Annotated in this window: 53 protein-coding genes, 1 tRNA gene and 1 pseudogene (1 of these 55 running past the window's edge); 36 read left to right on the forward strand and 19 right to left on the reverse strand. The window is 63.4% G+C overall.

Annotation, left to right across the window (positions count from 1 at the left end):
• Positions 1-89 precede the first annotated feature (89 nt).
• The 4 genes and pseudogenes from XI05_RS21875 (at position 90) to XI05_RS21890 (ending at position 2,683) form a co-directional block, all read left to right on the forward strand.
• Complete coding sequence (locus XI05_RS21875) at positions 90-722, forward strand: ABC transporter substrate binding protein (RefSeq protein WP_271505466.1); 633 nt, start codon at positions 90-92, stop codon at positions 720-722.
• Complete coding sequence (locus XI05_RS21880; RefSeq protein ID WP_271505468.1) at positions 691-1,194, forward strand: ABC transporter substrate binding protein; 504 nt, start codon at positions 691-693, stop codon at positions 1,192-1,194. Before XI05_RS21875 ends, XI05_RS21880 begins: the two co-directional genes overlap by 32 nt.
• Before the next feature lie 109 nt (positions 1,195-1,303).
• Positions 1,304-1,462 (forward strand): annotated as a pseudogene (locus XI05_RS21885) (ABC transporter substrate binding protein); the annotation flags it as partial.
• Positions 1,463-1,687: 225 nt separating this feature from the next.
• Complete coding sequence (locus XI05_RS21890) at positions 1,688-2,683, forward strand: ABC transporter substrate-binding protein (RefSeq protein WP_271505470.1); 996 nt, start codon at positions 1,688-1,690, stop codon at positions 2,681-2,683.
• 153 nt (positions 2,684-2,836) lie between these two features.
• On the opposite strand, the gene XI05_RS21895 is transcribed toward XI05_RS21890, so the two are convergent.
• Complete coding sequence (locus XI05_RS21895) at positions 2,837-3,358, reverse strand: DUF4188 domain-containing protein (protein WP_271505472.1); 522 nt, start codon at positions 3,356-3,358, stop codon at positions 2,837-2,839.
• Between the two features lie 434 nt (positions 3,359-3,792).
• Here XI05_RS21895 and XI05_RS39830 point away from each other — a divergent pair, with 434 nt between their 5' ends.
• Together XI05_RS39830 and XI05_RS21900 are read left to right on the forward strand one after the other, a co-directional pair.
• Positions 3,793-4,725, forward strand: coding sequence for an alpha/beta fold hydrolase (locus XI05_RS39830; RefSeq protein ID WP_442869305.1), 933 nt, complete (start codon positions 3,793-3,795; stop codon positions 4,723-4,725).
• Positions 4,726-5,190: 465 nt separating this feature from the next.
• A complete protein-coding gene (locus tag XI05_RS21900) occupies positions 5,191-5,577 on the forward strand; it encodes a nuclear transport factor 2 family protein (RefSeq protein WP_271505474.1) in 387 nt (128 codons plus the stop codon).
• A gap of 660 nt (positions 5,578-6,237) precedes the next feature.
• On the opposite strand, the gene XI05_RS21905 is transcribed toward XI05_RS21900, so the two are convergent.
• Positions 6,238-6,591, reverse strand: a complete 354-nt coding sequence (locus tag XI05_RS21905; protein ID WP_271505476.1) for a hypothetical protein — start codon at positions 6,589-6,591, stop codon at positions 6,238-6,240.
• A gap of 945 nt (positions 6,592-7,536) precedes the next feature.
• On the opposite strand from XI05_RS21905, the gene XI05_RS21910 reads away from it, so the two are divergent.
• The 3 genes from XI05_RS21910 (at position 7,537) to XI05_RS21925 (ending at position 11,551) form a co-directional block, all read left to right on the forward strand.
• The gene (locus XI05_RS21910) at positions 7,537-8,598 is read left to right on the forward strand and encodes an alpha/beta fold hydrolase (protein ID WP_271505478.1); all 1,062 of its coding nucleotides are present in this window, start codon (positions 7,537-7,539) and stop codon (positions 8,596-8,598) included.
• A gap of 1,144 nt (positions 8,599-9,742) precedes the next feature.
• Complete coding sequence (locus tag XI05_RS21915; protein ID WP_271505480.1) at positions 9,743-10,789, forward strand: transglycosylase; 1,047 nt, start codon at positions 9,743-9,745, stop codon at positions 10,787-10,789.
• 561 nt (positions 10,790-11,350) lie between these two features.
• Entirely contained in the window at positions 11,351-11,551 is a 201-nt protein-coding gene (locus tag XI05_RS21925; RefSeq protein ID WP_271505484.1) for a hypothetical protein, read from the forward strand.
• Positions 11,552-11,597: 46 nt separating this feature from the next.
• Here XI05_RS21925 and XI05_RS21930 read toward each other — a convergent pair whose 3' ends face one another.
• Positions 11,598-11,837, reverse strand: a complete 240-nt coding sequence (locus tag XI05_RS21930; protein ID WP_172786744.1) for a hypothetical protein — start codon at positions 11,835-11,837, stop codon at positions 11,598-11,600.
• Positions 11,838-12,030: 193 nt separating this feature from the next.
• On the opposite strand from XI05_RS21930, the gene XI05_RS21935 reads away from it, so the two are divergent.
• Complete coding sequence (locus XI05_RS21935; RefSeq protein WP_271505486.1) at positions 12,031-12,633, forward strand: PAS domain-containing protein; 603 nt, start codon at positions 12,031-12,033, stop codon at positions 12,631-12,633.
• 153 nt (positions 12,634-12,786) lie between these two features.
• Here the strand turns inward: XI05_RS21935 and XI05_RS21940 are convergent, their stop codons facing one another.
• On the reverse strand, positions 12,787-13,080 hold the full coding sequence (locus tag XI05_RS21940) for a DUF718 domain-containing protein (RefSeq protein WP_271505488.1): 294 nt from the start codon (positions 13,078-13,080) through the stop codon (positions 12,787-12,789).
• A gap of 208 nt (positions 13,081-13,288) precedes the next feature.
• Here XI05_RS21940 and XI05_RS21945 point away from each other — a divergent pair, with 208 nt between their 5' ends.
• The 7 genes from XI05_RS21945 (at position 13,289) to XI05_RS21975 (ending at position 20,089) form a co-directional block, all read left to right on the forward strand.
• Positions 13,289-15,238 (forward strand): response regulator transcription factor, encoded by a 1,950-nt coding sequence (locus XI05_RS21945; RefSeq protein ID WP_271505490.1) that lies wholly within the window; start codon positions 13,289-13,291, stop codon positions 15,236-15,238.
• A gap of 263 nt (positions 15,239-15,501) precedes the next feature.
• Positions 15,502-15,891: a nuclear transport factor 2 family protein gene (locus XI05_RS21950; protein WP_271505492.1), complete on the forward strand. Its 390-nt coding sequence runs from the start codon at positions 15,502-15,504 to the stop codon at positions 15,889-15,891.
• Positions 15,892-16,704: 813 nt separating this feature from the next.
• Positions 16,705-17,568, forward strand: coding sequence for a L,D-transpeptidase (locus XI05_RS21955; RefSeq protein ID WP_172786740.1), 864 nt, complete (start codon positions 16,705-16,707; stop codon positions 17,566-17,568).
• A gap of 110 nt (positions 17,569-17,678) precedes the next feature.
• Positions 17,679-18,701, forward strand: coding sequence for an LLM class flavin-dependent oxidoreductase (locus tag XI05_RS21960; RefSeq protein WP_271505494.1), 1,023 nt, complete (start codon positions 17,679-17,681; stop codon positions 18,699-18,701).
• 144 nt (positions 18,702-18,845) lie between these two features.
• Positions 18,846-19,181 carry a type II toxin-antitoxin system RelE/ParE family toxin gene (locus XI05_RS21965; protein ID WP_333939967.1) on the forward strand — a complete coding sequence of 112 codons (336 nt, stop codon included), beginning with the start codon at positions 18,846-18,848 and terminating at the stop codon, positions 19,179-19,181.
• Between the two features lie 64 nt (positions 19,182-19,245).
• Complete coding sequence (locus XI05_RS21970; protein WP_271505497.1) at positions 19,246-19,527, forward strand: helix-turn-helix domain-containing protein; 282 nt, start codon at positions 19,246-19,248, stop codon at positions 19,525-19,527.
• Between the two features lie 163 nt (positions 19,528-19,690).
• Entirely contained in the window at positions 19,691-20,089 is a 399-nt protein-coding gene (locus XI05_RS21975) for a VOC family protein (RefSeq protein WP_271505499.1), read from the forward strand.
• Positions 20,090-20,118: 29 nt separating this feature from the next.
• Here XI05_RS21975 and XI05_RS21980 read toward each other — a convergent pair whose 3' ends face one another.
• Both XI05_RS21980 and XI05_RS21985 read right to left on the reverse strand, forming a co-directional pair.
• A complete protein-coding gene (locus tag XI05_RS21980) occupies positions 20,119-21,438 on the reverse strand; it encodes an aminotransferase class V-fold PLP-dependent enzyme (protein ID WP_271505501.1) in 1,320 nt (439 codons plus the stop codon).
• A gap of 195 nt (positions 21,439-21,633) precedes the next feature.
• A complete protein-coding gene (locus XI05_RS21985) occupies positions 21,634-22,887 on the reverse strand; it encodes a GGDEF domain-containing protein (RefSeq protein WP_271505503.1) in 1,254 nt (417 codons plus the stop codon).
• A gap of 350 nt (positions 22,888-23,237) precedes the next feature.
• Here XI05_RS21985 and XI05_RS21990 point away from each other — a divergent pair, with 350 nt between their 5' ends.
• The 3 genes from XI05_RS21990 to XI05_RS22000 all read left to right on the forward strand — a co-directional run bounded on the left by XI05_RS21990 (position 23,238) and on the right by XI05_RS22000 (position 24,643).
• A complete protein-coding gene (locus XI05_RS21990; protein WP_271505505.1) occupies positions 23,238-23,771 on the forward strand; it encodes a hypothetical protein in 534 nt (177 codons plus the stop codon).
• A gap of 61 nt (positions 23,772-23,832) precedes the next feature.
• Positions 23,833-24,192: a hypothetical protein gene (locus XI05_RS21995; RefSeq protein ID WP_271505507.1), complete on the forward strand. Its 360-nt coding sequence runs from the start codon at positions 23,833-23,835 to the stop codon at positions 24,190-24,192.
• A 22-nt stretch (positions 24,193-24,214) separates the two neighbouring features.
• Positions 24,215-24,643 (forward strand): hypothetical protein, encoded by a 429-nt coding sequence (locus XI05_RS22000; RefSeq protein WP_271505511.1) that lies wholly within the window; start codon positions 24,215-24,217, stop codon positions 24,641-24,643.
• Positions 24,644-24,951: 308 nt separating this feature from the next.
• On the opposite strand, the gene XI05_RS22005 is transcribed toward XI05_RS22000, so the two are convergent.
• From XI05_RS22005 to XI05_RS22035, 7 genes are all read right to left on the reverse strand, one after another.
• A complete protein-coding gene (locus tag XI05_RS22005) occupies positions 24,952-25,410 on the reverse strand; it encodes a hypothetical protein (protein WP_271505513.1) in 459 nt (152 codons plus the stop codon).
• A gap of 10 nt (positions 25,411-25,420) precedes the next feature.
• A complete protein-coding gene (locus tag XI05_RS22010; RefSeq protein ID WP_025032458.1) occupies positions 25,421-25,639 on the reverse strand; it encodes a hypothetical protein in 219 nt (72 codons plus the stop codon).
• A 113-nt stretch (positions 25,640-25,752) separates the two neighbouring features.
• The gene (locus tag XI05_RS22015; protein ID WP_271505516.1) at positions 25,753-27,312 is read right to left on the reverse strand and encodes a hypothetical protein; all 1,560 of its coding nucleotides are present in this window, start codon (positions 27,310-27,312) and stop codon (positions 25,753-25,755) included.
• 57 nt (positions 27,313-27,369) lie between these two features.
• Positions 27,370-28,533 carry a glycoside hydrolase family 5 protein gene (locus tag XI05_RS22020; RefSeq protein WP_271505518.1) on the reverse strand — a complete coding sequence of 388 codons (1,164 nt, stop codon included), beginning with the start codon at positions 28,531-28,533 and terminating at the stop codon, positions 27,370-27,372.
• A 2-nt stretch (positions 28,534-28,535) separates the two neighbouring features.
• A complete protein-coding gene (locus XI05_RS22025) occupies positions 28,536-30,680 on the reverse strand; it encodes a GumC family protein (RefSeq protein ID WP_271505519.1) in 2,145 nt (714 codons plus the stop codon).
• Positions 30,681-30,868: 188 nt separating this feature from the next.
• The gene (locus tag XI05_RS22030) at positions 30,869-32,479 is read right to left on the reverse strand and encodes a gamma-glutamyltransferase family protein (protein ID WP_271505521.1); all 1,611 of its coding nucleotides are present in this window, start codon (positions 32,477-32,479) and stop codon (positions 30,869-30,871) included.
• A gap of 20 nt (positions 32,480-32,499) precedes the next feature.
• Positions 32,500-33,810 (reverse strand): aspartate aminotransferase family protein, encoded by a 1,311-nt coding sequence (locus XI05_RS22035; protein ID WP_271505523.1) that lies wholly within the window; start codon positions 33,808-33,810, stop codon positions 32,500-32,502.
• Between the two features lie 98 nt (positions 33,811-33,908).
• Between XI05_RS22035 and XI05_RS22040 the strand changes: the two genes are divergently transcribed.
• Positions 33,909-34,772: a LysR family transcriptional regulator gene (locus tag XI05_RS22040; RefSeq protein ID WP_271505902.1), complete on the forward strand. Its 864-nt coding sequence runs from the start codon at positions 33,909-33,911 to the stop codon at positions 34,770-34,772.
• Positions 34,773-34,872: 100 nt separating this feature from the next.
• Here the strand turns inward: XI05_RS22040 and XI05_RS22045 are convergent, their stop codons facing one another.
• Complete coding sequence (locus XI05_RS22045; protein ID WP_271505525.1) at positions 34,873-35,538, reverse strand: class I SAM-dependent methyltransferase; 666 nt, start codon at positions 35,536-35,538, stop codon at positions 34,873-34,875.
• Between the two features lie 275 nt (positions 35,539-35,813).
• On the opposite strand from XI05_RS22045, the gene XI05_RS22050 reads away from it, so the two are divergent.
• The gene (locus XI05_RS22050) at positions 35,814-36,140 is read left to right on the forward strand and encodes a hypothetical protein (RefSeq protein ID WP_271505527.1); all 327 of its coding nucleotides are present in this window, start codon (positions 35,814-35,816) and stop codon (positions 36,138-36,140) included.
• A gap of 33 nt (positions 36,141-36,173) precedes the next feature.
• Here the strand turns inward: XI05_RS22050 and XI05_RS22055 are convergent, their stop codons facing one another.
• Positions 36,174-37,073 (reverse strand): hypothetical protein, encoded by a 900-nt coding sequence (locus XI05_RS22055; RefSeq protein ID WP_271505532.1) that lies wholly within the window; start codon positions 37,071-37,073, stop codon positions 36,174-36,176.
• 300 nt (positions 37,074-37,373) lie between these two features.
• Between XI05_RS22055 and XI05_RS22060 the strand changes: the two genes are divergently transcribed.
• From XI05_RS22060 to XI05_RS22070, 3 genes are all read left to right on the forward strand, one after another.
• Positions 37,374-42,197 carry an NAD-glutamate dehydrogenase gene (locus XI05_RS22060; RefSeq protein WP_271505905.1) on the forward strand — a complete coding sequence of 1,608 codons (4,824 nt, stop codon included), beginning with the start codon at positions 37,374-37,376 and terminating at the stop codon, positions 42,195-42,197.
• A gap of 37 nt (positions 42,198-42,234) precedes the next feature.
• Positions 42,235-42,555, forward strand: a complete 321-nt coding sequence (locus XI05_RS22065; RefSeq protein ID WP_271505534.1) for a hypothetical protein — start codon at positions 42,235-42,237, stop codon at positions 42,553-42,555.
• A gap of 283 nt (positions 42,556-42,838) precedes the next feature.
• Positions 42,839-43,174: a hypothetical protein gene (locus tag XI05_RS22070; protein ID WP_172786720.1), complete on the forward strand. Its 336-nt coding sequence runs from the start codon at positions 42,839-42,841 to the stop codon at positions 43,172-43,174.
• A gap of 37 nt (positions 43,175-43,211) precedes the next feature.
• Here the strand turns inward: XI05_RS22070 and queD are convergent, their stop codons facing one another.
• From queD to XI05_RS22085, 3 genes are all read right to left on the reverse strand, one after another.
• Positions 43,212-43,568, reverse strand: coding sequence for a 6-carboxytetrahydropterin synthase QueD (queD, locus tag XI05_RS22075; protein WP_211407620.1), 357 nt, complete (start codon positions 43,566-43,568; stop codon positions 43,212-43,214).
• A gap of 82 nt (positions 43,569-43,650) precedes the next feature.
• Positions 43,651-43,727, reverse strand: a tRNA-Arg gene (locus tag XI05_RS22080).
• 261 nt (positions 43,728-43,988) lie between these two features.
• Positions 43,989-45,488, reverse strand: coding sequence for an ATP-binding protein (locus XI05_RS22085; protein WP_442869306.1), 1,500 nt, complete (start codon positions 45,486-45,488; stop codon positions 43,989-43,991).
• 349 nt (positions 45,489-45,837) lie between these two features.
• On the opposite strand from XI05_RS22085, the gene rpmH reads away from it, so the two are divergent.
• The 11 genes from rpmH to dapE all read left to right on the forward strand — a co-directional run bounded on the left by rpmH (position 45,838) and on the right by dapE (position 55,363).
• The gene (rpmH, locus tag XI05_RS22090) at positions 45,838-45,972 is read left to right on the forward strand and encodes a 50S ribosomal protein L34 (protein WP_008542748.1); all 135 of its coding nucleotides are present in this window, start codon (positions 45,838-45,840) and stop codon (positions 45,970-45,972) included.
• Between the two features lie 27 nt (positions 45,973-45,999).
• A complete protein-coding gene (gene rnpA, locus XI05_RS22095) occupies positions 46,000-46,401 on the forward strand; it encodes a ribonuclease P protein component (RefSeq protein ID WP_271505536.1) in 402 nt (133 codons plus the stop codon).
• A gap of 16 nt (positions 46,402-46,417) precedes the next feature.
• On the forward strand, positions 46,418-48,271 hold the full coding sequence (yidC, locus tag XI05_RS22100) for a membrane protein insertase YidC (RefSeq protein ID WP_271505538.1): 1,854 nt from the start codon (positions 46,418-46,420) through the stop codon (positions 48,269-48,271).
• Positions 48,272-48,411: 140 nt separating this feature from the next.
• Positions 48,412-49,065 (forward strand): ribosome biogenesis GTP-binding protein YihA/YsxC, encoded by a 654-nt coding sequence (gene yihA / locus XI05_RS22105; RefSeq protein ID WP_271505540.1) that lies wholly within the window; start codon positions 48,412-48,414, stop codon positions 49,063-49,065.
• Complete coding sequence (locus XI05_RS22110; RefSeq protein ID WP_271505909.1) at positions 49,065-49,430, forward strand: DUF423 domain-containing protein; 366 nt, start codon at positions 49,065-49,067, stop codon at positions 49,428-49,430. Before yihA ends, XI05_RS22110 begins: the two co-directional genes overlap by 1 nt.
• Positions 49,431-49,611: 181 nt before the next feature.
• On the forward strand, positions 49,612-50,499 hold the full coding sequence (argB, locus tag XI05_RS22115; RefSeq protein ID WP_130363552.1) for an acetylglutamate kinase: 888 nt from the start codon (positions 49,612-49,614) through the stop codon (positions 50,497-50,499).
• 197 nt (positions 50,500-50,696) lie between these two features.
• Positions 50,697-51,683, forward strand: coding sequence for a DUF1036 domain-containing protein (locus tag XI05_RS22120; RefSeq protein WP_271505912.1), 987 nt, complete (start codon positions 50,697-50,699; stop codon positions 51,681-51,683).
• Positions 51,684-51,697: 14 nt separating this feature from the next.
• Positions 51,698-52,396 (forward strand): pyrimidine 5'-nucleotidase, encoded by a 699-nt coding sequence (locus XI05_RS22125; RefSeq protein ID WP_271505542.1) that lies wholly within the window; start codon positions 51,698-51,700, stop codon positions 52,394-52,396.
• Between the two features lie 187 nt (positions 52,397-52,583).
• A complete protein-coding gene (gene dapD / locus XI05_RS22130; protein ID WP_271505544.1) occupies positions 52,584-53,429 on the forward strand; it encodes a 2,3,4,5-tetrahydropyridine-2,6-dicarboxylate N-succinyltransferase in 846 nt (281 codons plus the stop codon).
• A 144-nt stretch (positions 53,430-53,573) separates the two neighbouring features.
• Positions 53,574-54,200 (forward strand): DUF805 domain-containing protein, encoded by a 627-nt coding sequence (locus XI05_RS22135; RefSeq protein WP_271505547.1) that lies wholly within the window; start codon positions 53,574-53,576, stop codon positions 54,198-54,200.
• A complete protein-coding gene (dapE, locus tag XI05_RS22140) occupies positions 54,197-55,363 on the forward strand; it encodes a succinyl-diaminopimelate desuccinylase (protein ID WP_271505549.1) in 1,167 nt (388 codons plus the stop codon). Before XI05_RS22135 ends, dapE begins: the two co-directional genes overlap by 4 nt.
• A gap of 174 nt (positions 55,364-55,537) precedes the next feature.
• Here dapE and truA read toward each other — a convergent pair whose 3' ends face one another.
• A protein-coding gene (gene truA / locus XI05_RS22145; RefSeq protein WP_271505551.1) for a tRNA pseudouridine(38-40) synthase TruA crosses the window boundary here: on the reverse strand, positions 55,538-56,180 show its 3' portion. It continues 95 nt past the right edge of the window; 643 of the gene's 738 nt are visible here — the last part of the coding sequence; its start codon lies off the right edge, out of view; the stop codon is at positions 55,538-55,540.

Below are 56,180 nucleotides of genomic sequence, written 5' to 3' on the forward strand. Positions count from 1 at the left end.
ACCCCCAATAGACGTAATGAAAATCGCCCCGCTCCTCTCAACGTGCTATGATTTGTCACGACAAGTCTCCCTCTCCTGGGGGTGGACACATGAGACGACGCGAGTTCGTAACACTAGTTGGCGGTGCAGCAATTGCGTGGCCATCTGTCGCACGAGGCCAGATTCCGAGGACACGGCCCGTTGTCGGCACCTTTGGATCAGGTACGCCAGCTCAGCGCAAAGGTTACGAAGCCTGGCCATCGTTCTTGAAGGGGTTGCGGGAACTCGGATACATCGAGGGGCGCGATTTCGACATAACGTTCCGACTTGCCGCGTCTACCGCGAAGTTACCAGAGGTAGCGAGGGAGGTGGTTCAGCTCAGCCCCGATGTCATTTTTGCCGCCGCCAGCGCCAATGCGCTTGCCGCCAAGCAGGCAACATCAACCATCCCGATCGTTGTTGCAGCGCTGGGAAACCTGACCGCGCTTGGATTGTCGGAAAACGATCTTCGCCGTCCAACTGGCAACCTGACCGGCATCATGCCCTACGTGCGAGGGCTGCCTGCAAAGCAGCTTGAGATCGCGCGGGAAATCGTTCCCGGCGCGCAAAAAGTTGGGATCGTAACTGATACGAGCGATATCAAAACAGCACCCCAGTGGGATGAAATCAACGCAATCGCAGCGAAACTTGAAATCACGATCGTCGGTGCGGATGCTCAAAGAACCGAGGATATTGAACCGTGATACGAGCGATATCAAAACAGCACCCCAGTGGGATGAAATCAACGCCATCGCAGCGAAACTTGAAATCACGATCGTCGGTGCGGATGCTCAAAGAACCGAGGATATTGAACCCACGTTCAGAAGGTTTAAAGCGGAGCGCGTTGACGTCGTCATCGTTCTGCAGGCGAACTTCTTACTCTTAGACCGGGCTCAGATCACCGCTGCCGCAGCGGCAACTCGGCTCCCGACCCTTTATGGATACCGCGAACTCGTGGATGCGGGCGGCCTCATTAGCTACGGAATTGATCTTCGGGCATGTAATTATCGCGCTGCGAGCTACGTGTATAAGATACTCAAGGGCACCCCCGTGGCCGATTTACCCTTTGAGTTCCCCACCCGGGTCGACCTCGTCATCAATCTAAGGACTGCAAAGGCACTCGGTCTTGCGGTGCCCGACATGCTGCTCGCCCGCGCCGACGAGGTGATCGAATAACGACTGACTTGCCCCGGCTGCTCACGACCGCTTCTGGCCGATTTTGTTGCAAAAGTCGGCGAGATAGCGGCTTGCGGTTGGATTCTGAAATTGCAATTATCGCGCTGCGAGCTACGTGTATAAGATACTCAAGGGCACCCCCGTGGCCGATTTACCCTTTGAGTTCCCCACCCGGCTCGACCTCGTCATCAATCTAAGGACTGCAAAGGCACTCGGTCTTTCGGTGCCCGACATGCTGCTCGCCCGCGCCGACGAGGTGATCGAATAACGACTGACTTGCCCCGGCTGCTCACGACCGCTTTGGACCATGGCGAAGTTCGGTTTGGCGCAGTTGTGGTCTGCTGATCGGGGCACACCGCTGTTCAAACCGGCGCTTTGGACCCTTAGCAGAAGGAGTGTGGCATCCCAGACGCACGAAAGCACATACTGGCCCGGTACGATATGCTAAGTTCGATAGAGGGCGACTTTTCTGTGAGGTTCGCTGGACGAGAATATGCGCCGACGCGATTTCATTGCGGCATTTGCGAGCGCTACGGTGTGCCCGATTGCGGCGATAGCCCAGCAGCCAAAGAAGGTCGCGCGGATAGGTTTCCTGGTCACGGGAGCCCTTGAGTCTCCGGAGGCGCGGGCGATTCTTAAAACTTTCTACCAAGGTTTACGCGAACACGGCTATGTCGATGGTCAGAACGCGATCGTAGAAGTCAGAGCAGCGGACTCGAAGATCGAACGTTTCGAAGCGTTGGCCCGCGAACTTGTCGGTCTCAACCCCGACGTCATCGTGGCCTCGAACTCGGTGGCCGGCCGTGCCGTACAGCGAACAGCTACCACTATCCCGATTGTTGTTGCGGTAATGGGCGACCCCGTTGGTGACGGGCTTGTCGCTAGCCTCGCGAGACCCGGTGGTAATACCACTGGACTGACCTTCCTTGGCCCGCAACTGGTCCCTAAGCGTTTCGCTCTACTCAAGGAAGCGCTTCCCATGATTGTCAGGGTCGCAGCGTTGTGGCATCCCGGCGCGTATGGCGCGCGCACCATGAACGACATGATGAATGACGCAGAAAGGGCGGCACAGACCTTGGGCTTGCAGCTTCGTTTGTTCGCCGCGCGGGGGCCGGACGAATTGGATAAGGCGTTCTCCGCGATTGCAGATGAACGAGCTGACGCCCTCATCGTATTTCCCAGCCCGATGCTTTTCGCCGAACGAAAACGCATTGTTGATTTCGCCGCAAAGCTCCGGCTGCCCCTGATCGCAATGGGCAGGGAGTTTGTGGAATTGGGTGGTCTAATGTCCTATGGAGCGGATATCACCGACTTCTTCCGGTTAAGCGGCGACTATGTGGAGAAAATTCTCAAAGGTGCCAAGCCTGCCGACTTGCCGGTTGCGCAACCAACTAAGTTTGAACTGCTTATCAATCTTAAGACCGCGAGGCTGCTCGGCATAGAGATTTCAGCTTCGTTGCTCGCTCGCGCCGACCAAGTGATCGAGTGATGTTGCACTGCATGAGTCCGTACATGGCCCGTTTGAGACCTTCCGATCAGCACTGAAGATGTCCGCTCATCGGAGCTGACCGGAAGCCATCGCGGCCGGACTAAACCGACGCGCTTGCCTCAAACGAGACATCACTGGAATCGAGAGCGAAAGCTACGCGGGTCCGTCCCCACCGTAAAATTGGGACTCTTCGATCACTGAGGGAAGCAACTGGCCGGATAATTTGGCCCGGTGGCGGGCGGAGAACATTGGCCCACGGGCGGGCTGCAGCGGCGCGAATTGTGCGAGGCCAATAGGCGTCGGCAGGTCATCGTAGATGGCTTCCATACCGCCTCGCATGAAGTAAGTTTCATGCCAGAAGCCAGTGCCGCGCGATGACTTCAGAAAATCCTGCCACCATTGGCGGTGCGGCATCGAACGGGACCACGCCTCCAGCGCATCAAAGTCGCGCCAATATTGTCGCATGCCGAGGTGCAATGGAAACAAGGACATGATGAAATTCTCGTGCAGGAGAAGCCCTTCAGGCCGCTTGTCGACTGCGTCCTGAATCTGCGGACCCAAGCCGAGCAAGGTTCTTATCCCGGTCCAGGCATTGACGCGCATCCCGAGATAGATCACGACCAGATCGGGAAACGACGAAAGCTCGACAGTTTGTCGTTGGACTGCGCCCTTCATTCTGACCTCCTGACGCATAATGGGTCCGCCATGGATGGCCGCGAGCTCCGCCTATACCGACGGTGGTCGTGTTGCGCCCGAAGAGTTGCTGCAAGCCATCGCGTGCACCTTGCGAACCGCCGACGAATTTGGATCAGGGGCGGCACCTTGCGCTGACGGACGGAGCATGAGGCGCCATCCGGTTCGAACGCATGTCGGGCAGATCACATCACGCAAGGTAAGCGAGTTCCGCGATATCAGCAAGGTCGGCTTCCCGCCCATCTGCGAAGTTACGTGGGGTCTGACGGAGGTCCGCTCCTCGCGGCAGAGCGGAGCAGATTTGCTGAACCTTAGTTCTTCGCGTTTCGACCCTAAGCGGACAATAACGAGTGGACGTCCGGTCGTTCAAAGATATGATTGAGCTACCAAATTGGGCGCCAGTACATGGAGCCGATATGACAGATTTCGTGATACCCAAAACTCGATACGCACGTAGCGGTGAGCTGAGCATTGCCTTTCAAGTCGCAGGGAGCGGGCCGATCGACATTACCCTGGTAAATGGATCGATCTCTCACCTTGAACTCGTTTACGAATTGCCGAACGTTGTTAAGAATGTACAGCGGTTTGCCCGCTTTGCTCGTGTGATCGGATTCGACAAACGAGGCCAAGGTCTGTCAGATCGAGTGCCTGGAGCTCCTTCGTTAGAAGAGCGAATGGACGATGTCCGCGCCGTTTTGGATGCTGTGGGCTCTCGCAGAACCGTCTTGTTGGGTTTCTCCGAGGGATGCCCTATGAGCCTGCTGTTCGCAGCGACTCATCCGGATCGTGTGTCTCATCTGGTGCTAATCGGAGGCTTTATGCGGGCCGGGCACTCAATTCCTGCTGATCAGTTCGAAGCCGTCGCCGAGAAAGTGATGGCGGATTGGGGCTCCGGTCAAATGATGCGGCAAGTGGCCGGCATAGCGACCCCCACAGAAGCGCAGCTCGCAGTTTTCGGCAACTCGCGTTGTGACCGATTTGGTTGCAGGCGCCGACCTGAAGTTTGCGGAGCGCGGCTCCTTCGATCTCAAAGGCGTTCCGGGAACTTGGGACTTGTTCGCCGCGGTCCAATGAGCCGGATGCACATGCTACGCGCACGGCCGCTTTTGGCCCGTCGCGGAGCGCCGCAATGTCTGCTTCCTGAGCATGACCCGAACAGTACTATGGAAGCTGCGGTATCGCTCGGATACCAACGACAGATTCTAGCACGCGCCGCTACCCGTCGCCTCTCCTTAGGAAGTGGACAAGATCGATCTCTTCAATCTAGCATTGAAGCATTCGATTGGCGGGTGTTTTATGCATTTTCTTCTACGGGCCGCTTGGCTGGTCTATCACTGCGCCGCCTATGACCCTAGGCAGCATGAGTGCCCGCGCCGAAGATTGTTCGCAATACCCATCCAGCCGCTACCGCGCTTATTGCGTCGCTGCTCAGAGCCCGAAATTCGCAGCACGGATAGAGCGATGTAGAGACGAAGCTCGCGCAATGGGTCTCCGTGCAACCAGAGGAGACGCAAGGCTTTCAATGGCTATGTGGAAGCGTGCGTAAAACGTCGATAGCAAGTGCATGTTCCGCAGCAAACCGATAGCCTGAGAGGAGCGACCGGACGTGAACGTCGGCTTGTGGCCCTCCGCTTCCAATAGGGCGTAGCTGCGAGTTGTTCGGGAGTTGGGGGTGAACCGGAAGCGCCCGACCGCTGGTCAAAACGGCGCTTTTGACCCGAAGGCGACATCGACCGGACGTCTAATCGACCCTTCAACTCACCTGTGTGCCCCTGTGTTATTGTATCCCTTCCGAGAACTCGATGGAGGGAAGGATGGACATTCGATCGAAATTGACGGCGCTGTGCGAAGCGTTCAACGCGCACGACTTGGATTCCATCATGGAGTTCTTTGCTGACGATTGTGTCTTGGAGATGCCGAGGGGAAGCAAGCCTTGGGGCTCCCGCTTCGAGGGCAAACGCAACGTACGAGACGGGCTCGCCACGCGCTTTGAAGGCTTACCGGATGTTCACTACGGCGACGCCGAGCATTTTGTGGATACGATGGCAAACACGGGCATTTCAAAATGGACGCTAACGGGCACGACAAGCGAAGGAAAAAAGATCGAGGTCCGAGGATGTGACTTTTACACTTTTCGCGCGGACGAGGTGATCCGCAAGGACTCGTATTGGAAGATTGTTGAAGGACCTTCGTCAGCCTAGCGACGCACATGTCCGAATGTGGCCCGTCGCCGAACAAAGTGGCGGGCCTTTGCCGCGTCGGCTATCGGCGGCAGACCGGTCGCAGGGCCGTGCCCGCCATGACCGCTGCTTGTGCTCCTCGCCGTCGAACGCGATTTTGGATCGCTGGTAAAATCCCCGCGCGTGCGGGCGCGCGAGAGCCGGCGGACGCATGACTTATTATCAGCAAGCTTTGGCGTGTTCGCGGAGACTGGGTCCTTGTTCTCCAAGGAGTTGGGAGCGAAGGTCAGCTTGCAGTGAGACAGATCGCTCGGCCTGAAGATAAGGCTCGGCGTTCTCTTGCCGAGCCTTCTTACTATTTGTCTATCCGTCGATTCCGATCTCGAAAGAGACAAAGACGATCTTTACTTCATTTAGCGGCTATCACACGGCAAACGGCCCGTGTTTCTCGGTCGTAGTGACCCGGCTGTTTCAGGACGGCTGCACAGCGCCGCAACACCCGCTGCTGCTCTGCGACCTCCAATGTCGCGAAGGCTGTGCCGACGTTGGCAGGATTGAGGCCTGCCAATCCAGAGCTGTTGTTTGCATTGGCAACGCCATTATTTGAAATGCCCACGGCTCCCGCGGCACCAGGACCAATGCCAACAGTGCCAAGCCCGCCGGTGCCGAGGCCCCCCGTACCTACGCTGCTAGAACCGACACCAACTCCCGCGCCTGCCCCACCAACTCCTGCAACACTCGCACCTGCGCCAGTTCCTGCCGCGCCTCCGCCGACACCCACGCCCCCCGTAGCGCCAATTCCGCCAACTCCGGCGCCCGCTCCAGCACCGGCGCCAGCACTGCCCACTCCGACGCCAGCACCCGCGCCGACACCACCAACTCCAGCGCCAACGCCGGCCCCGACGCCACCATCGCCCACTCCGGCGCCGGCACCCGCGCCAACGCCCCCAACTCCGGCACCAACACCGGCGCCGACGCCACCGCTACCCACTCCCGCACCAGCACCTGCACCGACACCTCCAACACCGGCGCCAACACCCGCGCCCACCTGGGCTTGCGCGAGTGGTGCTGCTGCGGACAATGCAACGCAGACCGTGACCGCATGGAAAAGCTTCATTCGCATACACGCCTCCATGAATTCCCGGCGCCCGCAAAGGAACGCCTGCAACAAGTTTCTTGTCCAAGAGGAAGCGATGATTTGTGGGTCCGTTCCTCAACCGGCTGCAAGTAGGTTAACGGGACGAAAAGAGCAGTCTGAGAATTTTGCCATTGCGGAACCAGCGCGCGGTCGCGAGGCTATCGAGTTCGCAATTCATCTCGTCGCTTTTGCGGAAGCGTTCGGTGGCTCACGCGCGGTTTCGTGAGCTCCGCTTTATGGCCCGTGCTAGACCTCAGCTCGGAGCGCCGCGAGGTCAGCTGTCGGGCGTTGACCCGCCAAAATTATGAAGCTGGTCAAGGCAGCCTTTGGCCCGAAGCAGAAGCCTGCGGGCGTACTGGCCAGCGTGACAAAACGCTTCTACATCCGTCCAAGAGAGGTCCTAGGTAAGTCTGATCAAGGTAGAATTCGAATTCGTGCGACTGGGTCATATGGTCGGGCGTGATCATGAATTTGCCGTCACGTGGCCGCCAGTGCCACACTGGATTGTAATCTCCAAATCCGCCGAGCTTAAGGTCTGGTTCGACTGAATTCATGAAACCTCACGTACAGAGCGCACCCACGCTACCCCATTTGCTTTGTGGATCATGTCGCCTTCTGGCCCATCTGCGAAGTTGCGCCGCGGCGGTCGGAAGTCCGCTCGTTGAGCCGGAGCGGACCAGATTTGCTCAACCTGAGTTCTTCGCGTTTTGACCCTTTCCGGAAGTCGAACCGGCGGACTTTCTGTGATGCACAACGCAGCCCGGCAAGCACTGGTGTGCTAACTTACAGCTTCATGGCCCAGGCAACACGCTCCTGCCGACTATCGAATTTGGAGACTTGTCATGGATACGAACAAAACATCCCAAGACATCGACCATCGTCGCCGCCACTTTGTCGGTACCGCCGCCTTAACCGTCGCCGCCGCCCAGCTCGGCATGATCGGCGCGGTGGACGCGCAGCCTGCTACAGCAAAGCTACCCTCGGTCAAGCCGGGGTCGCACACTTCGTTCGGTCCGCTGAAGCAGATCGATGCGGGTTTGCTCAATGCCGGCTACGCCGAAGCAGGCCCCGCCGATGGTCCACCCGTGCTGCTTTTGCACGGCTGGCCCTACGACATTTACAGCTTTGTGGATGTTACGCCGCTGTTGGCGTCGGCGGGCTATCGGGTGATCGTGCCGTATCTCCGCGGCTATGGCACGACGCGCTTTCGCTCCAGCGAGACGTTCCGCAACGGCCAGCCATCTGCGGTCGCCCTTGACATCGTCGCCCTGATGGATGCGCTCAAAATCCAGAAAGCCACCCTAGCCGCCTTTGATTGGGGTGCGCGAACCGCCAACATCATCGCCGCGCTTTGGCCAGAACGCTGCAAGGCCATGGTGTCAGTGAGCGGCTATCTGATCGGCAGCCAGGAGGATGGAATGATGCCGCTGCCTCCGAAAGCCGAGTTCGAATGGTGGTACCAATTCTATTTCTCCACCGAACGCGGCCGCGCTGGCTACGACAAGCATCGTCGCGATTTCACGAAGCTGATCTGGCAGATCGCCTCTCCGAAGTGGGATTTTGATGACGCCACCTTCGATCGTAGCGCGAAGGCTTTCGACAATCCGGACCATGTCGCGATTGTGATCCACAGTTACCGCTGGCGGCTCGGTCTCGTCCAAGGCGAGCCGCGATATGACGAGCTTGAGAAACGGCTTGCCCAGAAGCCCGTCATCAGCGTGCCCACCATCACGATGGAGGGTGACGCTAATGGCGCCCCGCATCCGGACCCTGCCGCCTACGCGAAGATGTACTCGGGCAAATATTCACACCGAACCATCGAGGGTGGCATCGGACACAATTTGCCCCAAGAAGCGCCGCAAGCCTTCGCCGAAGCAGTCGTCGACGTGACCTCTGGAAGCTGATCGGCATGATGGGTCCCGCATGATTCAAGCTCAGCACATCAGGGGGCATTAAAAGCGCTGGCACTGCCTCCCTTCTTAGTTTGCCGAATCTCCGCACATGGGCCATCGGTGACGTTGCGCCTCGGCGGTCGGTAGTCCGCATCTTGAGCCAGAGCGGACCAGGTTTGCTCAACCTGAGTTCTTCGCGTTTTAACCCTTAGCGGAAATCAACCCTGGGGAACAGCGCGCTTGTGAACGCGGAGATCGGTAAGCTCGAAATAAACAGCCCCTGAACTGCCCATTCGGCTGGGGTTCAGATCAACCCTTTAAGGTCTCCGTCCAGGAACCGAAAGGTTAGTGAACACATAACGTAGTTCCCAGCCGTGGACCCGACTCCACGCTGCTTCGTAATCTACGCACAATGGAGGAGACGCTATGAGGAAATTTCCCATTTCGGCTATGCGCAAGTATGCGTTCGGCGCCGCAGCAGCAACTGCTCTTTTCGTAATTCCGATCTCCGCCTTTTCCCAATCCATCGAGTTTGGACCGGGAGGCGTCCGAGTGGACGACGGTCGAGGGGGTCGGCAATGCGAGGAATTGCGGCGTGCCTGCGAAAACAAGGACATGTTAGGGGAGCGGGGCGAAGGCAATTGCCGCAGATACCGGGAGACTTGCCAAAGACCAGTTCGGAGGGATGTGTGCGGCGAACTGAGACAAGCCTGCCTCTACAAGAACGAGTTGGGCGAACGAGGCGAAGGAAATTGCCGTAGGTATCGCGAGACTTGTAGAGGTCGCATGTAAGGTCGCCAATGTTCGACGTTGCAGAGGTCGGCACCGCTCCGCACCGACCCATGCACCTGTCGTCCCGAGGGCCGCCACAGTCGGCCTCGTTCACGTCCGGCTGAGATGTCGCCTATTGGCCCCCTAGCCGACGGTCCCGATGGCTGTCGGCGCTTCCGTTGCGGGGTGTAGAGCGGAAGCCGCTAAGATCGGATCCCATTGGCTGGCTTTGCCCCCTAGCCGACCCTACGAGCGTCTCCCGCCAGCGGCCGCCTGCCCTCGTTCACCACATTTAAACCTTAAGATTCTACGAAGAGTACTGACCCACAGGCCGCAGGACCATGCCAACAGCCTTCGTACAGAAGCCATCGGTGCACTTCGGGCAATGAAGGTCTGGCAGACCAGCTGCATCGTGGCTGTTGTCGCATCCGCGGGACTTTATCTGGCCGCCGGTAACAGACCGGCCGCGACGTTGCCGGATGTCATGCCAGAAGCGGCAGCGAGCATACCGGCTGCGGCGAGCATGGCGGCTCCTGCGAACATGGTGACGCCTGCCGTGTACGCAGAGGCATCCGCCAGACTTGCGGCAGCGCTTCGGGCGGAAAGCGCAGAGCCTGGCGCGGTGACGTCAGCAGATTCCAGGCCGCCACGCACCGAAGCCGAGATCGTCGATGCACCCGTCGCGCCGAAATTGGCGTCGTTGGGACAGGATTTCGTCCAAACGCTGCCGCAAGAACGCGATGCGTCCAACGATGCTCCGAAAGCGGCGTCGACGCCAGATTTCCGTCATTTGGTCTACTACGTCTGGTCCGAACTGCCGCCCGCCGAGAAACCGGCGGAGATCGTCTTGCGCGCGTTCAAGGACATTCCGGTCGGAACGCCGACTGAGGAGATCAAGCGCGCTTCCGACGCGTTTGGTCTCGATTTCCATTTCATGATGGCGGTTGCCAAGATCGAATCCGGCTTCAACCCCAATCAACGCACCGGGTCGTATATCGGGCTGTTTCAGCTGAGCCATTACGAGTTCGGCAAGTTCGGCTTCGGGCAGATTCGCAGTCCGCGGGACAACGCCGTTGCGGCCGCCTACAAAATCATTACCGAGGGCGTCCAATTCGAGTGGATCACGCGCCGCAAGCCGGACATGAGCGATCTCTACCTGATCCATCAGCAGGGCTGGGAAGGCGCCGCCGAGCACATCAGCAAGCCCGCTCGCCTCGCCTGGAAATCCATGTGCGCCAGCAGCGAAGGCAAGGAGAAGGGTGAGCGGTGGTGCAAACGCGCGATCTGGGGCAATGCACTTCCGGCCTTCAAGCGCAGCTGGAAATCGGTCGACAACGTCACGTCAGAGGCGTTCGTCGGCATGTGGCGCGGACGGGTCGCCGAATTCTACACGAAATACGTGGCGACTGCTGCTGCGGCGGCACCCCAATAATTTAAAGCTTCACTAACTTGACGGGTTGCAGACACCAGCGCTGACGGTGGCAACAAGTCTGCCGCGCACATCGCGAAGGCGCGTCGCTTTGGAGTGCCTATGAGGCTGCGCCGCCCCGGCGAGGCCAAGTGTTCCGTTTGAGGGAACCATCGGCTGCTTCGGAAATTTCGCGAAACATTTTTCACCCCACTAACTTAAGTTAATCGTGGGGCCTGATCGAAAGGTCTCGATATGGAACCAGCCAATCGAATATCGGACCACATCGACCGTAAGACTGCCCGGTCGATCTGCGACGAGGTGGGCGACAGGTTGCAACAACATTTACTTCACGAAGCCTCGCCACTGCCGTCCTACCTCGAACGTCTCGTCGATGAATTGCGCGAACGGGAGCGTCATCAAATGGATGGCGTCGGCGCGCCCGCTGACCGTTTCCTTCACGCCGCGCGGCGATAGTCGCGGGCTGACCGCCGCAGAACTTTGGCACGGCCCTAAGTTTCGTTTCTTGGCTTTCGCGCGGACTGTTCTGCAGAACAAGCCCAGGTCGTGCGGCGTTATAGTCCGATGCAGGACGAACTTCTTCAGCGGGCGGACAAGGCGATTGCAGCGAGCGAACAGCTCGTCGATGAGCTGTACGCAGCAATGGAAAAGGCAAGGAAGCTAGACGAGCAGCTTCATTGTATCCACCAGCGCCGGATTGCGGACGAGCTGTCCTGGAAGCAAGGCAGGCCGCCTCAATTAGTGGCCTCCTTCGCTGGCAGGTAAGTGGAAAGTTGCAAGCGTCGCGTGTTCCTGGGATTACCTGCAGAACCTATAGCTCTCCAGCGTCGATACCCTCAATGGTCCTGATGATGTGCTTCCTGTACTCCTGCATCTCTTGGAGAGTACGGCGGAAAGTTTCCAGCATTTGCTCCGCCAACTCCGTGTTGTGACCACCTTCGCGTAGCCGCTCTATCTCGATCAGCTGATGTCCGATGGACCGTTCTGCGACGGCGACGTGACGATCAGCCTCTGCAAGATGCTGAACCTCAGCGTTGCGGTCCAAGGACATGCCATTCTCCCAATCTGTTAGGAAAGTGAAATCGAACGGCCGAAGTTCCCGAAGCGACCATTTCCCCGAAGAGAGGTCGCCCGCGCCAGGCCCGGGGGAAGCGTCGCAATCGGTTCCATGTTCCAAAAAGGCTTGCGAACGCCTATTTTCGATACAAACAAGCGGCAAGACGCGCTGAATAACGGGTCGAGACATGACGATCGCCACTCGCCAACCGAACTTCCGGTCGCCCGCTGCGGTGATGGCGGAAGCACAGAACGTGTGGCGGCGGCTGTTCGAGCATTCGCCTCTTCCGATACTGGTCCTTGCGCCGGACTTGAGGATAGTCGACGCCAACGAGAGTTACCTCCGCGAGGTCTCGCGCTCGCGGGAGACGCTGGCAGGTCTGGACATGTTCGAGGCGTTTCCGGACAACCCACTTTGTGCGGGGGCGGATGGCGTTCGCAATCTGAGCGCGTCGTTCGAGACCGTGCTGCACACAGGGCGGGGACACGTTATGCCTCTGCAGCGCTATGACATCCAACCCGATGGACGACCATGGCAGGTACGTTATTGGTACCCGAAGAATTGGTCAGTGCTCGATGACAAGGGATCAACAGTCGCGCTGGTTCATCATGTTGCCGACGCGACCGCTTCCGTCTTGCACAGAAAGAAATTGCCGCTGCCTTCGTCATCCCGCTCGTCAGAGGATGTCTTGCAACGGGCCGACGAGGCGATTTGGGAAGCGCGAGAGCTGGTGAGGCAGACTCACGAGAGCATTCTGGCATGCCGCGCAGGCATGAAAGCCAGAAGCTAACCCCCCGGCTGGCAGCCCCACTCGTCCCAGCACATCAGCTTCCGGGCACCGGCAAGGCCGCCGGCACCGGGCGTCCGATTCGCCTCGGCGGCAAGACGCAGCGGTTCACGACCAAGGGTTTGCGGGTGATGAAGTCGCGGGGCTGCTCGCCGGCTACAGCGCGAGCACGACCTCGCCCGACTCCGCGTCCGTCACACCGCGTCCATTGCCCTGGTCCTCGAGCACGGACCTGAAGCTGTCGAGGGTCTTGATCATCGCTGAGCGTGCCGCCACCAGCGCATCCTGGCTGGACCACGTGCCGATGAGGCAGAAGGTCTGATCGCCGGTCCTGATGATGACGCCGTGCTCCAGCCCCGGCCATTTGGCCTTGCCGTCCCGGTGCGCATCGAGGAAGGCGCCTTCCTCGCCGGGCTTCACCTTGAACTTGACCACATTGTAAACCTGCATGATGCGTCTCCGAAGAATGAATGGATGAAAATGCGAGCGCCGGACCAGATCGGGTTCGGACCGACATTTTTGCACCTTGGCAACAAAAAGTCGAAGGGGAACCAAGCGGGCTGTTGTGCGTTGCTGCGCTGCTCCTGAAGGTGACGCCGCCAAAACCCGGTCGCCTTGCTGAGCCAATCAAGGCGGGAAGCCAGGCGGGCCAGAGCAGATGCGTCGTATCCGACTCGTGATCGCAGATCGCCGTCCGATCGTTTTGCAGGGTTTTGAGTCGCTATTTGCGACGGAGCGTGACTTCGAGATCGTTGCATCCTGCACCAATGGAGCCGATTGCCTCGAAGCCGTCCGGACGTTGACGCCGGATGTCGCGCTCGTCGAGGACGGATTTTCCGACGTAACGGCGTCTGGAATGCTCGCCGCCGTCAACGCCGAAAGCCTTGCCACACGGCTGGTCTTCTACACCGCATCGATCGCCCGTGGCGATCTCGCGGCGGCCATCGCTGCCGGTGCCTGCGCTGCTATACCGATGCGCGAGGAGCCGGAGAACCTGTTGCAGTCGTTGAGGCTGGTGGCGCCGGCCGCAGCCCGCAGGACCGGTCATGGCCCCTTGGGCGAAGCACTGACGGACCAGGAGCACAAGATCATCCGCCTGGCCGCCAGCGGCATGTCGAACAAGGAGATTGCGCGCCAGATCAAGGTCGCCCCAGCCAGAGTTGAGGCGCGTATCGAAGAGATATCTGCGCAGCTTGGCATAAAGAACCGGACGGAACTCGCAAGGTTCGCCCTGTCGCGCCTTTACGGCGGCGTCGGCGTGCTTGCAGCTCTGATTTGGGCCGTGCTCGACGACATTCAATCCGCAAACGCGAGCGCAGTCGACCATGCGGATGCCCACCCTGTCACGGTCATGACCGCCGACGGCACCGGCGCGGTCGTGACCATCAAGATTGCCCCCCAAAAGGCGAACGCTGCTTCGGGCAAAGCGGCCAAAGCCGTCCGCGTCGAGAATTCGCTGGCTGAGATGCCGATGCGGGCGAGCAAGCTCATCGAATCCCGAGCCGATGTTGCTGGCAGCACGATCACAGTGCCGACACTCAACCCTTCAAGGCCGAGCTCGAGCAACTTCGGCCCGTTCATGATGACCGCGGTCGGCCTCTCGATCTACGAACTCCTCAGCCGTCACGCCCAGGCGTCCACCGTTTGGGACAGCCCGAGCGATGTCTTTGCGTGGGCAGACACAAACGCCCGCAGCGAGTTGGTCGCCCTCAATAATCCCGGCAGGCCCGACTTCAACGGCTTCGACAGCCTGCCCTGGCTCGATTCCGACAGACACCATGAATCATTTGCCTTCGAGGCTGCCCCAGGCGATGCCATGGCCAGAGCCGACGAAGTTCAGATCATCGATGCTGCCGCGCGCGAGGACAGCTTCCGCGGCAGCGATAACCCTCACATCGGATCCGGTGCCGTCGACGCACTGAGTGATCATGGCGGCGTCGAGCAGGCGGCCGCAGCAGACTCACGCGATCATGAACAATCGCAACGCGATTCGCACGTTTCGGAAGACGGCGCAGCAGCAGGCAAGCCGCATGCCGAGCACGAGCCACCGGGTCACGATCCAAGTCACAGGCAATCGCAGCGTGACTTGCATGCTTCGGAGAACGGCGCAGCAGCCGACAAGCAGGATCCAACCGGACACGACTCCAATCCTGGGCAACTGCGTCACGCTTCGAAGGACGGTTCCGCAGCTGCCGAGCAGCATGTCAAGAATGATGGACCGGGAAGCCACGCCAATCACGGCCAGTCGCAACGTGACTCGCAACAGACCCATTCAGACGCTTCCACGAAGCTGCATGCCGAGCCGAGCCAAAAGGCTCGCGGCAACGACCAAGCGGAGCATGACGCCGGTCCGGCACAAACCGCTGCCTCGCCCAGGGCCGGCGATTCCTTCCGTTTCAAGAACGATGTGCCATGGGCCAAGGATTCGGATCATCGTGCGAATGGCTACGGCGCCGACGCGGCCGAACATGGTCCGCACCGAGGCGGACATGCTGATCTGGCGCCGATCCCGGATGCAGACCTGATTGGCCCGTCGCACGCGGAGCAAAGCGCAGTTGATCACACACGAGGCATCGAGCACCATCCGACGCATGATTTCTTTGTGTAGCTGGCTCGACGCCTCCGCGCACCGGCATCGGTGCGGACATTCAACGGAAGCCTCGAAGTTCCATTCACGAAATTCTGGCCCCGCGCGCGCAGCGCGAGCCCGGAACGATTTTTACCGAAGGTTGTTGAGGCTCAAGTTATGACGTCATTCTGGCCTGGGATGAGGCCAGCAAGGGAGGGCGCTTCGTCCAGCTCGAGGCCCCCGAGCTCTTTGAGGAGTTGCGGTCGGCCTTTCGTTCGTCGAACTCCAAAAGGAAAAATGGCATGATGAAAGGCGCGCTCGATCTGGCACGTGCCAGGTTAAAGGCCTACGTCGATAAGGATCGGACAGCGATCGAAGCGCTTCTTGCGGACGATTATCACTTCTCAAGTCCAATCGACAACGAGTTGGATCGTGCGACTTATCTGCGCCGCTGCTGGCCCAACAGCGAAAAAACCAGTTCCTTCGATGAAGTCATCGCGACCGAGAATGGCAACCGAGCAGTCATCGTCTATGAGGCAGCTGCTGCAGGAGGCCACCGGTTTCGCAATTGTGAGGTAACCACCGCTCGCGGAGACAAGATCGTTCGGGTGGAGGTCTACTTTGGATGGGATATGCCTCACAAAGCTCCGAAGGGCGGCTTTATCGAAAATGCCGGCAAGGGTCACGCTTAGCAGGATGCCGCAACCATCACCAACGCGGCTCTGGCGTTTGTCCGTGTTGAGGCAACGCTGACGATTTTCATGCTAACGCAGCTTCTGCTGTTCGCGATGGACGCGCTCTCTCTTGCGAGTCATGGTCCGACTGCGATGACCGCCCCCTGGTTCTAGAGCGTTAGCCCGGAGGATGGGCAGAGCGCCAGCGAAACCCGTCAATTCCTCCGCCTGTCGCGAGGCTTGATGGGTTTCGCAAGGGCTCAACCCACCCGACGTGCGTACTGTGCCTCGCCGAGGGACGGCGCTCAACCCGGACCTCGGCTGCATTTCCGTGCACGCGCCTGATGCAATCCGAGGCAAACTTTGGGCTAAAACAACATACGATTCACATATGTTGATGCTGGAACAACGTCGGCGGATTTCAGTCGCGATTGCATCATTTTCCCGATTGGTCCACCGCCGGGCCATGATCCAAGCCTGTTCGAAAGCTTGGTTTGGGGGTTACACGACATGCATGAACATCATGACCTAGCGGCTGACGCCGCTGTGCTGCTGCATGAGCGTGTGGAACAGCTCACGTCTCTGTTGTCCGAATTGGAAAGTCTTCGCGCCCGCGTGCTTGCGGCGGAGCGTACCACCGCGGCCGAAACCAATTCGGTCCGAGTGCGAGCGCCATCGCGGCACACGCCTTCTTCAATTTCTCCGGCCGTTACATCGGCTTGGAGTTGCGCCATTTCACGATGATGGCGTTAACCATCGTCAACGGGTGCTTCGAAGTTTCTTAAATCTTGCCGGGTACCTCTCCTGGGGCATAACGACCTAGGAAAAGACATGAGCAAGCGGGCCAAACGCCGGAAGGTCGAGACGATCGCACTGCCGATGGCCGCGCGCGTTGGAATTGGCGCCGTGGCCGTTGCCGCATTGGGGTACGGCCTGCTGGCTCCCCCGGCGAGCGTGCAACCGGTGCGGAAGCCGTCCGCGCCGCAGGCGATGGCATCGTCAAGTCCGGTCTACGTGGCACCTCCGGCTCCTGCAGCAGCGCCCGCGCCGGCTGCGATTCCGGCTCCGGCGCCGCTGGTCGAGCCGCCGAAGGCCGACGCCGACGTTCCCGGCGCCTTGGTCCGGCAGGTGGTCGACTATTCCAGCCACCAGATGCCGGGCACGGTGATCATCGATACCAAGAACACGTTCCTCTATCTCGTCCTGAACGACACGCAGGCGATGCGCTATGGCATCGGTGTCGGCCGCGAAGGTTTCGCGTGGTCCGGCGAGCAGACCGTGGCGCGTAAGGCAGAATGGCCGGATTGGCGCCCGCCTGCGGAGATGGTCTCGCGTCAGCCTTATCTGCCGCGGTTCATGGCGGGCGGGCCCGGCAATCCGCTCGGTGCCCGGGCGATGTATCTCGGCGAGACCGAATATCGAATTCACGGCACCAACAAGCCCGATACGATCGGCAAGCGGGTGTCGTCCGGCTGTATCCGGCTGACCAACGAGGACGTCGTCGACCTCTACGAGCGGGTGAAAGTCGGCGCGAAGGTGATCGTGCTTCCGACCAATGCGGCCCGTCGACCATCGCAAGGAGCGCCGCCCGACGCCGCGTCCCGATCGCCGGACCCGGCCTCGCCGTCGAACCGGCCGTCGGCAACCAATGCGCAGATGCCGTCACCTGGCCCGAAGATCGCCGAGGTGCAGTAGTTCGCGATCGCCGCGCTCTTGACCGGAGCTGGGTGGCCTGCGCTTGAGGAGTCACGGCTTCGTCAACACGCAGGGCACCCATCCGGCGCTACATGCGCTAGGGTGAAGCCATGAAAAAGATCGGATTCCTCTCCTTCGGGCACTGGACGCCCTCGCCGCAATCCCGGACGCGGTCGGCGGCGGATACGCTGCTGCAATCGATCGAGCTGGCCGTCGCGGCCGAACAGCTCGGGGCCGACGGCGCCTATTTCCGCGTCCACCACTTCGCGCGGCAGCTGGCCTCGCCGTTTCCGCTGCTTGCGGCGGTCGGCGCCCGGACGAGCCAAATCGAGATCGGCACGGCCGTGATCGACATGCGCTATGAGAACCCGCTCTACATGGTGGAGGACGCCGGCAGCGCCGATCTCATCGCCGGCGGGCGGCTGCAGCTCGGCATCAGCCGCGGCTCGCCCGAGCAGGTGATCGACGGCTGGCGCTATTTCGGCTATCGGCCGGCCGAGGGCCAGAGCGATGCCGACATGGGGCGGCGCCATGCGGAGGTCTTCCTCGACCTCTTGCGCGGCGAAGGTTTCGCCGAGCCCAATCCGCAGCCGATGTTTCCCAATCCGCCGGGGCTGCTGCGCCTGGAGCCGCATGCGCAGGGCCTGCGCGAGCGGATCTGGTGGGGCGCCGGCTCGAACGCCACCGCGGTGTGGGCGGCGAAGCTCGGCATGAACCTGCAGAGCTCGACGCTGAAGAACGACGAGACCGGCGAGGCCTTTCACGTGCAGCAGGCGGCGCAGATCCGAGCCTACCGCGCGGCGTGGAAGGAAGCCGGCCACAAGCGCGAGCCCCGCGTCTCCGTCAGCCGCAGCATCTTCGCGCTGATCGACGATCGCGACCGCGCCTATTTCGGCGGCGAGCGCGGCAGCGAAGACCAGATCGGCTTCATCGACCCGCGCACTCGCGCGATCTTCGGCCGCAGCTATGCGGCCGAGCCGGATGTGCTGATCGAACAGCTGCGGCAGGACGAGGCGATCACCGAAGCCGATACGCTGCTGCTGACGATCCCGAACCAGCTCGGCGTCGACTATTGCGCGCATGCGATCGAGGCGATTTTGACGCATGTGGCGCCGGCGCTGGGGTGGCGGTGACTGCGGTACATTCCCGGGGCTTGGAACCGGCGCCAGACTAATCCGCAGAAGGAAGCGGCACCGCCAATGAGAGAAATGCCAAGCACCGGGAACCGCTAACAAGCTTATCGTATGCCCTTGCTGCTATCTCAAAAATGAGATATAATGAGCATCGTGCCTTGGCAAGTTGATATCCTCAACGAAACCGTTGCTGCGGAAATCGCCGCGTTGCCCGCCGACATGCAGGCCCGCTTTCTCCGACTTGCGGAGCGCATTACCTCGGCTGGTCTGGAAAGCCTGGGTGAACCGCACGTCAAGCACCTTGAAGGGAAGCTTTGGGAGCTGCGCCTGACGGGACGTGATGGTATCGCGCGCGCGCTCTACGTCACGGCGATCGGCCGGAGAGTCGTTATCGTACGTGCGTTCGTGAAGAAGACGCAAAAGACCCCGCGGGCGGAGATCGAACTCGCGTTACGGAGAGCAGATGAGATCACACGGTGATCTCATTGGAACGATGGAGTGATCTTGCCTATGCGCGAATATACGCAACTGGAAGGGACATGATATGACAATCCCGTTCGAGAAGCTCAAGGCGCGTCTCCTTGCCAACCCGAAGGTCAAGGCGGAGTACGACGCGCTCGCTCCTGAATTCGAGATCGCGGCTGAATTGCTCAGGGCTCGCGTGCGGGCCGGTCTGTCACAGTCCGAACTGGCCGCTCGAATGGGCACCAGCCAGTCCACGATCGCCCGGCTTGAAAGCGGACAAACGCTGCCGAGTACAAAGACACTTTTGCGCTATGCAGAGGCGACCGGCAGCAAGTTCCGCGTACGACTATCGGCCGCCTGAGGCGGACGGCCGCCGAATGTGTAAAGGCAAGCAGCAATCCAATCACAAAACTATCCATGACGTGAGCGACGCCGAGGCGTCACATAGGTGATCACACGCCCGTGCTGTGTTTTGCTACCCGACTTCCCGACAACGAGCTTGCCGCCATTCGCCAGGTCGCGCGATGAATCAGCGTCTGTCCCTCATCAGTCTCGTGGTCGCCGACTATGACGAAGCGATCGCCTTCTTCACGCGTGCCCTGAATTTCGAGCTTTGCGAGGACACGCCGCTCGGCGGCGGCAAGCGCTGGGTAGTGGTGCGACCGCGGGGCAATCCCGGTTCTGGCCTGCTGCTGGCGCGGGCAGACGGTCCGGCGCAGACAGCGCGCATCGGCGACCAGACCGGCGGGCGCGTCTTCCTGTTCCTGGAAACGGATGATTTCGAGCGCGATCATGCGCGCATGGTCGCCGCCGGCGTGCGTTTCGTCCAGCCGCCACGCCACGAGGCCTATGGCGTCGTGGCGGTTTTCGAGGATCTGTGTGGCAACCGCTGGGACCTCATCCAATCATCGAGCCGCAGTTGACGCCCGACGTCGCCGCTTCCGCCCCGCCCTCACCCCGTCTTCGTCCCCGTGATGACGGCCAGTGCCTCGACGAGGCGGTCGAGATCGGCCTCGTCGGTGAACAGCGCCGGCGTCACACGGATGCACTGGCCTTTGGCGACGCCGGCGCGGCGCACCGTCATGATCTTGTAGCTGTCGCGAAGCTTCGCAACGATGGCCTCGTTGTCGGCCTTGCCGGTCTTGCCGGCGAGGCGGAAGGACGTGATCGCGCCATATGAGCCGGCTTCGTCCGGCGTCAGGATCTCGATGTCCTTGAAGCCGCGGACGCGGCTCACCCAATAGTCGCGCAAGTGGCGCAGGCGCGCCTGCTTGGCCGCCGCGCCGATCTCTTGATGCAGCGCCAGCGCCGTCGGCACGGTCAGCACCGTGGCGAAATTGACCGTGCCGGTATGCACCCGCGAGCGGATGTCGCTTTCCGGAAAATCCTCGTCGCCCATGTCGCGATCGATGGCCGAAAGGCGGTCCTTCCTGATGTAGAGAAAGCCGACGCCGAGCGGCGCGCCGATCCATTTGTGCAGATTGAAGCCGACGAAATCGGCCTCGAGCTCGCTCACCCGGAAATCGAGCTGTCCCCAGGAATGGGCGGCATCGATGATGGTGTCGATGCCCTTGGCCTTGGCCATGCGGGCGATCTCAGCGACCGGCATGACGAAGCCGGTGCGATGGCTGACATGGGTCAGGAGCAGAAGCCGCGTCCTCGGGTTCGCCTCGATGGCGCGGGCATAGGCGTCGAGCACCGCCTGGCGGGTGGCGGGCTCCGGCACGTCGAACTTGACCACGTCGACGCCGCGGCGCGCCTTCAGCGCGTTCATCGCGTATTGCATCGAATCATAATCGAGGTCGGCATAGAGCACGCCGTCGCCCGGCTTCAACCTGTTGTAGCCGCCGATGAGGAGCTGAAGCGCTTCGGTCGCGCCGCGTGTGAGCGCGATCTCCTCGGGGAGCGCGCCGACCGCCTCCGCCACCTTGGTGCGCACCGCCTCGAAATCCGTGCCCGCACGCAGCCGCGCGTAGTAGGTGTTCTGATAATTGACCATGTCGGACTGGCGAATGAACTCGCGCCTGACGGGCTCGGCCATGATGCCCCAATAGCCGTTCTCGAAATTGACGATTTCAGGCGTGACGGCATAGAGCCCCTTCACGGCCGCCCAATAGGACTTGTCGGTTGCGACAGCGGCGGCTGGGCCGGTCGGCTGCGGCGGAAGGCCCGCGGCGGCAAAGGCCGGCGCCGCAAGCGGCGCCATTGCCGCGGCTGCAAGGCCCTTGAGCATCGCGCGGCGGTCCGCCGAAATCGTCTTGATCAGTTGCATGTCAGCTCTCCCCAGAGCGTCTTCGGGCGAAGCGGCGTCGGGCTCGCGTCAAGAAAACGCATCAACAACAATCCGGAGCTCGGTCCCGATGTCATCGGAACGGAGCCCTGGCGCGCCGGGAAAAGAGCAACGGACGATGCAGCTAAGATGACCGGAGCATGACAATGCGATGATCGAGCAAAGGAGATTGCAGGATCAGGCTGCTGCCCGCTTTGTTGCCGCTCGCGCGTGCTCCGCGGACGGGATCGGACGGTCTGCAGAAACGCCGGGCACGAGCGGAACGAGCTCGTCCACCGCGCTCTCGACCCGATTGCGGCCGAGCGACTTCGCCGTGTAGAGCGCCTTGTCGGCGCGCTCGCACAGCGCCTCGATGCCGCCGGGCGCGCTGTCCGCATGTGCGAGGCCGACGCTGACCGTGGCTGCGATCACGACATCGTCCACGACGCGCGCAATTGCCGCGAAGCTCTCGCGGACGCGCTCGGCGACCGCGATCGCCGCCTGCCGGTCGGGCCCGCTGACGATCGCAGCGAACTCCTCGCCGCCGAGCCGGCCCGCAACGCCGCCTCGCGGTAGATTGGCGGACAGCGTCTGTGCGAACAAGCGCAGCACGCGGTCTCCCGTCGCATGCCCATGGGTGTCGTTGATCGATTTGAACAGGTCGAGATCGAACAGCAGGAACGCGATCGTCCCGTTCGTAGGTGACTTCAGGCTCTGCTCGCCAGATTCCAGGAAGGCGCGGCGGTTGGCGAGACCGGTCAGCGCGTCCGTCATCGAGGCGCGCTTGTGCGCGAGCTCGCTCCGCTCCTTGGTGAGCGCAAGAAACAGATAGTTGATGGCGATGAAGAAGAGCAGGGTGAACGCGCTTACGATCGCGAACCAGAACGATTGCAGCGCCTCGAAGCGCGTGACCGGCGCCGTGGCGAGGGGATTCACCACGTGGAGCGGAATGCGCACGAGAAACAGGCCGCCGCCAAGCGCGGTCAGCACGATCAGCGGCCAGCGCGACAGCAGCGGCTCGGCGCGGCCGGTCCACAGCACGTAGGCGCAGCCGAGCGAATAAAAGCCGAGGGCGACCGAAACGATGATGACACGCGCCGTCGCGGACTCGTACAGTGCCGGGATCTGACAGGTCACAATCCATGTCGCCGCGCCCGCGAGCAGGAGAAGCGGGCTCGTCCGCCGGCCTTCGAAGCAGCGCGCCCCCTCCAGCATCAGAGCGCAGGCCGTGAACAGGACGGCGTAGGCGAGATCGAGCGACAAGGCGTCCGGGATCACGCCGCGCAGGCAGAGCAGGCCAAGCGCGGCTGCCATGACCAGCACGGCGCCACCCCACCACGCAAGGGCGCGAACCGCGCGATTTTGCAGCCACGCGAAAAGCGTCAGGGCGCCGAGCAGCACCATGACTGCCAGCATCAGCACGTAGATCGTGGGGACATGGAGCAGCGGCATGATTCTCACCCTGTCGCCGCCGCTATATCAAACCACCGCTACGATTTGCTTGCGATGATTGGTAAACGTGGTCGTAACGGCCGAGGTCTTCGCGCAGGCCAGGGAGGCGGACGCGCCGAGCATTCCGCAATCCATTGAGTCTGACGCTCGCGGCGAACAGACAGACGACGACGTCCTCTCCAGGCAGATGAACGGCGGATGAATGAACGCGATGGCTTTGCGCGCCGCGGAACTGACTCAGGCCGCATCAACACGTCAACGTGTCTGGCACAAGGAACGTTTGCGCGATTGCCAATTTATCCCGTGCCTGATTGGCGATTTGATTTTGGAAACCCTGGAGGAAAATGGACATGAGGATCCTGAAGCTCTCTGCGGCTGCGGCCGCGCTGCTGGCCGGCACGGCGCTCGCCGTTGCGCAATCGAGCTCGACGATCGGCACCGGCGGTTCATCGGCCGGCGGCGGCACCAGCTCTTCGACGGTGGGCACCGGTGGCTCTTCGGCTGGCGGCAGCGGGTCGGGCTCTGCATCGACGCTCGGCACCGGCGGCTCGTCCGCGGGCGGCGGCACCAGCTCTTCGACCGTTGGCACCGGTGGTTCGGCGGCCGGCAGTGGCTCGGGCAGCGGCTCGGCCTCGACGCTCGGCACCGGTGGCTCATCGGCCGGCGGCGGCAAGAGCTCGTCCAGCGTCGGCACCGGCGGTTCTGCGGCGGGCAGCGGCTCCAACTCCGCCTCGACGGTCGGCACCGGTGGCTCGTCGGCGGGTGGTGGCAAGAGCGGCTCGACCGTCGGCGCGGCCGGCTCGTCCGCCGGTCATGCCAGCGACAGAGGCATGGAAAAGGGCAAGGGCCACCACAAGGACGAGATGAAGAAGGACAAGGATTGATGCCTTGACCGGGGAGCGGCAGCGATGCCGCTCCTTTCGTCTTCGTTGGAGGAGAACTCGCATGAACAGATCAATCATTGCGATCGCAGCGTTGGCCTTGGTCGGTAGCGCAGCTCAGGCGGCAACCATGGAAAAGACCGGCAAGACGGCATCCGGCGAGACCTGCAAGGTCACCGTCGAGAAGCATGCTGATGGAAGTATCACTGCGGTCGGCGCATCGGGCTCGGGCTCGGGCACGACCGGCTCGACGGCATCGAGCGGCTCGCTGTCGAGCTCGAGCTCGGCCGGCGGATCGTCGGTCCATGTGCAAGCGGGCGGCGGCCACGTCTCGAGCTCCTCGTCGACGGCGGGAGGACCTGGCTCCACCAGCGCCAGCACCGTCACCGTCAACGGCTGCACGATCTCGACGTCTTCGCCCTAAACACATCTGAGAGGATTGAAACATGAGGACTCTGCTTACGACCTCGGCGGTCGCGCTCCTGCTCGCCGCCACTTCGCCCGTTCTCGCCCAGAAAAGCATCACCGGCGGCAGCGGCGGCTCGGCCGCGGTCGGCGGCACTTCGGCCTCCACGGTCGGCACGGGTGGCACGTCCACCTCGGCGACCGGCAACACCGGCTCCTCGATCGCGGCCGGCGGAAGCGCGGCGGCCGTCAACGGCAAGACGCAGAGCGGCGTCAGCATGAACAAGGGCAACGGTCCGGTGCTCAACTCCAACGCCCGCGCCCAGGCTCATGACGGCGGCACGTTCAGCCGCTCGCACACCCGCACCAAGGTGAAGGCCGGCGAGCAGGTCGGCTCGACCACCAAGACGATGTCGCATGTGCCGGGTTCGAAGCCGACCATGTCGACAACGTCGACGACGGCTCGCTAGAGCGGAATGCTTTAGGTCGAATCGATTGCCACGGGCTCGGTGCAACCTCTCCCGCTTGCGGGAGAGGTCGCGCCGGAGGCGCGGGTGAGGGTTTTCTCCTCTAGGGGATTGTCCCATTGCGGAAACACCCTCTCCCCAACCCTCTCCCGCAAGCGGGAGAGGGAGCGCACCTCCGTCTTTGCAGCGATCGAGCCTCACTTCATCGCGCGCTAGACGCAAATACGCGCGGCTCTATTCCTCACGACCTGCTGCCCGGCTTGCCCGGGCAGCTCTTTTTCGTCTTGTGACTTTCCGTCTTGTGAGCTGGCTCAGCCGCCACGCAGGCTGTGGCTGATGCGGGTCACGACGGCGTCCCATCGCTGCTTCTGGGCGGCTGGATAATTGATCAGAACGCAGTGCACATAGCCTCGCGCGAAATTGCAGCGGTCGTACCAGATCTTGTCGCGCTTGATGCTCGAGACCACGAAGAAGTTCGACGTGATCCGCTTGTAAATGATCCCTGTCGGCGGATTCTTCCTGGCCAGGAATTCAGCCGGCGACAGGCCTTGCTGGTTCTCGACCGCCTGAACGGTGAGGTCCGCACTGCCGTCCTGGCTGCGAAACTGCTGCCCATAACCGTCGGGCTTCGCGGTCGGCTCGGTAAAGATCGAGATGGGAATGTCGACCGAGGTTCCGGATTCCGGGATGCGGTAGGCCCTCCAGCCGTTTGCCGAGGCAACTGAGGATGTCGCACAGAGCGCGATGATCGCGGCAATCAGTGTCTTCATGTTCGCCTCGTCACTTGCGTGGCGCCAGCTGCAGCTCCATCAGGGCGATCCTTTGCAGGTCGGCGACGTTCCGCTCGCCTGCGCTGGCGGTGCGCAGGATGGATTCGGCGAGCGCGTTGACGTGCGAGGAATGCACGGGGTCCGGCAGGGTCGCAACGGCAGCTTCCAGCGCGGTCGTCATGATCTCGATCACCTCGGGAGAAAATTCGGCGTTGGAAAAATTCTTCATCGCGTGCTTCGGCCGCTTGTGCGGGTCCTGTTCAACGCCGGGAAAAAATGGAAGTTCCTGGATAACGCGCGGTCCAAGCACGGGGCGAGCAGAACCGCTGGCGCGCCGGCAGCCTACGTGACGGGCTGGTAGCCGGTGAGCCGAACGGGCTCGGCATCCTCGTTTGCAACTGTCTGCACCCTCACATGGCTGCCGATGACGAGGCCGGCGAGCGAGAGCATCAGGCCCAGCGCGAGCGGCGCGAACAGGGCCTCTTCCTGAAACAATCCGTTGAGTACAACGACCAGGACGCCGAAACCGGCAAGGCCCTGGGTCAGATATCCGGACGAGGCGTACAGGCGCCAGGCCTTGAGGGCCATCGCGAAATAGAAGGCCAGCGGCACGAAGGCCGCGATTCCCATCTGGTACAAGAGCACGCCGATCGCGCTTTCGACCGCGCCGTCGATCGTGCCGGCGGCCTGCGCAGCGCTCCAGTCGATGGAAAAATAGCTCTCCGACAGATTGCCGCCGATGCCGAGGCCACGGCCGTAAGGTCTCTGCACGAATCCGTCGAGACCGCCCATCAAGCCGATGACGTGATAGTCGCCGATCTGCAGGCCGAGGCGGATCGCCAGGATCGCAAAGGCGATCATGCCGGCGAACCCCAGCAACAACGTCGCTACGGCACCGATGAGGCGAGTCCCGATCCAGCCCGCAGCCACGAAGACGACGGTGATGAGCGCTCCCTTCACGCTGCAAAAGACCAGCAGCGGCAGGGCTGCCAGGGCGAGCAGCGGGCGTCCGACCGAGAACAGGAACAGGGCGAGAAAGCCGATCCCGTAGGCGAAGCTGATCGGGTGCATGTTCGGACCGTTGATGCGCAGCATCTTCGACAGGCCGAAACCTTCGAGCAAAGGCGTGTTCAGGAAGTCGAAGCTGAAACGATCCTTGAGCGTGACCGGCACGTTGCCGGTCTGCCGCATCTGGACCTCCCAGACGCCGGAATGGGTCGCCTTGAGCTCGTCGAAGCCCCAGAACGTATGGCCGTTGGTGACGGCCAGCCAGACATCGCGCAAGACGAGCTCGACATAGCCGCACAGCATGAGGATGACCGCGAGCGCGATCAGGAACGGCGTGATGCGCACCTCAAAGGTTGCCGCGGTCAGGAGCGACAGCTGAAACAGAAACAGCGGCAGGACGATGTTGCGCAAATAGACCGCCGCCGGCTGTCCATCCTGGACGAACCCAATCGCGAAATAGAGCGAGACGACTGCGAGGGTGAAGACGCCCCAGCGCATGATCTGATTGACTTCCCTCGACTGACCCCTCCGGCCGAGCACGTAAAGCGCGAACGTCGCCAGCCACATCACGGAGCAGACCAGGAAATTGTAGCCCTTGATGAAGTCGAGATCGGACGGGAGCGGGACCAGCGGCGACAGCACGGAGACGAACAGGTTCTGGAAGAACAGGACGAAGATCGCGACCGCCGGCGCGGAGGTCGGGACCGCAACGACGATGGCGATGCCGATCAGGACCTCGACGGTGATGGCCAGAGCCGGATTGGCGAGGTGCAGAACCGGCGCAGAGCCGATCGTCGCGATGGCGATGCAGAAGGTCACGGCCAGCTCGCGCCAGGCTGGAGGCGACGGCGCGGCCTGCACGCTCTGGCCTTGCGGTGAGTACCCGGCGCTCATCAATGGTCCTTTGGCATCGCGCCGGGACACGATAGCCGCGCGAGGGGTAAGGATCCGTTAACGATCGCGGCGCGCGGCGGGAGACCTTTCAAGCCGGCCGGGCGCGCCGAGCAGCGCCCGCATCACGTCGGGATCGGGCTTGCCAGTGGCGGCGTCGACGAGACCAAAGCCCTGCGCCAGTTCCCAATGCGCCCAGCCCCAGCAATGCGCGCGGGCATAGGCGGTGACCTCCGCCAGCCAGCGCAACCGGCTCTGCCTGGGGGCGCCGGCTTTCAACACGCCGAACTCGTTGACGATGATCGGCCGCGAAAATTGCTGCTGCCATGCGAGCGCGGGCGCGAGCCAGCGATCGGCTCCCGGCTTGTCCTTGGCGGCGGCCATCGCGGTATCGAGCATGGCGAGCGCCTTGACCGCGCCCCTCGCCTGCAAATCCTGCCGAAGCGCCTGAACCTTGGGATCGCCGGCATTGATCGGATAAGGCAGATCCATGATGTCGTGCAGCGGATCGCGCGCGTCCCAATGGCCCTGATGGCTGAACACCATCGGATCGTAGAAATGGATGGCGTAGACGACGTCAGGGTCCGCCAGCGGACGAAACCGCGGCAGCGAGTCCGCACGCTGCCAGTTGACCGGACCGACGATCAGCGTGGTCGCGGGCAGCAACCCGCGAACGAAGGCGGCGAGCGCCTCGACCTCCTTTTGCCATCTGTCCGCTTCGATATCGGGCTCGTTGAGCAGCTCGGCGAAGATGCGATCGGCAGGATGGGATCGAATGACCTCTGCAAGCGCGCGCCAGGCCTCCTGCATCTCACCCATCGCCGCATCCGGATCATCCTTGTGCAGGCGATTGAAGCGCTCGCCCGGATGAAGATCGACAGAGGTTGCATAGCCGAGCGAGGTCAGCTGCTTCAACGCGCTGTCGAGCACGCGCAACGTCGCCGCGCGCTCGTCCTTTGCGGCAAAGCGCGGCATCACGCGTTCCGCCGGCACCGGCAGGCGGACGTGGCTCATGCCGGCCTTGCGCAGCTGCTGCAGCAGCGCGCCGCTCGGCGGCGCACCGTTGATCCAGCCGTCGGCGTTGAAGCCGCGCGACAGCGCGGCCAGCCGCGCGGGCGAGACCGTCGACGGCAGGGGCACGCAATCCTCGGCGAACACCGGCCGGACGACCGCGATCGACAACAGCATCGCCGCAGCCGGCAGACGGCGGCGCAAGGCTGCCATCGTCACACCGCAAGGCCGAGAGCGCCACCGTCGGGCTGAGGCGCCATTGAACCGGCGGGCACGTGATTGACGACGAGGCCGGTCGGTACAGTCGCGTATCTCGACAGCGCCCCGGTCACCCTGCGCATCGCGGAGGAGCCGAGCTCGCCGGCGCGCGCCACCAGGACGATCAGGTCGGCGTGGGCGGCCAGCGCAATGGCGTCGGGCTGCAAGGCGAGATTGCCGGCGTGGACGACGATCAGGTCGAACTCCGAGCGGATGTCGTCCTCGGGCCGCGCATCGGGCTTCCGCCCGGCACCGAGCAGCTCGTCGATCGACTGAAGTCCCGCCGTGGTCGAGCCGTCCTGCCATTCGGTCACCGGCGGCTGGGCGCCTGCAAATTCAGCCTGGAGGCGGATCAGCACGCTCATCATGCCCAGGTTCACGGCGGCGCGATTGAGGGAGCGCGCCACGGTGTTGCCACCGGCGCTCTTGCCGACCGACAAGACCAGCGCGACCTTGCAGCCGCGCACTGGCACGCGGTCGATGCGTTCGAGCAACGGCCGCAGATGAGGGCCGAGATCGAGCTCGGCCGACGCGCTGACCGGTCTCTGCCAGACCGTGTTGATTCCGGCGCCTGGCGCCAGCTCGGGGATGCGCGCCCAGACAGGAAGGCGGGGCATCGCCTCGGCTGGGCGCGCAGCGGCGGCCGAAGGGGAAACTTGCGGGCCGGGCGCCTCCTCCGCTTCACGTGAGGCAGGCGCCTGAACGGATTCGGGCTTGTCGGCGGACAGGCTCGTCGTCACCGCAATTGCGGCGGTCGAGGTCAGCAGCGAGCCGATCGCCAGCGCCGCAAGCAGCAAAGCGAGCGGCGGACGCGTCGAGCGCAACGGCGGAATCGCAACCGAGGCGATCTTGGTTTGCGAGGCCTGCAGCTGACGCTGCTCGTTGGTGGTCTTGAACCGCGACAGGAACTGCTCGTAGATGTTGCGGTTGGCATCGGCGTCGCGCTGCAGCTCCTGCAGCTTCACCAGCGCCTGGCCGTCGACCAGCATCTTGGTCTCGACCGCCTTGAGCTGCTTTTCCAAGGCGTTCTGCTGCTCCAGCTGGGCCTCGTATTCCGACTTGGCCGTGTCGATGTTCTTCTTCCGCTCGATCTCGATTTGCCGGTTGATATCCGCCAGCTGGCTGTAGGAGATCGCAAGGTCCGGATGGCGGTCGCCGTAGACCGCCTTCTTCTGCGCGATCTGGTCGTTCAGGGCCGAGCGCTGCGCGCGCAGCATGCTGAGGAGATCCTGCTTCACCGGCCCTTCGACATTGGCCTTGACGTCGCGTTGCACCTGCTCGTAGCGCGCCTTGGCCTCCTCGGTGCGCGCGCGGGCGGCGGAGACCTGCTGGGTCAGGTCGGTCACCCGCAATTGCTGCGTGGTGGATTCCTTGCCGGCATTGACGATGTTGTGCTCGAGCCGGAAGGCGGCGACGGCGTCTTCCGAGGCGCGCAGGCGCTCGCTCAGCGTCTTCAGCCGGTCCTGGAGCCAACCGGCCGCCTCGTCCGTCGCCTCGGTGCGAACGCGGCCCTGGCTGGCGACGAAGGCCTCGGCGATGGCATTGGCGTAGTAAGCGGCCCGGTCCGGGCGGTTCGAGGTGAAGGAAATCGCAATGACGTAGGTGAGCCCGCGCCGGGTGATCTCGAGGCGGTTGCGGAATTTCTCGAGCAGGCGCGTCATGTCGGTATAGCCGCCCGAGACGTCCTCGTCGTCCGCGATCTTGAGCTGCTCGATCAAAGGACGGAGGAAGCCGTCGGATTTGGCGATCTCGATCTGGCTCTGCAGCGCCGCGGCATCCTGGCCGATGCCGGGCAGCACGTCCTGATCCGAGGTCACGCGCAGCTCGCGCGGATCGAGCACGACCAGCGCAGTCGCGGCATAGCGGACCGGAAGCACCATCAGAGCGACGACGCCGAGGGCGAACAGCGCCAGGGCCAGCGTCAGAATGCGCCGGCCATTCTCGCGCAGGAAGGACAGCGTGCCGGAGACGGTCAGCGATCCCTTGGTCAGGCCCGGCGCGGCGCCTTCAGGCTTCGCCCTCGCAGCCCGCGGCGCTTCCCACGAAGCCGCTTGCTCCGTCGGGGCGATGCTTCGCGGAGATGGCCGGCTACCGAACGCCATGGGTGGACTCGAAATCAACTGACAGTCATAGCTCAGAGGCTTGCTACACCGTAAATATCCATGGTTAACCGCCGGTTACGGCTGGGCTGGGCTGGGATGGTCTTGGGCGGTGAACGATTCGTTAACGAGACGCGGCCAGCCACGCGCTGTGGCGGCGCCTGCCTGCGCTCGCCTCGATGTGCGACCGCTCACAAGCCGATGGCATACCCGTCCCGCCTCGGATCGGCGGCACCCGTCATCACACTGGTCACCGGATCGAGCGCGACGGCCTGCATGCCTCCGCAGAGCATGGTCCATCCGGTGTCCAAAATCTCGATCTCGTGGCCGCGGCGCTTCAGTTCGGCGATGGTCTCCGGCGCGATGCGGTTCTCTGCCTGAATGAAGCGGCCGTCCCACAGCCGTGAACGCGGCGCCTCGATCGCCTGCTGCAGCGGAAGGCCGAACTCGATGTGCTGCACATAGGCCTGGGCCTGGGTTTGCGGGATGCCGTAGCTGCCGGGCGTCCCCAGCGCGAGCACCGGACGGCTGCTGCGCGTCGCAATCGACGGTGCCATCGTCACCGGCAACGCGTCGCCCGGCTTGGCGAGGTTCGGGCTTCCCGGCTGCACGTCGGCCCAATGCAGATGATTGTTGAGGCAAACGCCGGTCCCCGGCACCACGACGCCGCTGCCGAACGGGCTGCCGAGACTTTGCGTCATGCAGACCAGATTGCCTTCGGCGTCGGCGATCGAGAACGAGGTGGTGTGGCCGGGATCGGCACGATCCTGCGGCATCCATTGCTCTGTCGGGCCCGTGATCGGCCGGCCGTCGCTCACACGCTGGCGAAGCCGCGCGATCGTCGCGTCGGACATTGCTCCAGCGGCTTGATCCGGTCCCAGATTGCCGTGGGCGATGCGCTCGCCGGCGGCGAGACGGATCGCGCGATAGACCGTGTCGAGATGATCGGCGCCGTCCTTCGGCAGACGCCCGAGGTCAAAGCCTTCAAGGATCTTGAGGGTCAGGGCGAACTGGAAGCCGCCGCATTGCTGCGCCGGGACGTGAAGCTCGAGCCCCCGATAGGACACGGTCAGGGGATCGAACCAATGCGGCTTGACGGCGATGACATCGTCCAGCGTCAGGCTGCCGCCGAGCGTGGCGAGATAGTCCACGATCCGCCGGCCGAGCTTGCCGCCATACAGATGCTCGGGCCCCAATTCGGAGATCTCGGCAAGAGTCTGCGCGAGATCGGGCTGCGCGACGATGCTGCCGAGCTTCACCGGCATTCCATCCGGGAGATAGTTCCTGACCAGTGCGGCGTGCAGCTCCGGCCAGGGTTCGAGCAGCGGCACCTGCTCGTTGATCTCATCAACACCGAAGTCCGAGAGCGCAAAGCCGTCGCGCGCCAGCGTGATCGCCGGGGCAAGGACGTCTCGAAGCGATTTGCGTCCATAGCGCGAGAGCAGCTCGCACCAGCCCGCGAGGTTGCCGGGCGTCGAGACCGCCTGCGGACCGCGCTCGAGCTCGAATCTGCTGGTGTATCTGCCGACCGGGAAGCTTGCCGGCACCGGCGGAGCGAAGTCGAGCACGCGAATGCGCTGCTCGATCGCCACCCAGATCGTGGCCAGTCCAAACCCGGCAAGCCCCGACATGAACGGCTCGACCACGTTGAGGGCGGCCGCCGTGGCGACGGCCGCATCGAACGCATTGCCGCCCTGCATCAGGATTCGTGCACCGGCCTGTGCCGCGAGCGGATGCGCGGCGGCGACCATGCCGTGCCGCGAGAACAGCGTCGGACGCCCATATGTCCTGGCGAGTTGCATCCGGTCAGACCTTCCGCCGATCAGTGCGTCGTCGCAGCAGCCTGGATCGCCTCCGACATGATCTCGAGACCGCGATCGATTTCGGCCTCGGACACCGTGAGCGGCGGCGCGATGCGGAATACGCCGCCCATGCTGGGCAACTTGACGATGTTCATGCTGAGACCGCGACGCATGGTCTCCTCCATGATCCGCGCGCCGAGTTCAAACCCCGGCGTCTTGGACTGCCGGTCGACGACGATTTCGAGACCGAGCAGAAGCCCGCGGCCCCTGACGTCACCGACGCATTCGAACTTTTGCTGCAGCGACAGCAATCCATCCCGGAGCCTGTTGCCCCTGGCGGTTGCCTGCGCCACCAACCCGTCGCGCGCGACCACGTCGAGCACCGTGACGCCGATCGCGGCGGGCAAGGGATCGGAGACATGCGTGGTGTAGAACAGGAAGCCGCGCTCGAACGCGGCCTGCTCGATGGCCTTTGTCGTCATGACCGCAGCGAGCGGCAGACCGGCGCCGAGCGTCTTCGACAGCGTGAGAATGTCAGGCACCACGCCGTCACGCTCGAAGGCAAACATGTGCCCGGTGCGGCCGATTCCGGTCTGAGCTTCGTCGAGGATCAGCAGCATGCCGCGCTGCTCGCATTTTTGCTTCAAGGCCGCGAGATAGCCGAGCGGCAGTTCCAGAATGCCGCCGCTGGAGAGGATCGGCTCGGCGATGAAGGCCGCCAGATTACCGGTCGACTGGCTGTCGATCAGTGCGAACGCATCGTCCAGCTCGGTCTGCCAGTCGTTGCTGCCGTCGACGTTCCTGAAGCGCGGCCGATAGGTGTTCGGCGCGGGAATGACGAACGATCCGACCGCGGCCGGCCCATAACCGCGCCGGCCCGCGCTGTAGGTCGCCGACGCCGCCGCGCCGGTCATGCCGTGCCAGCTTTGCGCGAAGGCGACGATTTCGTGCCTGCCGGTGACGAGCTTGGCCATCCGGATCGCCGCTTCATTGGCTTCCGCGCCTGTCGTCAGCAGCTGCACGCGGTCGAGACCGGGCGCAAGCGCAGCGAGACGCTCGGCCAGCGTGACCACCGGACGCGAGAGCATGCCGCTGAAGAGATGAGCGACCGCCCCCATTTGCCGTGCGACCGTGGCGACGATGTCGGGATGCGTGTGCCCCAGCACGGCGCTCATCTGACCCGACGTGAAGTCGAGGATGGCGCGTCCGTCGGCGTCGTAGACGAAACTGCCGGCCGCACGCTCGATGATGACGGGTTCGAAACTCGGCCCATAGCGGGTCAGATGCGTGTTGGCGGACGCCCAGAAATCGGGATCGGCATTCAAGGTCACGACAGCCACCTGCGCTTGGGACCTCTGACCTCTAGTCAAGAATTTGACTTCAGGCTAATTGATATAATTCAATCTGGATATCAATCTTCCTGATGTCGATGCTGGATCTCACCCTTCTGAGGAATTTCGTCGTCGTGGCCCGCACCGGCTCGATCAGCCTGGCGGCCCTGCAGATTGGCCGGACACAGTCCGCGCTCAGCATGCAGATGCAACGGCTGGAACAGACGATCACGCAGCCGCTGTTTCACCGCAGCGGATCCGGCATGAGGCTGACCGCAGCCGGCGAGAAACTGCTCGCCCACGCCGAGACGCTGCTGGCGCAGCACGACGAGATTCTCGCCGACATGAGCGGCGAGAGTCTCAAGGGGACGCTGAGCCTCGGCTGCCCGGAGGACTATTCGATCGCTTTCCTGCCGGCGCTGCTGAAGGGGTTCTGCGCGCTGCATCCCAATGTCGAGCTGCGCATGGTCTGCGCACCGACCTCCGAGCTGCGCCCGATGCTGGTGCGGCGCCAGATCGACATGGCGCTGGTCTCGCTGTCCGATGCCGGAGCGCGCGAGGTGATCCGCGAGGAGCGCTTCGTCTGGGTCGCGAACGAGGCCGAACCGAAAATACTGACGCAGGATGTGCTGCCGCTGGCGCTGGCGGCGCCGATGAGCCTGGACTACCGCGCCGCCTGCGCCGCGATGGACGCGGTCAATCGGCGCTACAGGGTCGCCTACGCGAGCAACAGCCTCGCCGGCCTGATCGCGATCGCGCGGTCCGGTCATGCGATCAGCGTCCTGACACGAACCGCCGTTCCGTTCGATCTTCACGTCGTCTCGGCCGGACTGCCCCTGCTTCCGACCATCGGCATCGCGCTCGAGTTCTCGGAGGCGAAGCCCTCGCTGCTGGCGACGACGCTGGCCGAGCACGTCCGCACCGTGTTGCCCGGACTGAAGACCAAGGCGGAAATCGATTAGACCTATTGCACCTCGATGCTCGCGTCCTTGACCAGCTTGCGCCACCGGTCATCCTCCTGCCCGACATAGCGATCGAGCTGTCCATGGATCGCGCGCCGGGTCACTCGAAATAGATGAATTCGTAATCGCCGGTGTAGCCGAGCTTGTCGTAGAACCAGATCCATTCGGAGGTGTGCAGGATGGATTCCGCCGTCAGCGCCCAGCATTCGAGATTGTGCAGCTCGGCGACGTTCCGGTAGCTCTCGACCATGACGTATTTGTTCTTGCCGACCCGCTCGATCTCCTTGAGCGCGGCATCGATCTCGTAGAGCCTGAGATTGTGCAGGGTGCCGAGCGAGATGACGAGGTCGAAACTGTCGTTGCCATAGGGATAGACGTCCTGAGCGCGATGGTTGAACAAATACGGCTTCACCTGCTCGTGCGCATTGGCAAGACCGTGCTTGGAGATATCGAAGCCGGTGACCTCAAGGCCCGGCAGGATCTTCTGCATCTCGTACAGCAGAAAACCCTTGCCGCAGCCGACGTCGAGCACGCTGGACCCGTCCTTCAGGCGGTAGGTCTCGATCAGCGCCTTGGCGACCGGAGCCCAGCGCCCCTCGATGAAGCGGTAACCGCCATAGCCGAAGCGGCGGTCGCCGTCCCAGTAATCGGCCTCGTATTCCCGCGCCTTCAGCGAGCAGCCGATCTTGTCGTCGTTCATGCGGCCCATGTAGTCGCGCTTGGTCGCAGTGTGCAGCGGCGTCACGATATTCAGCAGTCGTCCCATTGAGCCCTCGGATTTGCATCACGCGCGGAGAGTGTCTTGACCGGCCTGGGGAGCCTCGCACGTGACCTCGCGACTCGCCCTAGCATTTGTGGCGAAGACCATCATTGTTTCGGATCAATGATGTGGAAATGCTGCGGGGGCGCCGGTCAAGAACCGGCCGCCGATTCGCCAGACCGGCCAGCGCCAGGTTCCAGCTGCGGCCGCCGGTGGCCGTGACATGGAGACGCTGGAACGAGACTGCGCCGCATGCGTTCGGCAGCAAGGAGAGTCCTGCCATGCCGACCAAGCCGACCATCGCCCGCATCTGGCGCGGCCGTACCCGCCGCGACGTCGCCGACGCCTACCAGGCCTATCTGCAAGCCGAGGGCATCCCGCCGCTGCTCAAGACCGCGCTCGGTGTGCAGCAATTGCGCGAGGACCGCGACGAGGAGACGTGGTTCACGACCATCTCCTTCTGGGCCGACATCGCGGCCATGACCGCCTTCACCAAGGGCGAGCCGACCAAGGTCCATCATCTCGCCCGCGACGCAGAGTTCCTGATCGAGCTGCCGGAGCGCATCGAGATCCACCGCATCCTGATCGACGAGCAGGGCCTGCGGTGAAAACCGGGGCCGCTGGGCGGTCACGCAGCCCCGTCACAGTTTGCCATACACCCGCGCGGCGACCGCCTTCAGGCGCTCGACCGAGCCGGACTCCGGATGCGGCTTGACTGGCGCGAACACGATCGACGCCTGCCGGCCGTTCTTCCAGACATAGATGGTGACGGCGTTGCCGTTGCCCTTGGTGCAGGAATGCTCGCCGAAGGCTTCGCGGCCGAGCTCGGGGATCGCCACATGCGTGCAGGGGCCCGCGCGCTTCATCATGCCGACGACGGTATCGCGCGACATTGCGATCACCGCGACGGTCATGGTGTTGGCCTCGCGATCGAACATCATGCAGCTGCCCGCGCCGGTGCGCTGCACCGTCAGCGTACCGTTGTCGAGAAAGCCGTCGGCATCGGCGGCCGTGAGCCATTCGCAATTGCCGAACCGCTCGCTGCTCTTGCCCACATTGGCAATGGCAACGCGCGCAGCTTCGGTGATCGGTCCGAGCAGCGCATCGTCGGCGCGCCGGCCGATCGGATAGACGCTGATCTGCAGAATGTAATCGCCGGACAGAACGAGGACCGAGGCCTCCTGGCGCTCGGCGCCGGCGACGCTCGTTCCGCCCTGGCCTTCGTCGCCGATCCCGGCCACAGCGCTCAGCGGCATTCGCTCACTGAGCGTCTTGACGAAGGTTGCGTACAATTCCCTGGCGCGGTCCTTGTCGGGATTGCGGAACACGCTCAGCATCATCGTGTCGCCGCGCCCGGCCTGGTAGATGCAGCCGCGGCCGTCCTGATTTGAAATCAGCGACCATTTCAGCGCCGGCATCGCGGCAGCGAGCTCCTTTGCGCTGATGAACGGGCAGGTCTCGGCTGCCCGCACGGGAAGCGCCGGGGCGGCGATAGCAAAAAACAGAGCGAGGCAGGAGAACAGACGATCGATTGTACGCATGCGACTCCTTATTATCGCAAATGCGCGCCATTCAGAATAAAATCACGAACTCATACACAATTGAAATTCCTCGCCATTTTGCAGAGCACCAAATGACGCGATGGTCATCGGCACCGGTTTTCGGCCCCCAAATCGCGCCTCACAACTCCCGCGCCATGACGGCTGCGGAATGCTAATATCGTCGAGGCCGCAAGACCGAAGATTTCGCCGAAGCGATTGAATCGCGGTCAAGAAGATGCGCTCGAAGAGGCGCACTCCAAGAACAATGCCCGACCGTCATTGCGGCCCGTCGGCTGGGAGATGGAGGACGCTATGGCTTGGCGTGACGACAAGGCCCGGGCAACTCTGATCCACGAGGCAGCAGGAAGCGTGCAGCCGGGCAAGGCCCCCCGGGCATTTGCCGAGCTTCTGTTCGCCTTCACCAATGTCGAGGACCTCGCCAGTTACGATGCCTCCTCGCTTGCCTTCCTCGCGGAGCAAGCCTGGGAGCATGTGCAGCGGCGCACGGCGGGGCGTGCCGATATCCGCGTCGTCAATCCGCTGATGCCGGACGGGCGCGAGATCTCCGTGCTCGAAATCCTCAACGACAACATGCCCTTCCTGTTCGATTCCACCATGGCGGAGCTCACCGAGCAGGGCATCGAAGTCACTCTCGTCGCTCACCCCATCATCGCGGTGGAGCGCGATGATGGGGGCAAGCTCCTGCGCTTCTACGGCGAGGCACTGCCGGAAGGGGCAAAGGGCGCGCGAGAGAGCCTGATTCACCTCCACATCACCCGCCTGGACGCCGACGCGGACCGCGAGAGGCTGATTGACGGCCTCACCAGGACGTTGAGCGACGTGCGCGCTTGCGTCGCGGACTGGCGCGCCATGCGCGACCGCGTCGAGGACGCGTTCAAGACATTCTCGTCCAATCCGCCGCCGCTTCCGATCGACGACGTCGCCGAGGCCAACCAGTTCCTGCAATGGCTGTGCGCCGACAATTTCACCTTTCTCGGCGTGCGCGAATATCGCTTCTCGCCCGGCCGCGACGCGTCGGACGACATCACGACCGCCGAGGGCCTCGGCATCCTCCGCGATCCCGATGTGAAAGTCCTGCGCCGCGGCAGCGAGATGGTCGTGATGACGCCCGAGATTCGCGAGTTCATGCGCGAGCCGACCCTGCTCATCGTCATCAAGGCCAATGTGAGCAGCCGCGTTCATCGCCGCATCCGGATGGATTATGTCGGCATCAAGCTCTATACGCCCGACGGCCGGCTCGAGGGTGAATTGCGAGTCGTCGGCCTGTTCACCTCGGGTGCCTATACGCGCTCGGCACGACAGATCCCCTATGTTCGCCACAAGGTATCGCGGGTGCTCCAGCGCGCCGGCTTCGACCCGAACAGCCATTCCGGCAAGGCTCTCCAGCATATTCTCGAGGAATATCCGCGCGACGAGCTATTCCAGATCGACGTCGATACCCTCTTCGATTTCGTCATGGAGATCCTGATCCTCTATGAGCGCCCGCGGATCCGGGCGCTGGCGCGGGTCGACAAGTTCGATCGCTTCGTTTCCATCCTCGTATTCATTCCGCGCGATAAATACGACACCGACGTGCGCATGCGCGTCGGCGCCTTCCTGTCGCAGAGCTACAAGGGGACACTGTCGGCCTCCTATGTATCCTTCCCCGAAGGAGCATTGGCGCGCGTCCACTACATCATCGGACGCTATGAAGGTAAGACTCCCGCCGTCGAGCGCGCCACGCTGGAAGCCGGGATCAGCGCCATCGCCGCGACCTGGGCCGACAAGCTGAAGGCCGCGCTGGCTGCGTCGACCGACGGCATGCGGGCGCGCATGCTCGCAAATCGATACGCTCGGGCCTTCAGCGGCGGCTATGCCGAGGCTTCCACGGCAGACCAGGCAATCGCCGATATCGCCACCATCGAGAAGCTCACACCGGCCCGCCCGGTGACGATTTCGGTTCACCGCTTCGAGGATGACGATCCCAGGCGCTTCGGCCTGAAGGTGTTTTCGGACGCCGCGCCGCTGTCACTGTCTTACCGCGTGCCGGTGATCGAAAATCACGGCCTGCGCGTGGTCAACGAACGCACCTATCAGATCGTGCCCGGCAACAGGCCCGAGCCGGTCTGGCTGCACGACATGACGATCGAGACCAGCGACGGCCAGCCGATCGAGATCAGCCGGGACTTCAGCCATCGCCTGGAGGCCTCGATCATGGCGGTGGTCACCGATCGCGCCGAATCCGACGGGTACAATGCCTTGATCTTGCGCACGGCCCTGGGCTGGCGGGAAGTCTCGACCATCCGGGCGCTGTCGCGCTATTTGCACCAGATCCGCGCACCGTTCACCCAGGACTATATGTGGGAGACCCTGCGCAAGAACGCCGCGATCACAGCCAACCTCGTCGCGCTGTTCCAGGCCCGCCGCGATCCGCGCCTCGTCCTGACCGATCGCGAGCGTTCGGCGCGCGAGATAACTCTCCTTGCCGAGATCGAGGAGCAGCTCAAATCCGTCGCCTCGCTCGATGAAGACCGCATCCTGCGCCGTTTCACCAATCTGGTGCAGGCGATCATCCGCACCAATCTCTGGCAGATCGGCGAGGATGGACATCCGCGTCCGGTGATCTCCTTCAAGTTCGACGCGCGCAAGATCGAGGATCTGCCCCCTCCCCGACCGCTCTACGAGATCTTCGTCTATTCCCCGCGCGTCGAAGGCATTCACCTGCGCTTCGGCAAGGTTGCGCGCGGCGGCTTGCGCTGGTCCGATCGGCCGCAGGATTTCCGCACCGAGATCCTCGGCCTCGTGAAAGCGCAGCAAGTCAAGAACGCCGTGATCGTGCCGGTCGGCGCCAAGGGCGGCTTCGTGCCCAAGCGCTTGCCGCCGCCTTCCGATCGCGAGGCGTGGCTCGCGGAGGGCACCGAAGCCTATCGCATCTTCGTGCGCTCGCTGCTCGAACTCACCGACAATCTCGACGGCGACATCGTGGTGCCGCCCGACTTGACCGTGCGGAATGACGGCGACGATCCTTATCTAGTCGTCGCCGCCGACAAGGGCACCGCCACCTTCTCCGACGTCGCCAACGCGATCTCGGCCGAGAAGAACCATTGGCTCGGCGACGCCTTCGCCTCCGGCGGCAGCCAGGGCTACGACCACAAGAAGATGGGGATCACGGCGCGCGGCGCCTGGGAGGCGGTCAAGCGCCACTTCCGCGAGCTCGGCACCGACATTCAGACCGTGCCTTTCACCGTGGTCGGCGTCGGCGACATGTCCGGCGACGTCTTCGGCAACGGAATGCTGCTCTCGCCGGCGACGAAGCTCGTTGCGGCGTTCGATCACCGCGACATCTTCATCGATCCCTCCCCCGACCCGGCGATCGGCTTCACTGAGCGCAAGCGCCTGTTCGAGCTGCCGCGATCGAGCTGGCAGGATTATGACAAATCGCTGATCTCGCAGGGCGGCGGCGTGTTCTCGCGCGCGCTCAAGGCGATCCCGCTCGCACCGGAAGTGCGCACCCTGCTCGATCTCGACAAGGAGCAGGCAACGCCGTTCCAGGTGATGACGGCGATCCTGAAGGCGCGCGCGGACCTCCTGTGGTTCGGCGGCATCGGCACCTATGTGCGGTCGTCGGCGGAGAGCGACGATCAGGCCGGCGACCGCGCCAACGATGCGATCCGCATCACCGGTGCCGACGTTCGCGCCAGGGTGATCGGCGAAGGCGCCAATCTCGGCGTAACCCAACGCGGGCGCATCGAAGCGGCGCAGAAGGGCGTCAAGCTCAACACCGACGCGATCGACAATTCGGCCGGCGTGAATACGTCCGACGTCGAGGTCAACATCAAGATCGCATTGGCGCGCCCCGAGCGCGAGGGACGCCTCAGCCCGGCTGACCGCAACACCCTGCTTGCCGCGATGACCGGCGAAGTCGGTGCGCTGGTGCTGCGCAACAACTATCTGCAGACGCTGGCGCTCTCGCTCGCCGAACGCAAGGGCATGGCCGAGACCGGCTTCCTCATGCGCCTGATGCAGTCGCTCGAGCAACGCAGCCTGCTCAGCCGCGCCGTCGAATTCCTGCCTGACGATGCTGCGATCGCCGAGCGCACACGACGCGGCCAAGCCCTGACACGGCCGGAGCTTGCCGTGCTGCTCGCCTATGCCAAGCTGACGCTCTACAGTGACCTGCTCGAAACCGGCGTGCCTGACGATCCATATCTCGCCCGCAGACTGTCCCTGTATTTTCCGCGCGAGGTTCCCGACAAATTCCCGGCCGCGGTCGAGCACCATCGCCTCCGACGCGAGATCATCGCGACCAGTCTCGTCAATGCCGTGATCAACCGCGGGGGTCCGGCCTGCATCGTACGCCTGACCGACGAGACCGACGCCGATATCTCGACCATCGTCATGGCCCAGGTGGCGGTGGACGCGATCTATGAGCTCAGGCGGCTCAATGACGGGATCGACGCGCTCGACACCCTCATCGACGGGCAGTTGCAGCTCGGCCTCTACGCGGCGATCCAGGATCTCCTGCTCTCCCGCATGGTCTGGTATGTGCGCAATGTCGATTTCAAGGACGGTCTCAGTGCAGTGATCGCTCGGTTTGGTCCTGCCGTCCGTGAGGTCGCAGCCTCGCTCGACAGCGCCCTGCCACCGGACTTGCAAGCCGCGCGCAGCAAGCGCCGGCAGGACCTGATCGATGCCGGCGTCCCGACCGGACTCGCTGGCGATCTGGCCGACCTCGACGCCCTGGTCTCGGCGCCTGATATCGTGACGGTCGCCGAGCGCACCGGCCGCAGCATCGGTGATGCTGCCGCGACGTTCTTTGCCGCCGAGGCCAATTTCCGTCTCGACCGCATCACCGCCGCTGCGCGCAACGTGCCGGCCAGCGATCATTTCGAGCGCCTCGCCATCGACCGCGCCGTCGACCTGATCGCAGCTGCCGAAAGACGCCTGGCCGCGGACATGCTGACCATCGGCCAATCAGGTCAGCAGGCCGCGGAGACCTGGCTTGCAGCTCATCCCGAGGCGACGCGCATCCGCCGGGCGGTCGAGGAGATTGCCGCCGGCGGCCTGACGCTCGCGAAGCTGATGGTGGCGGCGAACTTGCTGGGAGACCTGGTCAAAGGCTGAGGGCGTGCAAGACGTGCAATGCTAGCGGAGGAATCAAATGATCCACGCCACTTGCCATACCGCCGACAATGTGCGCTGCATCGAGTTCGATGCCACGCCGTGGTTCAGCGAGGCTGAGGCTCCGAGCATCGTCGATTTGGCCCAACGAGGATGGACCAGCACGGCGATTGCAGAGTCCCTCGAGCATCGACGAGGATACGAAGGCTTGCACGACCTCGTCGAGTATGCGGCGAAGCGACTGCAAGCGGAATCCCTGGAGGACCCGACCTGGGAAACCTTCGAGTGCGTCGTCGATGGACCCGAGGCCGTCGCCTGGCTCAAGCAAAACCGGCCCAACGTCGCGGCAAGGATCCGGTAAGCCACAGGAAGCGCAGCAAAGGCCACCATCAGCATCTCCTGAAGGACGAGTTCGATCGAGCGCGATTGCGGCTTCCTCGCCCTCGAATGGCAGTGTCCGATCTTACAAAGCGCGATCCGCGCGTCATCATACTTTGGTCCTGATCGTACTTTGGTCCTGATGCGGGACCGTAGTGGCCCGTGTACATAGCATTGCGCTTGATCAATTCAGGCGGGTCCCGTCCGGACAAATTACCGGCTCTATTGCATTGGAGACGCGTGTGGCTGGAAATGGATTGACGTCGATGGCCGCCCCATGCGCGGCTCATCAGAATGCGGCAGATCGAATCGTCTATCTGATCTTCGACAACATTGCCGGACGGCCCGGCAGAGCCGGCCGGAAAACCGAGGTCGAGCGGACTGACATCGAAACCGTCATCTCGAACCTGATCGCCGGCCGTTTCAACGACCCCGTCCGCATCGTCGCCTTCGATCCGCTAGGTCATTGGTCGAAGGACGTGTCGAGAGAGCTTGCGGAAGAAATCCAGACGCGTTGCGACATCGACACCACGCCCGTGCCGGAGCACATCCGGGACTTCGTCAGGAGCCATTGGGCCGCCCCGGCAGCAGTCGCTTTTTGATCTGGTCGTGCTGAACGGGTCAGCTTGCGGTTGTCGTTCACCGCCCTTGATATTCGGCCCAACAGTCCGCCGTTTCGTAAACTCGTATTGCGGAAAGCTGGTGGAGACGCGAGCCCAACCGGTCCCATATCCAGATCGCGATATTCTCAGCGGTTGGGTTCTCGAGTCCTTCGACGTCGTTCAGGCATCTGTGGTCCAGGGCCTCCAGGACGCCGGCAAAGCATTCTTCAATATCGAAGAAGTCCGCGACGAAACCCGTGTGCGGGTCCACGGGTCCCTCCAACTGAACCTCGACCCGATAGGAATGTCCGTGCAGCCGGCTGCACCGGTGCGTTTCCGGCACGTTCGGCAGGCGATGTGCCGCCTCGAATTTGAATGCCTGCGATATCTTCATCTGATTTCCAAGGGCGCGCCCCATCCGCGACCTCGGACGAGCGACCGGACACTGCATTGCTTTTGCCGGCATCGGAAGAAGCTGGCGCGCCCGGAACGATTCGAACGTCCGACCCTCAGATTCGTAGTCTGATGCTCTATCCAGCTGAGCTACGGGCGCGTTTTTCGCGACAGTGCGGGCAGGGCCCGCAAGCAGCCCCCGGGCGGAGCCGGAGGGGGTGCGAAAGAGCGCTCTGACTAACCGCTCTTGTCCCGATTGGCAAGGTCCGGGATGGGGAGATTTTTGCAGGGCGATAACGGTTCGGGCGTCATTCCGGGGCGATGCGCAGCATCGAACCCGGAATCTGGCGCCAAACCTTCGGGATTCCGGGTTCTCGCTACGCGAGCCCCGGAATGACGGAGACTGTGGCCGCCGGCCGACTCAAGCCCTCTGCCGCTCGTTGCGGATGGAGAGCAGTTCCACGGGACGGTCGGGGATGACGATGCGGAAGGTGGCGCCGATGGTGCCTTCGACCAGGTGGATGTCGCCGCCGTGGGCGCGGACCAGCTCGGCGGCGATGGCGAGGCCAAGGCCGCTGCCGCCGGGGCGGCCCGAGGTCTGGAAGGCCTCGAACAGGCGCTCCCGGGTCTTCGGGGGGACGCCGGGGCCGGTGTCGGAAACCTCGAGAATCGCGACGGCGCCTTCGCGCTTCCCGGTGATCCGGATCTGCTGCACACGCCCCTCGCCCGCAGCATGGCTTTCGAGCGCCTGGGCGGCGTTGCGGACGAGGTTGAGCAAGACGCGGAACAGCTGGTCGGGGTCGGCATCGACCGCGAGCCCGCGCTCGATCGCAGCGACCCAGGCGATCGAGGCCTCGTTGGCGAGCCCCGCGGTCTCCCGCACCTCCATCACCACAGGCTCGATCAGGATCATGCGGCGATCGGGCGCGGCCTCCTGGGCGCGGCCGTAGGACAATGTCGACTGGCAGAAGGCGATGGCGCGCTCGAGCGAGCGCACGAGCTTGGGCGCAAAGCGCTGCACGCGCGGATCCGGCACGCTGGCGAGCTGGTCCGACAGCAGCTGGGCCGAGGCGAGCAGGTTGCGCAGATCGTGGTTGATCTTGGAGACGGCAAGGCCGAGGGCGGCGAGCCGGCTCTTCTGGTGCAGCATCGACATCAGGTCGCGCTGCATGTCCGACAATTCGCGCTCGGCGACCCCGATCTCGTCGCTGCGCTGGCTCGGCACGATGATGCCGGCCGAGCTCTCGGGATTTTCGTGGAAGCCGACCAGGCTCGCGGTCAGCCGCCGCATCGGCCGCACGAAGAGATAATGGAGCGCGAGATAGACGAGGCCCGCGGTCAGCACCGCGATGATCAGCGCGACCACGACGACGTTGCGGGAGAAGCGGTACATCTGCTGCCGCAGCGGCAGCTCGTCGGTGACGATCTCGATGAACTGGGCATTGCCGACCCCGGGCCCGACGATGCGGATGGCCTGGTTGCCGGTCTCCAGCATCATCCGGAACGAGCCGGTGATCGCCTCCCAGGCGGTCACGTCACGCAGGTCGATGTCATGCTCGATGGCGGCGGGAATGTTGTCGCTCGCGAGCAGCCGGCGCTGCTGGCCCATCTTGATGGCGACGGCACGGGCGTTGATGCTTTTCAGGATCTGGCGCGACAGCGAATCGGGAACCATGCCGAGCGGCGCCGCATCCAGCACCAGAGCCGCGGTGTTGGCGGCCGCCACGCGATCGTTGAGCCGGTTGACCCAGAAATTGGCGATGGCGGGGACGTAAAGCAGGCTGGCGGCGATCATCACCAGGGGCACGGTGAGCAGCAGCAGCTTGCCGGACAGCCCCAGCCCGCACGAGCCGCGGGGCCGCATCGCCGGCTGGTCCGGCTGATCCAGATCCTGGATCGGCTGGCGATCTGTGGCTGCCACGAAACTCGCCCCTGTTGACCTTGGCTGATGGAGGATGCGACCCGACCGATGTCCGGTCAAATTACGGATCGCTAATCTGCCAAGGTGGGATGTAAGCGCTGATAGCGCGAGTCGCCACCTCAAGGGTTAAAAACCTCGCGCAAACAGCGATATTCACCAAAATCGCGCGCTTGTGCGGCGTTGACGAAAACAAGGCGCTCCCTTATAAGCCGCGCGAATTGTCCGCGATGACCCGGTGCGACACCGGGAGCGGCTCTCTTGGGGCCGAAAAGGGCCCGTTTTGGGCCGCATCTTCCGGACTTTACCATCAATTCTACAGGCAAATTGCCCGGTCAGCGGAGAAAAACCCGTGAAGCGGACTTATCAACCCAGCAAACTGGTGCGCAAGCGCCGTCACGGCTTCCGCGCCCGTCTCGCCACTGCCGGCGGCCGCAAGGTTCTCGCCGCCCGCCGCGCCCGCGGCCGCAAGCGTCTGAGCGCCTGAGCCGGACCCCCTTTTTGGGATTTCATCATGGATCGGCTGAGGCAGCGGGCGGATTTCCTCGCCGTTGCCAATGGCGCGCGGGTGAATAGTCCCGCGTTCGTCCTGCAAAGCCTTGACCGAAAAAGCCTTGGCCGCGACGATTCCGGCCCGGTCAGGATCGGCTTCACCGTCACCAAAAAGAACGGCAACGCCCCCGAGCGCAATCGCATCCGGCGCCGGCTCCGCGAATTGGTGAAGCGGCTCGATCCGACATCGATGCAGCCCCACCACGATTATGTCCTGGTCGGACGAAGGGACGCGCTCTCGCGCGACTTCGCCACCATGCTCGACGATCTGCGCATAGCGTTCACGAAGCCCGCGCGGCATACGGCCAAGGCGCGCGGCCACAGGCCGGGTCACGCCGCAGCGACCAGCCGCAAACCGGATTGATGACGAGACAATCGAGATGACCGACAATCGCAATACCATCCTCGCCGTCATTCTGTCCGGCCTGGTGCTGATCGCCTGGCAGTATTTCTACAACGTGCCGCAGATGGAGAAGCAGCGCGCCCAGCAGCAGGCGCAGACCGAGCTCCAGAAGACGACGCCGCAGCCGACCGCCTCGGCGACCCCGGGCGCCGCGCCGCAACCCGGTGGTGCGGCCCAGCCGGCAACGCCGGCCGCGAGCCAGCCCCAAGCGGTCGTTTCCCGCGAGGCCGCCATTGCAGCGAGCCCGCGCGTCAAGATCGAGACGCCGCGGATCGCCGGCAGCATCTCATTGAAGGGCGGCCGTATCGACGACATCGCGCTGGTGCAATATCGCGAGACGGTCGATCCGAAATCGCCGCCGATCGTCCTCTATTCGCCGTCGGGCACGGCGGAGCCCTATTACGCCGAGTTCGGCTGGGTTGCGGCGACGGGCGTGACGGCAAAGATGCCGGATGCCCAGACCGTCTGGCAGCAGGAGGGCAGCGGCAGCCTGACGCCGTCGACACCGGTGGTGCTGAAATGGGAGAATGGCGACGGCCTGACCTTCCGACGCACCATCACCGTCGACGACCATTATCTCTTCACCATCAAGGACGAGGTGAGCAATGTCGGCAACGCGCCTGTCACCCTCTATCCGTTCGCGCTGATCTCGCGCCACGGCGCGCCGCAGGTCTCGGGCTATTACATCCTGCATGAAGGCCTGATCGGCTATCTCGGCGACGAGAAGCTGAAGGAATATAGCTACAAGCAGGTCGACGAAGCCAAGCAGGTGAATTTCAACAATGTCACCAATGGCTGGCTCGGCATCACCGACAAGTACTGGGCCTCGGCGCTGCTGCCCGACACCAATGCGCGGCTGCAGGGGCGGTTCTCGTCGAACCCCGTCGGCAAGGTTCACACCTATCAGACCGACTACCTGCTCGACCCCGTCACCGTCGCGATCGGCGGCACTGCGACGGCGAATGCGCGGCTGTTCGCCGGCGCCAAGGAAGCCGGCGTCGTCGGCATCAACTTCCCGCTCGCCGGCCTCGGCGGCTACAACAAGGCGCTCGACCTCAACCATTTCGACCTGTTGATCGACTGGGGCTGGTTCCACTTCCTCACCAAGCCGATGTTCCTCGGCCTCGACTTCTTCTACCGCTTCTTCGGCAATTTCGGGATCTCGATCCTGCTGGTGACGGTGATCGTGAAGCTGTTGTTCTTCCCGCTGGCGAACAAGTCCTACGCCTCGATGGCGAAGATGAAGTCGATCCAGCCGCAGCTGCAGGCGCTCAAGGAGCGCTATCCCGACGACAAGGTGAAGCAGCAGCAGGAGATGATGGAGATCTACCGCAAGGAGAAGATCAATCCGGTCGCCGGCTGTCTTCCCGTGCTGATCCAGATCCCGGTGTTCTTCTCGCTCTACAAGGTGCTGTTCGTGACCATCGAGATGCGGCACGCGCCGTTCTACGGCTGGATCAAGGATCTCTCGGCGCCGGACCCGACCAACTTGTTCAACCTGTTCGGGCTGATCCCGTTCGACCCGACCACGATTCCGGTGTTCGGCTATTACCTCGCGCTCGGCATCTGGCCGATCATCATGGGCATCACGATGTGGTTCCAGATGAAGCTGAATCCGACGCCGCCGGATCCGACGCAGCAGATCATCTTCAACTGGATGCCGCTGATCTTCACCTTCATGCTGGCGGGCTTCCCGGCAGGTCTCGTGATCTACTGGGCCTGGAACAACCTGCTCTCGGTGCTCCAGCAGAGCTACATCATGCGCCGCAACGGCGTGAAGGTGGAGTTATTGGACAATCTCAAGGCGACGTTCGCGAGGAAGGCGACGTAAGCGCCGTCATTGCGGACGCAAATGCCTCCAAGTCGTCATGGCCGGGCTCGTCCCGGCCATCCACGTTTAGGAGGGTGCTAGACAGCCAGACGTAGATGGCCGGGACAAGCCCGGCCATGACGAGAGGATAGACCGCTCGCATGAACGACAAGACCGACGAGCGACTGATCGAGGCCGGGCGAAAACTGTTCGCCCGCGACTGGCAGTTCATCTGGGCCTCGCCTTCGATCGAAACGCTGCCGCCGATGGCGGGGCTGGAGATCGCCTTTGCCGGACGCTCCAATGTCGGCAAGTCGAGCCTGATCAACGCGCTCACGGGGCGCAACGCGCTGGCGCGCACCTCGCACACGCCGGGCCGCACCCAGGAGCTGATCTTCTTCGAGGTCCCCGGCAAGAACGACCTGCGCCTCGTCGACATGCCCGGCTACGGCTATGCCAAGGCGCCGAAGAGCCAGGTCGCGTCCTGGACCGAGCTGATCCACAAATTCCTGCTGGGCCGCGCCAGCCTCGCCCGCGTCTACGTGCTGATCGACGCGCGGCATGGGATCAAGGACGTCGATCTCGAGGTTCTGAAGACGCTCGATCGCTCCGCCGTCAGCTACCAGATCGTGCTGACCAAGGCCGACCAGGTGAAGGCCGCCGAGCTGCAGGCGCGCATCGCCGAGACCGAGGCCGCACTCGCCAAGCATCCGGCCGCGTTCCCGACCGTGCTCGCGACCTCGTCACGCAGCTCGACCGGCATGGAGAGCTTGCGCGCCGCGATGGCGAAGCTGTTGGAAGAGCGGGCCGCGTGATGCTGGCGTACCGCCTGCTGATCGGGCTTGCCGGCCTGATGGGTGCCGCCGGCGTCGCGCTGGCCGCCGCCGCCGCCCATGGCGCGGACGCTAATCGTCTTGCCTCCGCCAGCGCCATGCTGCTGTTTCATGCAACGGCCATGCTCGCGACGATCGCCTTGCTCACGCGCGGCCTTCTGCACGGCGGAATTGGGCTCGTGGCGGCGTTCGGCTTCGCGATCGGTGCCGCACTGTTCGCAGGCGACCTCACCTTGCGGCAATATGCCGGGCATTCGCTGTTTCCGATGGCGGCGCCGACGGGCGGAACGGTGATGATTTTGGGCTGGCTGGCGGTGACGTTGGCGGTGGTGGCGGCGAAAAGGTGATGCTCGTGTCCCGGACGCGGTGGGGCACGCAGTGACGCTCCGCAGAGCCGGGCCCCCCCCGGCTCTGCAGCGCACCGCTGAAGAAGCGCTGCGCTGCGTCCGGGGCACGAAGACCACTTTGCGCTGTCCCCGCCAATCGGATAGAACGCGCAGCATTCGACCCGCCAGCGAGACCCGCGACATGACCGACATCTCTCCGCTCGACCAGGCCCGCATCCTGTCCGAAGCGCTGCCGCACATGCAGCAGTATGACGAGGAAACCATCGTCATCAAGTATGGCGGCCATGCCATGGGCGACGAGGAGACCGCGAAGAACTTTGCCCGCGACATCGTGCTCTTGGAGCAGACCGCGATCAACCCGGTGGTGGTGCATGGCGGCGGGCCGCAGATCGCGACCATGCTCAAGCGCCTCGGCATCGTCTCGGAATTCGCAGCTGGCCTGCGCATCACCGATGCCGCGACGATCGAGATCGTCGAGATGGTGCTGGCCGGCTCCGTCAACAAGCAGATCGTCGGCTACATCAACGAGGCCGGCGGCAAAGCGGTGGGCCTGTCCGGCAAGGACGGCAACATGGTGAAGGCGACCAAGACGACGCGCACCATCGTCGATCCGGACTCGCATATCGAGAAGGCGGTCGACCTCGGCTTCGTCGGCGACCCCGAAAAGGTCGACCTCACTTTGCTCAACCAGCTGATCGGCTACGAGCTGATCCCGGTGCTGGCGCCGCTCGCGACCTCCAAGGAAGGCCAGACGCTGAACATCAACGCCGACACCTTTGCAGGGGCCGTTGCCGGCGCGCTGAAAGCCAAGCGCCTGCTGCTGCTCACCGACGTGCCCGGCGTGCTCGACAAGTCGAAGAAGCTGATCCCGCAATTGTCGGTGAAAGACGCACGAAAACTGATCGCCGACGGCACCATCTCCGGCGGCATGATCCCGAAGGTCGAGACCTGCATCTACGCGCTGGAGCAGGGCGTCGAGGGCGTCGTCATCATCGACGGCAAGATGCAGCACGCGGTGCTGCTTGAGCTCTTCACCAATCAGGGCACGGGCACGCTGATCCACAAGTGAGACGAGAGACGCCACGCACGAGAGCCGTCATGCCCGGGCTTGTCCCGCCTGCGCGGCCGAAGCCGCTTCGGCGCGGCGAAGGCCCGGGCATCCACGACCTTTCTTCTCGTGGCAAAGACGTGAATGGCCGGGTCAAGCCCGGCCATGACGAACCGACAGAGCGTCGCCCGCGCCGCTCCCCCCTCACCCGCTTCCTGATGACGCTGCCAGCGGCCGTCGTCTCCTTCTTCTTCTCCTCCGCGCCGGCGATCGCCGACCTCAAGATCTGCAACCGCATGTCCTATGTCGTCGAGGCCGCGATCGGCATCGACGACAAGGCCGCCACCGCGACGCGCGGCTGGTTCAGGATCGATCCCGCCGCCTGCCGCGTGGTGGTGCAGGGCACGCTGACCGCCGACCGGATCCTGCTCAACGCCCGCGCGCTCGGCGTCTACGGCGCGTCCCCGATCCCGCAAAGCGGCAACGACATGCTCTGCGTCGCGCAGGACAATTTCGTCATCGCGGCGGCGCGGCAGTGCCGCAGCGGCCAGACGCAGGTTCCCTTCACGCAGGTGACGCCGACGCAAGGTGCGGACGGCAACCTGGTCGCTTATCTCGCCGAGGATTCCGAATATGACGACGAGCAGGCGCGCCTCGCCGGCATCCAGCGGCTCCTGGTGATCGCCGGCTACGACGCCGCGCCGATCGACGGCGTCGACGGGCCGAAGACGCAAGCGGCGCTGACCGCCTTCCTGAAGAGCCGCGGCCTGTCGGCCGACATCGCGGGCTCGCAAAACTTCTTCAAGACCATGGTCGATGCAGTGCAGACGCCGTCGGCGACCGGCCTCACCTGGTGCAACGACACGCCGCACAAGGTGATGGCGGCGATCGCGACCGACGACGGCAAGGCCATGACGAGCCGCGGCTGGTATCGCATCGATCCCAAGACCTGCCTGCACCCCGACGTGACCGGCCAGCCGAAACAGATCTTCAGCTTCGCCGAAGCGGTCGACGCCGACAACCGCGTCGTGAAGCTGAAGGACAAGCCGCTGAACTGGGGCGGCGATAGGCAGCTCTGCACACGCGAGACCAAGTTCGAGACCAGCGAGCAGACCGATTGCGGCGCGCGCGGCTTTGCGCCGACGGGCTTCGGTGCCGTGGACATGTCGAGCGGCGGCAAGACGCTGCGCTTTGCCGTGCCGTGAACGAGAGACTTGTGATGAGCCCACCCCGCAGCTTCAGCCATGTCGACACCTGGGTGTTCGACCTCGACAACACGCTCTATCCGCATCACGTCAATCTGTGGCAGCAGGTCGATGCGCGGATCGGGGAGTTCGTCTGCAACTGGCTCAATGTCGGGCCGGAGGAAGCGCGGGCGATCCAGAAAGACTATTACCGGCGCTTCGGCACCACGATGCGCGGCATGATGACTCTGCATGGCGTTCGCGCCGACGACTATCTCGCCTATGTCCACAAGATCGACCACTCGCCGCTGGAGCCGAACCCCGCGCTAGGTACGGCCATCGCAAAGCTGCCGGGGCGAAAACTGATCCTGACCAACGGCTCGGTCGACCATGTCGATGCCGTGCTGGCGCGGCTCGGCTTCGCCGGCCATTTCGACGGCGTGTTCGACATCATCGCCGCCGAGTTCGAGCCGAAACCCGCGGAGCAGACCTATCGCAAGTTCCTGAGGGATCATGCGGTCGATCCGACCCGCGCCGCCATGTTCGAGGACCTCGCCCGCAACCTCACCGTCCCGCACCAGCTCGGCATGACCACCGTGCTGGTCGTCCCTGACGGGACCAAGGAGGTGGTGCGCGAGGATTGGGAGCTGGAAGGCCGCGACGCCGCCCATGTCGACCACGTCACGGACGATCTGGCGGGGTTTTTGGCGGGATTGTCATCCTGCCCCAAATAGCCGTCATACCCCGCGAAGGCGGGGTATCCAGTAATCGCTGGCGTCTCGATTCATTGCCACCGCCGCGGCGTACTGGATCACCCGCCTTCGCGGGTGATGACACCGAACCAAGCTTGACTCTCCCGGCCCAAATCCCGAAAAAGCGCTCCAATTCTCGCGAAACACGCGCTCCCCAGAGGAAATCCCGATGTCCCTTGCAGCCCTCGAATCCACCATCAACAGCGCCTTCGAGGCGCGTGACGGCATCTCGACCTCGACCAAGGGCGAGGTGCGCGAAGCCGTGGACCAGGCGCTGGAGACCCTGGACAAGGGTGAGGCGCGTGTCGCCGAGCGCGGCGCTGACGGCAAGTGGAAGGTCAATCAATGGCTGAAGAAGGCCGTGCTGCTGTCGTTCCGCCTCAACGACATGGACGTCATTGGCGGCGGCCCCGGCAAGGCAAGCTGGTGGGACAAGGTGCCCTCGAAGTTCGAGGGCTGGGGCCCGAACCGCTTTCGCGATGCCGGTTTTCGCGCGGTGCCGGGCGCGGTGGTGCGCCGCTCGGCCTTCATCGCCAAGAACGTCGTCTTGATGCCGTCCTTCGTCAATCTCGGCGCCTATGTCGATGAGAGCACGATGGTCGACACCTGGGCCACCGTCGGCTCCTGCGCCCAGATCGGCAAGCGCGTGCACATCTCCGGCGGCGCCGGCATCGGCGGCGTGCTCGAGCCGCTGCAGGCCGAGCCCGTCATCATCGAGGACGATTGCTTCATCGGCGCGCGCTCGGAGGTCGCCGAAGGCGTGATCGTGCGCAAGGGCGCGGTGCTGTCGATGGGCGTGTTTTTGGGTGCCTCGACCAAGATCGTCGACCGCGAGACCGGCGAGGTCTTCATGGGCGAAGTGCCCGAGTACTCCGTGGTGGTGCCCGGCGCGCTGCCCGGCAAGCCGATGAAGAACGGCCAGATCGGTCCGAGCACCGCCTGCGCCGTCATCGTCAAGCGCGTCGACGAGCGCACGCGCTCCAAGACCAGCATCAACGAGCTGCTGCGGGATTGATGCAAGGCGAGTAGCGAATGGCCAGTGGCGAATAGGGCGCGCACCCAACGCGAAGCTATTCACCATTCGCTGCCAGGATCGAACCCACCCTCCCTCTATCGCGACCAATTTCCGGGCGGTCCCGTTCCGCCCGGAGCCGTGCGCATGAACTGGACCTGGTACCTCTTCCGCTTCGACGGCCGCATGGGCCGCGCCGGATTCTGGTGCAGCCTGATCTTTGTCCTGTGCGGAATGATCCTGCTGCTCTTGCTCTGCCTGAGCGTCATGTCCGCGCTCGGCAGCGAGGTCAAATCCTTCAATCTGAATGCTGAGAACGTCTTCAAGATCGTCGATCCCGCGGCCTATCGATGGTCGCTGCTGGACAATTTGCCGCTGCTGCTGCTCAAGCTGGCCGCAACCGGATTGGTGCTCTGGATCGATCTCGCGATCATGGTGAAGCGCCTGCATGACCGCAACAAGAGCGCATGGTGGCTACTTGCCTATTTCGTGCTGCCGGGCCTCTACAAGCAGTTCGAGGACCGCCTTCCGGACAGCTATTGGATGCTGCCGCTCGCGTTGGCGAGCGTCATCCTCCCCCTCGCCGCTTTCATCGAGACCGGCTTCCTGCGCGGCACCGTCGGGCCCAATCGGTTCGGTCCTGATCCGGCAGCCGAGGGCGATTCCACATCCGCCGCGCCTCCTGCGAAACGCTGGGACCAGGGCCGCGAGATCGAAATTGTCCCGCCCAGCGCTAGCCCACCCGGCGGCATGCATGTTAAGCGGGGCGCATGACCGATGCTCTCTCGATTGCCCGCGATCTGATCCGTTGCCCCTCAGTCACTCCGGCCGATGCCGGCGCACTCGGGGTGCTCGAAAAAGCCCTGAACGAAGCCGGCTTCACCTGCCACCGCGTGACCTTCAGCGAGCCCGGTACCACCGACGTCGACAATCTCTATGCGCGGATCGGCACTGAAGGCCCGCACATCACCTTTGCCGGCCACACCGACGTGGTGCCGCCCGGCGATGAGAGCGCCTGGAGCGTCGGCGCGTTCTCCGGCGAGGTGAAGGACGGCGTGCTGCATGGCCGCGGCGCGGTCGACATGAAGGGCGGCATCGCCTGTTCGGTCGCCGCGGCGCTGGAGCATCTGGCCGCCAACGGCGGCAAGCCGCGCGAGGACGGTGCGGGCTCGATCTCGTTCCTGATCACCGGCGACGAGGAAGACGTCTCCATCAACGGCACCATCAAGCTGCTCAATTGGGTCGCCGAGCGCGGCGAAAAATTCGATCATTGCGTGCTCGGCGAGCCTTCCAATGTCGAGACGCTCGGCGACACCATCAAGGTCGGCCGGCGCGGCTCGCAATCCGGCACGCTCGTCGTCGACGGCGTGCAAGGCCATGTCGCCTATCCGCACCGCGCTTCTAACCCGGTGCCGGATATTTCGCGGCTGATCGTGGCGATCTCCGACGAACCGCTCGACCACGGCAGCGCGCAATTCCAGGCCTCCAATCTCGAATTCGTCTCAGTCGATGTCGGCAACAAGGCCTTCAACGTCATTCCCGGCGAGGCCCGCGCGAAATTCAACATCCGCTACAACGACAACCACACCCAGGCGAGCTTGCGCGAATTGGTCGAGACGCGCCTCGCCAAGGCCTGCGGCAACCGCATCAAGGCCCGCATCGTCTGGGAGCCCTCGAACTCGAACGTGTTCGTGACCAAGCCGGGTCCGTTCACCGATCTCGCAGTGTCCGCGATCGAGGAGGTGACGGGCCGCAAGCCCGAGCTGTCGACCTCGGGCGGCACGTCGGATGCGCGGTTCATTTCCAGCTATTGCCCCGTGATCGAGTTCGGCCTGGTCGGGCAGACCATGCACCAGATCGACGAGCGCGTGCCGGTCAAGGATTTGGAGCAGCTGACGAAGGTGTATCGCGGGATTTTGGCGCGGTATTTTGCTTGAGGCACTGTTGCCTCCACAAACCCAAGTGTCATCGCCCGGCTTGACCGGCCGATCCAGTATTCCAGAGACGGCAGTGATCGTGTCGAGAGGCCGCGGCGTACTGGATGCCCCGGTCAAGCCGGGGCATGACACCGAGGGGTTGGCAAGAGTGTGCCCGCTCTCTGCGCCGCTCGCCTAATAATCCACCTTCATCAGATACAGCCCTTCGGGCGGGGCGACGATGCCGCAGGCGGCGCGGTTGCGGGCTGCGAGTGCGGCGGAGAGATCGTCGGCGGTCCAGCGCCCTTCGCCGACCCAGACCAGCGATCCCACCATCGAGCGCACCTGACTGTGCAGGAAGGAGCGTGCCGAGGTGATGACGTTAATCTCGCGGCCGTCGCGGGTCACGTCGAGCTGGTCGAGCGTCTTCTCCGGCGATTTGGCCTGGCACTCGGTGTCGCGGAAGGTGGTGAAATCGTGCTTGCCGAGCAGGCGCTGCGCCGCGGCATGCATCGCGTCAGTATCGAGCTTGCGCGGCACGCGCCAGGCGTGGCCGACATCGAGCGCGAGATTGGCGCGGGTGTTGACGATGCGATAGCGGTAGTGGCGCTTGACCGCCGAGAAGCGTGCTTCGAAGGTATCAGGCACGATCTCGGCCTCGAGCACCGCGATCGGATGCGGGCGCAGATGCGCGTTGAGCCCATCGCGAAAACGGCCCGGCGGAAACTGCTTGTCGACGTCGACATGGGCGACCTGACCGCGCGCATGCACGCCGGCATCGGTGCGGCCGGCGCCGTGCACGCGCAAATCCGCTCCGGTCATCGCCTTCACGGCCGCC

Origin of the sequence: Bradyrhizobium sp. CCBAU 11357, from assembly GCF_028128865.1 — a bacterium.
Lineage (GTDB): Bacteria > Pseudomonadota > Alphaproteobacteria > Rhizobiales > Xanthobacteraceae > Bradyrhizobium.

What these genes read in the sequence shown, in the direction of transcription:
- XI05_RS21880 (WP_271505468.1), top strand. Translation starts at nt 691, where the DNA reads ATGCTCAAAGAACCGAGGATATTGAACCGTGATACGAGCGATATCAAA.
- XI05_RS22030 (WP_271505521.1), bottom strand. Translation starts at nt 32,479, where the DNA reads ATGCAACTCGCCAGGACATATGGGCGTCCGACGCTGTTCTCGCGGCAC.
- XI05_RS21985 (WP_271505503.1), bottom strand. Translation starts at nt 22,887, where the DNA reads ATGCCGCTGCTCCATGTCCCCACGATCTACGTGCTGATGCTGGCAGTC.
- XI05_RS22060 (WP_271505905.1), top strand. Translation starts at nt 37,374, where the DNA reads ATGGAGGACGCTATGGCTTGGCGTGACGACAAGGCCCGGGCAACTCTG.
- XI05_RS22005 (WP_271505513.1), bottom strand. Translation starts at nt 25,410, where the DNA reads ATGAAGACACTGATTGCCGCGATCATCGCGCTCTGTGCGACATCCTCA.
- XI05_RS21925 (WP_271505484.1), top strand. Translation starts at nt 11,351, where the DNA reads ATGCAGGACGAACTTCTTCAGCGGGCGGACAAGGCGATTGCAGCGAGC.
- XI05_RS21875 (WP_271505466.1), top strand. Translation starts at nt 90, where the DNA reads ATGAGACGACGCGAGTTCGTAACACTAGTTGGCGGTGCAGCAATTGCG.
- XI05_RS21960 (WP_271505494.1), top strand. Translation starts at nt 17,679, where the DNA reads ATGAAAAAGATCGGATTCCTCTCCTTCGGGCACTGGACGCCCTCGCCG.
- XI05_RS21940 (WP_271505488.1), bottom strand. Translation starts at nt 13,080, where the DNA reads ATGCAGGTTTACAATGTGGTCAAGTTCAAGGTGAAGCCCGGCGAGGAA.
- XI05_RS22050 (WP_271505527.1), top strand. Translation starts at nt 35,814, where the DNA reads ATGCCGACCAAGCCGACCATCGCCCGCATCTGGCGCGGCCGTACCCGC.
- XI05_RS21955 (WP_172786740.1), top strand. Translation starts at nt 16,705, where the DNA reads ATGAGCAAGCGGGCCAAACGCCGGAAGGTCGAGACGATCGCACTGCCG.
- XI05_RS22110 (WP_271505909.1), top strand. Translation starts at nt 49,065, where the DNA reads ATGCTGGCGTACCGCCTGCTGATCGGGCTTGCCGGCCTGATGGGTGCC.
- rnpA (WP_271505536.1), top strand. Translation starts at nt 46,000, where the DNA reads ATGGATCGGCTGAGGCAGCGGGCGGATTTCCTCGCCGTTGCCAATGGC.
- XI05_RS22040 (WP_271505902.1), top strand. Translation starts at nt 33,909, where the DNA reads ATGCTGGATCTCACCCTTCTGAGGAATTTCGTCGTCGTGGCCCGCACC.
- XI05_RS21950 (WP_271505492.1), top strand. Translation starts at nt 15,502, where the DNA reads ATGATGAAAGGCGCGCTCGATCTGGCACGTGCCAGGTTAAAGGCCTAC.
- XI05_RS21900 (WP_271505474.1), top strand. Translation starts at nt 5,191, where the DNA reads ATGGACATTCGATCGAAATTGACGGCGCTGTGCGAAGCGTTCAACGCG.
- XI05_RS21980 (WP_271505501.1), bottom strand. Translation starts at nt 21,438, where the DNA reads ATGCAACTGATCAAGACGATTTCGGCGGACCGCCGCGCGATGCTCAAG.
- XI05_RS21935 (WP_271505486.1), top strand. Translation starts at nt 12,031, where the DNA reads ATGACGATCGCCACTCGCCAACCGAACTTCCGGTCGCCCGCTGCGGTG.
- XI05_RS22025 (WP_271505519.1), bottom strand. Translation starts at nt 30,680, where the DNA reads ATGGCGTTCGGTAGCCGGCCATCTCCGCGAAGCATCGCCCCGACGGAG.
- XI05_RS21990 (WP_271505505.1), top strand. Translation starts at nt 23,238, where the DNA reads ATGAGGATCCTGAAGCTCTCTGCGGCTGCGGCCGCGCTGCTGGCCGGC.
- yidC (WP_271505538.1), top strand. Translation starts at nt 46,418, where the DNA reads ATGACCGACAATCGCAATACCATCCTCGCCGTCATTCTGTCCGGCCTG.
- XI05_RS21970 (WP_271505497.1), top strand. Translation starts at nt 19,246, where the DNA reads ATGACAATCCCGTTCGAGAAGCTCAAGGCGCGTCTCCTTGCCAACCCG.
- dapD (WP_271505544.1), top strand. Translation starts at nt 52,584, where the DNA reads ATGTCCCTTGCAGCCCTCGAATCCACCATCAACAGCGCCTTCGAGGCG.
- XI05_RS21975 (WP_271505499.1), top strand. Translation starts at nt 19,691, where the DNA reads ATGAATCAGCGTCTGTCCCTCATCAGTCTCGTGGTCGCCGACTATGAC.
- XI05_RS21890 (WP_271505470.1), top strand. Translation starts at nt 1,688, where the DNA reads ATGCGCCGACGCGATTTCATTGCGGCATTTGCGAGCGCTACGGTGTGC.
- XI05_RS21945 (WP_271505490.1), top strand. Translation starts at nt 13,289, where the DNA reads ATGCGTCGTATCCGACTCGTGATCGCAGATCGCCGTCCGATCGTTTTG.
- XI05_RS22120 (WP_271505912.1), top strand. Translation starts at nt 50,697, where the DNA reads ATGACGCTGCCAGCGGCCGTCGTCTCCTTCTTCTTCTCCTCCGCGCCG.
- XI05_RS21910 (WP_271505478.1), top strand. Translation starts at nt 7,537, where the DNA reads ATGGATACGAACAAAACATCCCAAGACATCGACCATCGTCGCCGCCAC.
- XI05_RS21915 (WP_271505480.1), top strand. Translation starts at nt 9,743, where the DNA reads ATGAAGGTCTGGCAGACCAGCTGCATCGTGGCTGTTGTCGCATCCGCG.
- queD (WP_211407620.1), bottom strand. Translation starts at nt 43,568, where the DNA reads ATGAAGATATCGCAGGCATTCAAATTCGAGGCGGCACATCGCCTGCCG.
- XI05_RS22055 (WP_271505532.1), bottom strand. Translation starts at nt 37,073, where the DNA reads ATGCGTACAATCGATCGTCTGTTCTCCTGCCTCGCTCTGTTTTTTGCT.
- XI05_RS22070 (WP_172786720.1), top strand. Translation starts at nt 42,839, where the DNA reads ATGGCCGCCCCATGCGCGGCTCATCAGAATGCGGCAGATCGAATCGTC.
- XI05_RS21995 (WP_271505507.1), top strand. Translation starts at nt 23,833, where the DNA reads ATGAACAGATCAATCATTGCGATCGCAGCGTTGGCCTTGGTCGGTAGC.
- XI05_RS21895 (WP_271505472.1), bottom strand. Translation starts at nt 3,358, where the DNA reads ATGAAGGGCGCAGTCCAACGACAAACTGTCGAGCTTTCGTCGTTTCCC.
- XI05_RS22045 (WP_271505525.1), bottom strand. Translation starts at nt 35,538, where the DNA reads ATGGGACGACTGCTGAATATCGTGACGCCGCTGCACACTGCGACCAAG.
- XI05_RS22125 (WP_271505542.1), top strand. Translation starts at nt 51,698, where the DNA reads ATGAGCCCACCCCGCAGCTTCAGCCATGTCGACACCTGGGTGTTCGAC.
- XI05_RS21965 (WP_333939967.1), top strand. Translation starts at nt 18,846, where the DNA reads ATGAGCATCGTGCCTTGGCAAGTTGATATCCTCAACGAAACCGTTGCT.
- yihA (WP_271505540.1), top strand. Translation starts at nt 48,412, where the DNA reads ATGAACGACAAGACCGACGAGCGACTGATCGAGGCCGGGCGAAAACTG.
- XI05_RS22000 (WP_271505511.1), top strand. Translation starts at nt 24,215, where the DNA reads ATGAGGACTCTGCTTACGACCTCGGCGGTCGCGCTCCTGCTCGCCGCC.
- dapE (WP_271505549.1), top strand. Translation starts at nt 54,197, where the DNA reads ATGACCGATGCTCTCTCGATTGCCCGCGATCTGATCCGTTGCCCCTCA.
- XI05_RS21930 (WP_172786744.1), bottom strand. Translation starts at nt 11,837, where the DNA reads ATGTCCTTGGACCGCAACGCTGAGGTTCAGCATCTTGCAGAGGCTGAT.
- XI05_RS39830 (WP_442869305.1), top strand. Translation starts at nt 3,793, where the DNA reads ATGACAGATTTCGTGATACCCAAAACTCGATACGCACGTAGCGGTGAG.
- XI05_RS22010 (WP_025032458.1), bottom strand. Translation starts at nt 25,639, where the DNA reads ATGAAGAATTTTTCCAACGCCGAATTTTCTCCCGAGGTGATCGAGATC.
- argB (WP_130363552.1), top strand. Translation starts at nt 49,612, where the DNA reads ATGACCGACATCTCTCCGCTCGACCAGGCCCGCATCCTGTCCGAAGCG.
- XI05_RS22020 (WP_271505518.1), bottom strand. Translation starts at nt 28,533, where the DNA reads ATGGCAGCCTTGCGCCGCCGTCTGCCGGCTGCGGCGATGCTGTTGTCG.
- XI05_RS22065 (WP_271505534.1), top strand. Translation starts at nt 42,235, where the DNA reads ATGATCCACGCCACTTGCCATACCGCCGACAATGTGCGCTGCATCGAG.
- XI05_RS22015 (WP_271505516.1), bottom strand. Translation starts at nt 27,312, where the DNA reads ATGAGCGCCGGGTACTCACCGCAAGGCCAGAGCGTGCAGGCCGCGCCG.
- XI05_RS22135 (WP_271505547.1), top strand. Translation starts at nt 53,574, where the DNA reads ATGAACTGGACCTGGTACCTCTTCCGCTTCGACGGCCGCATGGGCCGC.